Below are 52416 nucleotides of genomic sequence, written 5' to 3' on the forward strand. Positions count from 1 at the left end.
ATGGTCGACTACGTGACGCGCGCCCGCGACCACATCGCGGCCGGCGAGAACCTGAAGGCCGCGCAGTTGCTGAACGATACCGTTGGCCGCTACCTGCCGCGCATCATGAAGCTGTACAACTACCGCTACCTCACGCGCCTGCCGCGCGACGAGCAGGACCAGGTCGCGTTTCACGTCGACCAGATCCTGTCGCTGCAGCCCGAGCGCTACTTCAGCGAGTTCTCGAACATCGGCTGCGAACTGCTGTTCCTGAACGGCGAGCGCGACGAATACACGACGCCCGCCGACGTGCGCCAGCTCGGCGCGCACGTGCCGCGCGCGCGGTTCGCGACGGTGCCCGACGCCGGCCATTTCCTCGACATCGAAGGCCGTGCGCAGCGCGAATACACGCGCTCGGCGCTGCTCGACTTTTTCTGCGGCGGGTCGTCGCTTGCCGCAGGCATCGCGCTCGCCGCTGCGCAGGTGTGCGTGCCCGCACCGATGCACGCGCTGTCGTCGTGACACCGCACGCCGGGCGGCCGGTACGCCCGACGCATCCGAATTCCCATCCCAACGAGGCAGGCCAGCCGTGAATATCGTTCAGACCATCGCCATCGTCGTTCCGTGGGCCGCGTGGCTCGCCTACTGGATCGTCACCTCGCAAGGCGCGAAGACGACCGTGCGCAAGGAAGCGTCGCGCTCGCGCACGCTGCAGTCGATTCCGCTGATCGTCGGCGGCGCGCTGATCATCCTGCCCGATCCGTCGTGGCAGGCGCTCGTGCCCGACTGGCAGCGTTTCGGCCTGCAGGCGCAGGGCGGGCTCGCGGTGCTGGTGGCCGGCCTGCTGTTCTCGGTGTGGGCGCGGCTGCACCTCGGCACGAACTGGAGCGTGTCGGTCACGCTGAAGGAAGACCATGAACTCGTCCGCACGGGGCCGTATGGGCTCGTGCGTCACCCGATCTATACGGGCTGCCTGATCGCGCTCGTCGGCGCCGCGCTGATCGGCGGCGAATGGCGCGGCGCGATCGGCGTGCTGCTCGTGTTCGCGTCGCTCGCGTACAAGGTGCGCGTCGAGGAGAGCTGGCTGACCGGGTATTTCGGGCCGGCGTACACGCAGTACCGCCGCGAGGTCGCGGCGCTGATTCCCGGCTTCTACTGACACCCGCGAGGCGCGCGATGGCGAAGATGATCGTGACCGCGATCGGTTCGGCGGGCGACGTGCATCCGCTGCTCGGCGTCGCGCGCACGCTCGCGGCGCGCGGTCACGACGTCGTGTTCTGCACGCATGCGCCGTTCGAGGCAACTGTGCGCCGTTGCGGGTTCGCGTTCGTGCCGATCGGCACCGCGGCCGAATACGAGGCCGCGATGGCGAACCCCGCGCTGTGGGATTCGCGCACGTCGTTTCGCACGCTGTGGCAGGTGATCGCGCCGACGCTGCGCCCGCATTACGACACGCTGCGCGCGCTGACCGACGGCGATACGGTGCTCGTCGGCACGCTGTGGGCGTTCTCCGCACGCTTCATGCAGGAATTGCACGGCACGCCGTACGTGTCGGTGCAGGTGTCGCCGTCGACGCTGCTGTCCGCGCATGCGCCGCCGACGCACCCGCGCCTGACGATTCCCGCGCGCTGGCCGTTGCCGGTGAAGGCGGCGCTGATGACGCTGATCGAGCGGCAGGTGCTCGATCGCACCTGCGGCCCCGCGCTCAACGCGGTGCGCCGCGCGCTCGGGCTCGCGCCGGCGCGGCGCGTGCTGGGCCGCTGGCTGCATTCGACCGACGGCGTGCTGTGCCTGTTTCCCGGCTGGTTCGCGCCGCCGCAGCCGGATTGGCCGTCGAATCACCTGCAAAGCGGCTTCCCGTTGTTCAACGATATTGCGACTCCCGAAGAAGATGTGGCACTCGATGCGTATCTCGCGGCCGGTGAACCCCCGGTCGTGTTCACGGCCGGTTCGACACGCGTCGATCACGCGGCCTATGCGCGCGCGGTGGCGGACGCGCTGCGCACGACCGGCGCGCGCGGGATCCTGCTGACGCCGCACGATGCGGCGCCGGACAGCGACCGGTTGCTCGTGCGCCGCTTCGTGCCGATGCGCACGCTGCTGCCGCGCTGCCGCGCACTCGTGCATCACGGCGGGATCGGCACGGCGGCGCTGGCGTTCGAAGCCGGGATCGCGCAGGTCGTCACGCCATTCGCCCACGACCAGTTCGACAACGCGCAACGGGTCGCCGTGAGCGGCTGCGGCGTGCGGGTCGACGGCCCGATCGACGGCGCGCGGCTCGGCGCAGCGCTCGCGCGCGTGCTCGGTGAGCCCGCGTTTGCCGCGCACGCGACGCGTACACGCGCACTGCTGGCGGCCGAGCGGGATGGTTGCGAAGCCGCCGCCGATTTCATCGAACGGTTCGCGCCGCCGCGCGGGCGAGCGGCCGCGCGGCCCGAAGTCGTGGTGGCCGGCGCATGAGCACCGCGTCGCCGTTTCGCGACGGGCCTGTCGCGCCATCCGCGTTCGACGTGCCGGCCCCCGTGCCGGCCGCGCAGCCGGTGCGCGGCCTCCGGCTCGCGCTGCTGACGTTCGCGCTGTCGCTCGCGACTTTCATCGAGGTGCTCGATTCGACCGTGACGAACGTCGCGGTGCCGGCGATCTCCGGCAGTCTCGGCGTCTCGAACAGCCAGGGCACGTGGGTGATCAGCTCGTATTCGGTCGCGGCTGCGATCGCGGTGCCGCTGACGGGCTGGCTTGCGCGCCGCGTCGGCGAGTTGCGGCTGTTCGTCGGCGCGGTGCTGTTGTTCACGCTGACGTCGCTGCTGTGCGGGCTCGCGCGCGACCTGCACGTGCTCGTGATCTGCCGCGCGCTGCAGGGGCTGTTTTCGGGGCCGATGGTGCCGCTGTCGCAGACGATCCTGCTGCGCACGTTCCCGCCGGACAAGCGCACGATCGCACTCGCGCTGTGGGCGATGACGGTGCTGCTCGCGCCGATCTTCGGGCCGGTGGTCGGCGGCTGGATCGTCGACAACTTCTCGTGGCCGTGGATCTTCCTGATCAATTTGCCGATCGGGCTGTTCTCGTTCGCGGTCTGCACCGCGATGCTGCGCCCGGATGCGCAACGCGGCGCGGCCGGCCCGGTCGACGTGCCGGGTATCGTGCTGCTCGTGATCGGCGTCGGCTCGCTGCAGGCGATGCTCGATCTCGGCCACGATCGCGGCTGGTTCGGGTCGCCGCTGATCGTCACGCTCGCGGTGGTCGCGGGGCTGTCGATCGTGTCGCTGCTGATCTGGGAGGCGGGCGAAGCGCATCCCGTCGTCGATCTGAGCCTGTTCCGCGATCGCACGTTCTCATTCTGCGTGCTGATCATCTCGCTCGGGATGATGAGCTTCTCGGTGGTCGGCGTCGTGTTCCCGTTGTGGATGCAGGCCGTGATGGGCTACAACGCGTTTCACGCGGGGCTCGCCACCGCGTCGCTCGGCGTGCTCGCGCTGGTGTTCTCGATCGTCGTCGGGCTCCATGCGCATCGCTTCGACGCACGCGTGCTCGCGACCTTCGGCTTCCTCGTGTTCGCGGCCGTGCTCGCGTGGGATGCGCATTTCACGCTGAAGATGACGTTCGCGCAGATCGCCGCGCCGGGGCTGATCCAGGGGATCGGGCTGCCGTGCTTCTTCATTCCGCTGACCGCCGCGACGCTGTCGCGCGTTCCGGACGACCGGCTCGCGGCCGCGTCGAGCCTGTCGAATTTCCTGCGCACGCTGTCGGCCGCGTTCGGCACCGCGATGAGCGTGACGCTATGGGACAACCGCGCGACCTATCACTACGATGTCGTGTCGCAATCCGTCACGCAGGCATCGGCGAATACGCAGCGCTTCGTGCACACGCTGAACGGGATGGGGGTGGACGGCGTGCGCGAGCTATCCACGCTGCACCAGGTCGTGATGCAGCAGGCGTACATGATGGCGACCAACGACATGTTCTGGATGGCGAGCATGACGTGTCTCGCGCTCGCGGCGATGATGTGGCTGACGCGGCCGAAGCGCGGCGCGGCGGCGTCGTTCGGGCATTGAGGAGAGGAACATGACGACACTCGGCGCACTCGTGATCCTGTATCACCCGAGCGATGCACAGCTCGACGCGCTCGGCGCGTGGCGGCATGCGTGCGACGCATTGCTCGTCGTCGACAACACGCCGCAGCCCGATGCGCGCGCCCGCGCGCTGTGCGCGCGCGAAGGCATCGCGCTGCTGCATCATGGCAACCGCGGCGGGATCGCGGGCGCGTACAACGCGGGGCTCGCGGCGCTGTTTCGCGACCGCATCGATGCCGTCGCGCTGTTCGACCAGGATTCGTCGGTGCCGGCCGCGTATTTCCCCGCGATGCGCGACGTCTGCGCGGGGCTCGCGGGGCGTGCGTTCCTGGCCGGCCCGCGCATTTTCGACGAGAACGCGCGCAGTTTCCTGCCCGAACTCTCGACCAACGGGATCGGGCTGCGCCGCCTGCGCATCGAGCCGGGCGCGCCGCTGCAGCGCTGCGCGTTCCTGATCTCGTCGGGCTGCGTCGTGTCGCGCGACGCGTTCGACGTGCTCGGCCGCTTCGACGAGACGCTGTTCATCGATCACGTCGACACCGAATACAGCTTCCGCGCGCTGGCGCGCAACGTGCCGCTCTATGTCGTGCCGTCGCTGGTGCTGCCGCACCGGATCGGCGCGAAGCAGCGTCACGCGATCGGCCCTTTTGAAATGACGTCGATGAATCACTCGTGGCAACGGCGCTATTACAGCGCACGCAATGCGGTGCAACTCGGGATGCAGTACGGGCTGCGCTTTCCGGTGGCGATCGTGCCGAACCTGCTGACCCTGTGGCAGGTCGTGCAGATCGCGCTCGTCGAACGCGACAAGCGCGCGAAGCTCGCCGGCATCCTGTTCGGCGTCGCGGATGGCCTGTTCGGCCGGCTCGGCCCGCTCGAACGCACGCGGCCGCGTCTCGCCGCGCGTGCGCAGCGCGTTCAGCAGGGATGAGGGGCGCGATGCGGCTTGTGAAAAAGACGGTGGATCGGGCGCGTGGCGTGAAGGGCGGTTCGATGATGATCGTCGCCGCGGCGGTGTCGCTGGCGTTGAGCGGATGCGTGCCGTCGGGCTTCCTGCCGTCGCTGTCGTTGCGCGCGCCGGCCGACGATGCGCTCGCGCATACGGCCGGCCCCGGCGTGAACGGCGCGTGGCCTGCGCCCGACTGGGTGAAGCAGCTGCGGGATCCGCAACTCGACGCACTGGTCGCCGAGGCATCGCAGCACAACCCCGACCTGCAGGTCGCGCAGGCACGGCTGCGGATCGCGCAGGCGCAGCTTCAGCAGTTCGATTCGTTGACGGGGCTGACGGGCACGGCCGGCGCGACGGTCAGCCGCGCGCGCATGCCGAAGCCGGGCAACGACGTCGCCGACGTATCGGCCGGCGGCTATCGTGTACCCGTCGAGATCTTCGGCGATCCGAACACCTCGCCATCGTCGGTGTTCGTCGGGCTGACCTACCAGCTCGACCTGTGGGGGAAGAACCGCGCCGCGACGAAAAGCCTGATGTCGCTGCGCGAAGCGGCGCGGGTCGAGGCCGAGCAGGTGCGGCTCACGCTCGCGGTGGCGATCGTCACCGTGTACTGCCAGCTCGACCAGGCCTATGCGACGCAGGAGCTGCTGCAGCAGAAACTGAAGGTCAGCCAGCGCGTGACGACCGTGTTGCGCGAGCGCACCGCGCGCGGGCTCGATAATGCGTACGACGCGAGCGACGCATCGATCAAGCGCAGCAAGCTGCTCGCGCAGATCGCGCTGAACGACGAGCAGATCAAGCTTGCGCAATTGCAGCTCGGCGTGCTGTCGGGCCGCGGCCCCGAGCGCGGGCTCGCGCTGCAACGGCCGCGCGTCGGCGCATTCGCGGGCGGCGCGCTGCCCGCGCGGCTGCCGGCCGATCTCCTGGGCCGCCGGCCCGACATCGTCGCCGCGCGGTTGCGCGTCGAAGCCGCGTTCGCGAATGCCGATTCGACGCGCGCGCAGTTCTATCCGGACGTGAACCTCGTCGCGCTCGGCGGCGTGTTCGCGCTGACGCCCGCGTCGCTGTTCTCGCGCGATGCGCTCGCCGGTTCCATCGGCCCGGCGATCTCGCTGCCGATCTTCGATCGCGGCCGGCTGAAGGCGAAGCTCGGTGCGGATGTCGCGCAGGCCGACGTCGCGATCGGGTTGTACAACAAGACCGTCGATGATGCGCTCGGGCAGGTCGCGCAGATCGTCACGTCGCTGCAGACGTCGCAGACGCTCGTCGCGGAGCAGCAGGACGCGGTAGCGGCCGCGCAGAAGATCGTGGAGATCGCGACCGACCGTCACCGGCGCGGCGTGCTGATGCAGAAGGATGTGGATGTCGCGGATCTCACGCTGATCGACGAGCGCGCGCAGATGATCGCATTGCTCGGCCGGCAGCGGACGCTGCGCGTCGGGCTGATCGGCGCGTTGGGCGGCGGGTTCGATGCGGGCGCAACGGTCGCGCAGGCGCCGGCCGGGCATCGCGCGCGTGGCGGGGCGGCGAAGCGAGGCGCGTCGACTGTCGCGCCCGCTGCGACCGCCGTGGCTGCGGCGACCGTCACGCCCGCGCCGACCGCTGCCGCGACCGCGAGCCGATCGATGGCGGGGCCGTCGGCCGATGCGCGGGCGGCGAGTGCGGCCGTGCCGCAGGCCGTCGCTGCATCGAATGCGGGGGCGGCACGGCGCGACGACGTGGCACGCACGCCGGCTGTCGGTGCGACACCTCGCGGCACGCCCGTTCTCGCGCGCGCGGCCGCGGTGAATCCGGCGCCGAGCCCGTCGGTCATGCCGCCGATCCCCCTGTTCCAGCACGATCGTCTGATCGTTACGCAAAGCGACTGATGCACCACGACAACCTTCATACCGCCGCGCCGCCGGCTGCCCTGAACGACCCGGCACTCGACGCGCGCCGCGCGACGCGCCGCAAGCGCTTCATCGTGTTCTTCGCGGTCGTGCTGGTGGCCGCGCTTGCATGGATCGCGTACTGGCTGCTGAGCGATCGCTACTACGAAGACACCGACGACGCATACGTCGCCGGCAGCATCGTGCAGGTCGCCGCGCAGATCCCCGGATCGGTGACCGACGTCGTGGTCGCCGATACGCAGGCCGTGCGCGCCGGCCAGACGCTCGTGAAGCTCGACGACACCGAAGCGTCGGTCGCGTTCGCGCAGGCGAAGGCGCAGCTCGCACAGGCCGTGCGGCAGGTTGCGAACGCGAAGATCTCGAACACGATGTACGTCGAGGCCGTGAATGCGCGGCGCGCCGACCTGTCGCTCGCGCAGCGTGCGTTCGCCGCGCGCTCGGGCGCGGCGGTCGAGATTGTCGCCCCCGAGGAACTCGCGCGTGCGCGCGCGGCGGTCGCCGGCGCGCAGGCGAATCTCGCGGCCGCGCAGGCGCAGCTCGACGCGGCACGCGCGCTCGGCACCAAGCTGCCCGTCGACGAAAGCCCGGCCGTCGTGCAGGCGGCCGCGCAGTTCAAGCTCGCGTACCGGAACCTGAAGCGCACGACGATCGTCGCCCCGGTCGACGGCACGATCGGGCAGCGTTCGGTGCAGGTCGGCCAGCAGGTCGGGCCCGGTGTGCCGCTGATGTCGATCGTGCAGCTCAATCAGCTGTGGATCGAGGCGAATTTCAAGGAAGGGCAGATTCGCCACATGCGCATCGGGCAGCCGGTCGAGATCGTGTCGGATCTGTATGGCTCGCGCGTGAGCTATCGTGGCCGCGTGCAGGGCTTCTCGGCGGGCACCGGCAGCGCATTTTCGATGCTGCCGTCGCAGAATGCGGCCGGCAACTGGATCAAGGTCGTGCAGCGCGTGCCGGTCGTGATCGCGATCGAGCCGCGCGATCTCGCCGCGCATCCGCTGCGCGTCGGGCTGTCGATGCGCGCGACGGTCGACACGCACGACCGCAACGGCCACGCGCTCGACAGCGAGCCGCCGACGCCGGCCGTCAGCACGCGCGTGCACGACGGCGTCGCGAGCGAAGCGGAAAGCGCCGCCGCCGCGATCGTCCGCGAGAATCAGGGCGGGTAGCGCCTGCCCAAAGGCGGGGGAGGCCGGTCGTCAGGGCCGGCCCGCCCGCCGGCGCGTCGTGCTGCGGGTGAATGCCGCGTGCGCCACCTTCCCGTCGTTTCCCGCCCGACTTTCGGTTTTCCGCCATCGATGTCGGCGCCGTTCAAACGCATGTCGCGTTTGAGACATCGGCGCCCCTGCCTCCGGGACTACTCTCGAACAGCACGTTGCGCGTGCGCCGCATGAGCCGGCGCGCCGCGGCGCCATCCAACGAGACATGGAGACAATACGATGAGCAGCAATCGAGGTGTCGTCTATCTTGGGCCGGGCCAGGTCGAAGTTCAGAAAATCGATTATCCGAAGATGGTCGATCCGACCGGCCGTGCGATCGGCCACGGCGTGATCCTGAAAGTGGTCAGCACGAACATCTGCGGTTCCGACCAGCACATGGTGCGCGGCCGCACGACCGCGCCGGTGGGCCTCGTGCTGGGTCACGAGATCACGGGCGAAGTGGTCGAGATCGGCCGCGACGTCGAGACGCTGAAACTCGGCGATCTCGTGTCGGTGCCGTTCAACGTGGCATGCGGTCGCTGTGCGATGTGCAAGGACACGCACACGGGCGTGTGCCTGAACGTGAACCCGTCGCGTGCGGGCGGCGCCTACGGCTACGTCGACATGGGTGGCTGGATCGGCGGCCAGGCCGAGTACGTGCTGGTGCCGTACGCGGATTTCAACCTGCTGAAATTCCCCGATCGCGATCAGGCGATGTCGAAGATCCGCGATCTGACCTGCCTGTCCGACATTTTGCCGACCGGTTATCACGGTGCGGTGAGCGCGGGCGTGAAGCCGGGCTCGACGGTCTATATCGCGGGCGCGGGCCCGGTCGGGATGGCGGCGGCCGCATCGGCGCGCCTGCTCGGCGCGGCGGTGACGATCGTCGGCGACATGAACGCGGAACGCCTCGCGCATGCGCGGGCGATGGGCTTCGAGACGGTCGACCTGTCGAAAGATGCCTCGCTCGGCGAGCAGATCGAGCAGATCCTCGGCGTGCCGGAGATCGACTGCGCGGTCGACTGCGTCGGCTTCGAGGCGCATGGTCACGGTTCGTCGGGCCATTCGGAAGAAGCACCCGCGACGGTGCTGAACTCGCTGATGGAAATCACGCGGCCGGCCGGCGCGATCGGCATTCCGGGCCTGTACGTGACGGACGATCCGGGCGCGAAGGACAAGGCCGCGCAGCACGGCAGCCTGAGCATCCGCTTCGGCCTCGGCTGGGCGAAGTCGCACTCGTTCTTCACGGGCCAGACGCCGGTGCTGAAGTACAACCGTAACCTGATGCAGGCGATCCTGTTCGACCGGCTGCCGATCGCGAAGATCGTCAACGTCGAAGTGATCTCGCTCGACCAGGCGCCGGAAGGCTACAAGAAGTTCGACGGCGGCGCGCCGCGCAAATTCGTCATCGACCCGCACGGGTTGCTGGCGGCGTAACGCGACCGATCACCACGCGGCAATCGAAGGGGCCGGGGCGCTTGAGCGCCCCGGCCCTTTGTGCATTCGGGAATGCGTGCGCTCAGTGCCTGCGATAGCGCCGGGCGAGCAGCTCACGCGTGAACGATCGACCGGGCGACGTTCGCCCGGCTCCGTTCACGTGGTGCGCTCCATCGTGGCGTCGTACTGACCGCGGCAGGCCGCACCGTTCAGGCGTGCGCGCAGCAGCAGCGCATCCTGCGCGGCGCGTACGTTGGCCGCCTGTCCCTTCCACGCCGCCAGCGGCGGCTCCTGCAGTGCGCGCCCATAGGAAAAGCTCAGCAGCCACGGCCGCCCGGCAACGCGATTCATCGCGTCGAGATGCGCCGTCGCTTCCTCGGGCGTCTGTCCGCCGGACAGGAAGAAGATGCCGGGCACTTCGGCCGGCACGACGCTGCGCAACAGGCGCACCGTCGCCTCTGCGACTTCGGCGTGGGCCGGCGGTGCGGTGTGCGTGCTGCCCGCGACGACCATGCTCGGTTTGAGCAACATGTGCGCCAGCACGACCCGATGCCGGTGCAGCGCGTCGAACACGGCGTGCAGCACGGCGTCGGTCACTTGCGCGCAGCGGCCGATCGAATGATCGCCGTCCATCAGCACTTCCGGCTCGACGATCGGCACGACGCCGGCCTCCTGGCAGATCGCCGCATAGCGCGCCAGCGCTTCGGCGTTTGCCTGGATCGCCGCATGGCCCGGCAGCGTGGCGGACACGTTGTACACCGCGCGCCATTTCGCGAACCGCGCGCCTTGCCGCTGGTAGCCGTCGAGGCGCGCCGCAAGCCCATCGAGCCCCTGCGTGATTTCGTCACCGGGCGCGAGCGCGAGCGGGATCTTGCCCGCGTCGACCTTGATGCCGGGCACGATCTGCTGGCGAGCGGCGAGTTCGGGCAACGGCGTGCCGTCGTCCGCACATTGCCCGAGCGTCTCTTCATACAGGATCACGCCGCTGACGAATTCACCGAGGCCCGGTGTGGACAGCAACAGGGTGCGCCATGTGCGGCGGTTCTCTTCGGTCGATTCGACCGCGATCGTCTTGAAGCGCTTCGCGATGGTCGGCCCGCTTTCGTCGGCCGCCAGCAAGCCTTTGCCATCCTGAACGAGTGCCTGGATCGTCGCCTGGAGTGCGCTCTCGGTGCTCATGGAATTCCTCCGCTGAAACCGCCATGCGGCCGTGCCGGCCGCCCGCTGTTCACTTCGTCACATTGTCACGCCGCCTGCCGATTTCATTCTTTGTCGCGCACCGGCCAGAACGCAAGGCGCGTGCCGCGCCTGATTGGCGCGCTCGGGTGGCATCGTCCGTGCCAGGGCGGGTGCGTGTGCCAGTGCCGCGAGGCCGGCGCACCGATGGGCTGCATCGCGTGTTCGACCGTGGAGGTCGGCGGTCGGCCGTCGTTGAGGCGCACGGATGGAAATCACGCGGCCGGCCGATGCGATCGGCATCCCGGGCCTGTACGTGACGGACGATCCGGGCGCGAAGGACAAGGCCGCGCAGCACGGCGGCCTGAGCCTCCGCTTCGGCCTCGGCTGGGCGAAGTCGCACGCCGCGCGGCCCGGAGCGCTGGCGCCCGGCGATCCCCGCCATACGAAATTGCTGCGATAATCATCGCCCGTTCCCGACCCCACCGCCGCCGACCGGCGGCACATTCACGGATGGCCAAGTCACTTCCCCTCGCAGCGTTGCACACGTTCGTCGAAGTGGCGCGCTGCGGCAGCATGAAACAGGCGGCCGACCAGCTCTGCATTTCTCCGGGCGCCGTCAGCCAGCATGTCCGCAATCTCGAGGATCGCCTCGCCGTGCGCCTGTTCGAGCGCACCGGCCGCGAACTCGAGCTGACCGGCACGGGCCGTGCGCTGTTCGACCAGCTCGCCGGCGGCTTCAACGAGATCGAGGCCGCGTGGGCGAACGTGCACGGCGCCAATCGGCGCGTCGTCCGCCTCGCGGTGACGACCACCGCCTCCTTCGCGAACACGTGGCTCGTGCAGCGCCTCGGCGGGTTCAATGCCGCGTACCCGGAAATCGAAATCACGGTCGAGACGCGCGGGCAGCTGGTCGACTTGCGTCGCGACTATGTCGACGTCGCGATCCGGCACGGGTTGGGCCGCTATCCCGGGCACGCATCGTTCCGCATCTGGACCCCCGAGCTGTGGCCCGTCTGCAGCCCGCAACTGTTCGATCCCGCCCGTCCGGTCGCCACGCCGGCCGACTGCCTGTCGTACCCGCTGTTGCAGGACGCGGATCGTGCCGACTGGGCGTTGTGGCTGCGCGCGCAAGGGATCGAGGATGCCCGTGCGCCGCGCGGCGCGAGCTTCAGCGAGGATGCGTTGCTGATCAAGGCGGCGGTCGCCGGGCAGGGCATGGCGCTGGTGCGCGACATCTATGCGCGGGACGAAGTCGCGGCCGGCCGGCTGGTACGTGTGCTCGCACGGCCCTGGCCGACCGAACTGTCCTACTACGTCGTGTGCAGCGAAGCGCGCCAGCACGAGTGGAAGATCGCCGCGTTCCGCGACTGGCTCGCGAGCGAGATCGGCAGCGACGACGACGGCCCGCGCGATCTACTGGCGTGACCCGCGCACGGCGGTGGCCGCGAACCCCTTGAGCTTGCCGGTCGCGAGCGCGGTGCCGAGCAGGATGATCGCGCACCCGGCGACCGTCTGCACCGAGATCGTCTCGTGCAGGAAGATCGCCCCCCATACGACACCGAAGATCGGGATCAGGAACGTGACCGACGCGGCATATTGCGCGCCCGCATGGCGGATCAGCCCGAAATACAGCAGGTAGGCGACGGCCGTGCAGATCGCGCCGAGCAGCACCACCGCGATCCACGCAGACGTGTGAACGGGGCCGTGTGGCCACAGCGGCAGCGCGAGCGGCACGAGCGCGACCGCCGCGAACAACTGGCTGCCGAATGCCGACACGAACGGCCTGACGTTCGCCAGCTTGCGCTTCGAGTAATGCGCGGCGAACCCGTACGACAGCGTCGCGAGCATTGCCGCGGCGATCGCGCGCGGTGCGCCGGGTGTACCGGCACCGACCGCCGAACCGGCGAGCACGACGACGCCGGCAAAGCCCAGCGCGAGACCGAGCGCCTGCGGCTTCGTCAGCGGCGCGCGCAGCCACACGTACGCGACGATCGCGGTCCATAGCGGTGTCGTCGCATTCAGGATCGAATCGGTGCCGGCCGACACGAACAGTGCCGCGTAGGTCAGCAGGCAGAACGGCAGCGCCGAGTTTGCGATGCCGACGACGAACAGTGGCACCAGATGCGAGCGGAATTCCTGTCGCGCCTGCGCGTGGCGCAGCACCGGCGACAACAGCACGGCCGCGATCGCGACGCGCAGCGCGATCAGCGGGACGACGCCGAATTCCGGTGCGCCCATGCGCATGAACAGGAAGGACGCGCCCCAGATGGCAGCCAGGGTCACGAGCTGTAGTGCATTCATCGACGACTCCGTTCGGTGGATCGGGCGACCGGCCGGAACGCGATACGCGCCGGCGCGGGCGGATGACCCATTGAACGTCACGCGCGAGTCGCGACGCAAACGAGGTTTTGTGACGGGCGGTTTAGAAAAATGAATCGACGGACACGCATGCACGGACTGCGCACGCGCGCTCAGTGGCCGCGATAGAGCTGCGCGATTTGCGTATTGCTGGCGGTGGCGCGTCGCGCATGCACGGTGTGCACGCTCACGCGGTGGAATGCGCGGGCACGATGCGCGGCACTGCGGCTGGCCTTCCAGTCCGCCAGGCGAACCGTGGCGGTGGGGTGCGGCCGGTCGCGCGCACGCATGGCCGGCACCGCTCGCGCGACGGCCGTCCGTCCGGCCGATTCGCCGAGATCCGGGCTACCCTGTCGGGCGGCGGCCACCTGCGTTCCATCAGTCGAATGAAACGGATAGACGGGCGCCGGCAAGACCGGCAGCACGGGATCGTTCGACGCGTACGGGCCGGCATCGCTTGCCGTCGCGCCCGAACCATTCGAACCGCGACAGACCGGATCGGCCTTGCACGTCCGGTCGACCGTCACGTAGCCGCCGACCAGCAGCACGAGCGTCAGGATGCTCAGGATCGGTGCGCTCGATGCGCGCGGCCGCCGGAACGCCGCGTTGCGAAGCGCCCGTGCGACGCGCGACGACCACGTGTGAAAGGAGTGCGCCGCATGGGTGGCAGGCGTGTCGCCCGAGGCCTGGCGCACCGGATCGAACGGCCAGTTCCGCTGGCGGCAGACGGGGCAGTGCTCGAGTGCGCGGAAGGCCACGAAGCCGCATTCCCTGCAGCGGCAGCAGGTGGTGCGTCGTGCTTCGGCTCGCGCGTTCAGGATTGCACGCCAGTCGTCGCGCGCGCGGCTTGTCCGGTTGGGCAGGACTCGCATCGCTGGAAGCGGGTGGGCGCCGTCAACGCGGCGAACGGTCGCCGGTCGTCACGATCCTTTCCTGCCAGGCGGCCGGTCGGCTCGTGCCGGAATCCGGTGGAGCATGCGTCGTCGACGGTCGTTCGCATGCGGTGCTCATGAGGTTCTCCATGACGTCGGGTGCGCGGAACGCGTTCGTCCGTGGCGGCCTACCGCTTCATTCTTGGTCGCAGGCGCGTGAAACGCAAGGCACAACAGGCCGCTGTAATTCGTCTGATTCGCGGCTAGGCGTCCTGCCGCTGCCGGGCCGCGAGCATCCCGATGGTCTGCATCGCGTGCTCGACGGCCGGTGTCCACGGCCGGCCGTAATTGAGCCGAAGATAGCGGCGGAATCCGCCGGTCGCGGAAAAGATCGGCCCCGGCGCGATGCTGACGCCGCCTTCCATCGCATCGTCGAACAGATGCATCGCATCCACGCGCGGCGGCAGTTCGATCCACAGGAAATACCCGCCGCGCGGCGCGAATACCTCGGTGCCGGCCGGAAAATACGCGCGCACGGCCGCGAGCATCTGCGCCTGATGGGCGGCGAGATTGCGGCGCAGCCTGCGCAGGAAGCGGTCGTACGCGCCGTCGCGCAGGTAGCTCGAAATCGCCATCTGCGCGGGCACGTCGGCCGCCGGCGCACTCGCGCCTTTTGCCTGACGGATCTGCCGCACGTAGCGTCCGGCCGCGACCCAGCCGATCCGGAACCCGGGCGCGAGGCACTTCGAGAACGAACCGCAATGCAGGACGAGCCCGCTGTCGTCATACAGCTTGGCGGGGCGCGTGGGTGCCGTGCCGAAATGCAACTCGCCATAGACGTCGTCCTCGATCAACGGCACGTTGCGTGCCGCGAGCAGGTCGATCAGCGCACGCTTGCGCTCGTCGGTGAGTGTCGCGCCGGTCGGGTTGTGGAACGACGTCATGAACCAGCACGCGCGCACCGGATGCGTGTCGAGTGCCTGCGCGAGTGCATCGAGGTCGAGGCCCGTGCGCGGGTCGACCGGAATCTCGACGGCCTTCAGGTGCAGGCGCTGCACGGCATGCAGCACCGCATGGAACGCGGGCCGTTCAATCGCGACGATGTCGCCGGGGCGCGTGAGCGCCTGCAGGCTCAGCGTCAGCGCTTCGAGCGCGCCGGTCGTGATGACGATCTCATCCATCGGCAACGCCGCGCCCGCGTTCAGGTAGCGCAATGCAATCTGGCGACGCAGCGCGTCGTAGCCGGGCGGCAATCCCGAGAGCAGTTTCGTGCGGTCCATGCTGCGCGCCGCCGACGCAACGTAGCGCCACAGGCTGCTCATCGGGAACAGCGAATAGCTGGCGAATGCGGAGCCGAGTGGCACGACGTCGTCGCATTTGAGCGAATCGAGCAGACGCAACAGCGTGTCGTCGTCGCCGATGGGTGCGGCGGCCGGCTTGCGCGGCGGATCGTGGCCGAATCGAAGGTGTTTGTCTTCGAGGTTCGCAACGAAATATCCGGACCGTGCGCGCGCGACGATCAGACCCTCGCTTTCGAGCGCGTAGTACGCGCGAAACACGGTGGACGGGCTTACGCCGTATGCACGGCACGCGGCACGCACGGTCGGGATGCGCGCACCGGGGGCCAGATCTCCACGCCGGATCGACTCGGAAATCGTCCGGGCGAGCATCGCATAACGCTTCATGCCTGCCTCAAGTCGAGCAGCTTTGTGCCGAAAAAAGAGTAGCACGGCGCGCGCTGCGCGACAGGCCTCGTTATCCCGTGATCCGCTTGTTTTTCACGGGCTCTGATCCTGTTTTTCGGCGCGACTCGCTGGCATGCTTTCGCCGCTCAAGCAATCTTCGTTCCCGACATTGACCGATACGGAATTCACGCTGTCCGCCGGCTGATCCGTGGCCCGTGCGCCGGTGCGTGCGAGGTCTAGTCAGCGGTGTCATGACCCTAACCGGAAACCTTCAGCGTGAAATCGAATACTCTCGTCGCGGGCCTCGTGGCCGGCCTCGCCCTCAACCTGCTCGGCGCCGCCGCGCAGGCCGCCTGCATCAGCAATCCGCCGACGCAATCCAACGCGACGTTTCCCGCCACACTGACCGGCAAGCTCGTCTATCACAGCTACGTCAAGTACGGCGACGGCACGAGCCAGCTGTTCCTCTACGACTTCTCGGCCCATACGCTGACGCAACTGAGCAAGAGCGCGTGGGGCATCACCGATCCGATGAACGGCGTGTTCAGCCCCGACGGCAAGTGGCTCGCGTTCATGGGCATCAGCAACGGCGCATGGAACGTATTCATGCTGCAGCTCGGCGCGGGCACGCCGCCGGTCAACCTGACGAACAGCACCGGCGCGACGCGTAACGAGGATCCGAAATTCAGCGCGGACGGCAAGACCCTCGTGTTCAAGCAGAACGGCGACGTCAAGCAGGCGACGCTGTCGTACACGAGCGCGGGCCCGGTCTTCACGTCGGTCGTGAGCCTGACGAATGCGCCGGCCGGCGCCGAATACTCGATGCCGTTCCTCGCGCCGGATGCGAGCGCCGTGTACTACGCGACCGGCACCGGCGCGAACATGGGGCTGATGAAGCGCACGCTCGCGACCGGTGTCACCGCCACGTTCGATCACCCGGCCGGGCTGCAGACGTACTACCCGATCGTGCGTGGGGACGGCATGGTGTTCTATGCACGCTGGAAAGACAGCGGCCAGGCCGACCAGATCTATACGAAGACCGCGGACCCGGCGTCGACGCCGAACGCATTGCCGATCAACGACTGCGTGAGCAACAACTCGGATCCGGCACCGGTGAGCGGCACGAACTACGTGTTCTTCTCGTCGACGACGGCGGGCGGCTATCAGCTCTACGTCGGTGACGTGACGACCGGCCAGCGCTGGAGCCTGTCGCAGTTCGGCGTGAACGCCGACACGACGAAGGCCAAGCTCGGGTCGAGCTACTACGGTGGCCCGGCTGCCGCACAGCCGACACTGCTGTCGCAAGGCCACCCGGCTGCCGCATCGGCGAGCTACAACGCGTCGCTCACGCCCGACAAGGCGTTCGACGGCAACACCACGAGCACGCGCTGGGATTCGCCGGAGGGTGCGGGCGTCGATCCGCAATGGATCTCCGTGGATCTCGGTGCGACGAAGACGATCAACAGCATCGATCTCTACTGGGATGCGGGCGCGCTCGTCTACCAGATCCAGGTGTCGAACGACAACGCGAACTGGACGACGATCTACTCGACGAACAACGGCGTGTCATACGGCCACGTGACGCTGCCGAACCTGAACGGGCATGGGCGCTACGTGCGGATGTATGGCACGAAGCGCGCGACGCAGTGGGGTTATTCGCTCGACGAAATGCAGGTGTGGGGATCGTAAGCGCAAAGAAAAAAGCGACCTTCGAGGTCGCTTTTTTCATAGGGCAATCGCGGTGAGGCTCACGCATGCAGCACATGCGTGGGGAATGCCGGGCTGGCGCTCGTCGCACCCTGCGCAAGCGGCGCGACCTGCTTGCGGCGCTCGCGCGTCGGCGCGACGCCGAACGCGTCGCGATAGCTCTTGCTGAAATGGCACGCCGACTGGAAGCCGCACGCCATCGTGATGTGCATGATCGACATGTCGGTCTGCAGCAGCAGTTCGCGCGCGCGGCGCAGCCGCAGCGTCAGGTAGTAGTGCGTCGGCGTCATCCCGAGGTGTTCGCGGAACAGGCGCTGCAGTTGCCGCTGCGACATGTTCGCGAGCCGCGCGAGCTCCTCGCGCGACAGCGGCTCCTCGATGTTGTTTTCCATCAGCGAGATCACTTCGAACAGCGACTTGTTCGCGGAGCCGAGGCGCGCGACGAGCGGCATGCGTTGCTGCGCGCTCGTGTCACGCACGTGTTCGACGATGAACTGCTCGGCGATCTGCGTGACGCGCGCGGTGCCCACGCGCGCGGCGATCAGGTTCAGCATCATGTCGAGCGGCGCGACGCCACCCGTGCACGTGATGCGGTCGCGGTCGATCACGAACAGTTCCTTCAGGAAGCGCGTGTCCGGAAACTCTTCCTTCAGCGCCGACATGTTTTCCCAGTGGATCGCGCATGCGTAGCCCGCGAGCAGTCCCGACTTTGCGAGTGCATAGGTGCCCGTGCACAGGCTGCCGAGCGGGATGCCCGAGCGCGCAAAGCGGCGCAGCGTCGACAGATGGGCGGGCGTGGTCGCGCGCTGCACGTCGACGCCGCCGCACACGAACACGATGTCCGGTTGCCCCACGCATTCGGCCGGGCCGGTGTCGACCGTCAGGCCGTTGCTCGCGGTGACCGGGCCGCCGTCCGGGCTGATGACCGACCAGCGGTAGAGCGGTTGGCCGCTCAGGTAGTTCGCCATCCGAAGCACCTCGATCGCATTCGTAAATGCGATCATCGTGAAATTCGGTAATGGCATGAACGCGAAGTGGGACAGCGACGCTGTGCGGTCGGGCGACATGGGGAGCGTTCCTTGAATCTCTAATAGCTATACGCCCGGGAGGCACGGATCGGGCTGCGGTATTGTGTGAGCCAGCGCAACAAGCGTGCCATACGGCTAAACCCTAGCTCCATACGTTGTATGGCTGAAAGCGGCATGCTGCACTGCACCGTATTCGTGACGCGTTGCACCCCGACCGGGCGGCAATCGCACCGCCTGCGTGCCTGTTCATAGGTGAACGACAGGAGGCGGTTTGCTTGGTCATCCGAAAAAGCACGACCGGTCACTTGTATAAAACGGACGCGGATGGCGGAAAAGGCAAAGAACGCGTCTAAATTCATCAATCCGCCGAAAATCCGAACGACAAGAATAGAGCCGTCGGCAGCCTTGTACGGGACGAGCGGGAAACCCAGGCAGGGCGGGCCTTGAGCTTCGGTTTCAGCCCCTTATTCTTCGTCACGGACGCACTATGTCGAACACCCAGCCTTTCTTCTCGCAGCCCCTGGCCGAGCGCGACGCGCCGGTGCGCAGCGCCATCCTGAAGGAACTCGAGCGTCAGCAGTCGCAGGTCGAGCTGATCGCGTCGGAAAACATCGTGTCGCGTGCGGTGCTGGAGGCACAAGGCTCGGTGCTGACCAACAAGTACGCGGAAGGCTATCCCGGCAAGCGCTACTACGGCGGCTGCGAGTTCGCGGACGAAGTCGAGGCGCTGGCGATCGAGCGCGTCAAGCAGATCTTCAACGCCGGCTATGCGAACGTGCAGCCGCACTCGGGCGCGCAGGCGAACGGCTCGGTGATGCTCGCGCTGGCCAAGCCGGGCGACACGGTGCTCGGCATGTCGCTCGACGCCGGCGGCCACCTGACGCACGGCGCGAAGCCGGCGCTGTCGGGCAAGTGGTTCAACGCCGTGCAGTACGGCGTGAACCGCGACACGATGCTGATCGACTACGACCAGGTCGAAGCGCTTGCGCACGAGCACAAGCCGAACCTGATCATCGCCGGCTTCTCGGCGTACCCGCGTGCGCTCGATTTCGCACGCTTCCGCGCGATCGCCGACAGCGTCGGCGCGAAGCTGATGGTCGACATGGCGCACATCGCCGGCGTGATCGCCGCGGGCCGCCACGCGAACCCGGTCGAGCATGCGCACGTCGTCACGTCGACCACCCACAAGACGCTGCGCGGCCCGCGCGGCGGCTTCGTGCTGACCAATGACGAGGACATCGCGAAGAAGATCAACTCGGCCGTGTTCCCCGGCCTGCAGGGCGGCCCGTTGATGCACGTGATCGCCGGCAAGGCCGTCGCGTTCGGCGAAGTGCTGCATGCGGACTTCAAGGCCTACATCGACAACGTGCTCGCGAATGCGCAGGCGCTCGGCGAAGTGCTGAAGGCCGGCGGCGTCGATCTCGTCACGGGCGGCACCGACAACCACCTGCTGCTGGTCGACCTGCGCCCGAAGGGCCTGAAAGGCGCGCCGGTCGAGCAGGCGCTCGAACGCGCGGGCATCACCTGCAACAAGAACGGCATTCCGTTCGACACCGAGAAGCCGACCGTCACGTCGGGCATCCGCCTCGGCACGCCGGCCGGCACGACGCGCGGCTTCGGCGTCGCGGAATTCCGCGAGGTGGGCCGCCTGATCCTGGAAGTGTTCGACGCGCTGCGCGCGAACCCGGAAGGCGACCACGCGACCGAACAGCGCGTGCGCCGCGAGATCTTCGCGTTGTGCGAACGCTTCCCGATCTATTGATCCCACCGACCCGACAATACTGGAGCAACACATGAGCACGCTGCATCAAGACAGCATCATCATCGACGGGCTGAACATCTCGAAGTTCGAGAAGCCGGTGTTCGAAGACATGCGCAAGGGTGGCATCACCGCCGCGAACTGTACGGTGTCGGTGTGGGAGAACTTCACGAAGACCGTCGACAACATCGGCGTGATGAAGAAGAAGATCCGCGACAACGGCGAGCTGCTGACGCTGGTGCGCACGACGGAAGACATCTTCCGCGCGAAGAAGGAAAACAAGACGGGCGTGATCCTCGGCTTCCAGAACGCGCATGCGTTCGAGGACAACCTCGGCTACATCGAAGCGTTCGCCGACATGGGCGTGCGCGTCGTGCAGCTCTGCTACAACACGCAGAACCTGGTCGGCACCGGTTGCTACGAGCGTGACGGCGGGCTGTCGGACTTCGGCCGCGAAGTGATCACCGAGATGAACCGCGTCGGGATCATGGTCGACCTGTCGCACGTGGGCGGCAACACGTCGTCGGAAGCGATCGCGTTCTCGAAGAAGCCGGTGTGCTACTCGCACTGCCTGCCGTCGGGCCTGAAGGAGCATCCGCGCAACAAGAGCGACGAGCAACTGAAGGAGATCGCCGATGCAGGCGGCTTCGTCGGCGTGACGATGTTCGCGCCGTTCCTGAAGCGCGGGATCGAAGCGAACATCGACGACTACATCGAGGCGATCGAGTACGTCGTGAACCTGATCGGCGAAGACGCGGTCGGCATCGGCACGGATTTCACGCAGGATTTCGCGAAGGAATTCTTCGACATGCTGACGCACGACAAGGGCCGCTATCGCCAGCTGACGAACTTCGGCAAGGTGATCAACCCGGACGGCATCCGCACGATCGGCGAATTCCCGAACCTGACCGCGGCGATGGAACGCCACGGCTGGAAGGAGTCGCGTATCCGCAAGATCATGGGCGAGAACTGGGTGCGCGTGTTCAAGGACGTGTGGGGCGCGTAAGCGCCGCGAACGCCGAACCACCCTCAGCGATTCAACATTACAAGAAATCGGGACGTGCCCGCGCAAGCCGCGCGGGCGCGCGGACGATGTCGCGCCTGCGCACTGAGCCGCGCGGCCACTTTCCTCACGGAGTCACACGATGCAACCGCAACTGCCGATCAACGTCGATCCCGATACCGGCGTCTGGACCACCGACGCGCTGCCGATGCTGTACGTGCCGCGCCACTTCTTCACGAACAACCACGTCGCCGTCGAGGAAGCGCTCGGCGTCGAAGCGTATGCCGAGATCCTCTACAAGGCCGGCTACAAGTCCGCATACCACTGGTGCGACAAGGAAGCCAAGCTGCACGGCCTGACCGGCATGGCCGTGTTCGAGCACTACCTGAAGCGCCTGTCGCAGCGCGGCTGGGGCCTGTTCTCGATCATCGAGGCCGATCCGGCCAGCGCGCGCGCCAGGATCGAGCTGCGCCACTCGTCGTTCGTGCTCCAGCAGCCGGGCAAGGAAGGCAAGCTCTGCTACATGTTCGCGGGCTGGTTCGCCGGCGCGATGGACTGGGTCAACGACACGACGCCGGAAGGCAAGGGCGCCCCGCGCGCGCAATCGAAGGAAGTGCAGTGCGCGGCCGAGCATCACGATCACTGCGTGTTCGAAGTGTCGCCGATCGCGCACTGATGCCCTGACGCACTGATTCACCGAAACAGAACAACACCCGCAACACGAGACATTCGAACGCCAGAGGTCGCCAGCGATGCGTTATCCCCACCTGTTCAAACCCATGCAGCTGAACCAGCTGACGCTGCGCAACCGGATCGTCAGCACCGCGCATGCGGAGGTGTATGCCGAGCCGGGCGGCCTGCCGGGCGACCGCTATATCCGCTACTACGAAGAAAAGGCCAAGGGTGGCGTGGGCCTCGCGATCTGCGGCGGGTCGAGCCCGGTGTCGATCGACAGCCCGCAGGGCTGGTGGAAATCGGTGAACCTGTCGAACGACAAGATCATCGATCCGCTTACGCGGCTGGCCGACGCGATGCACAAGCACGGCGCGAAGATCATGATCCAGGCGACGCACATGGGCCGCCGCTCGTCGTTCCACGGCGAGCACTGGCCGCACCTGATGTCGCCGTCGGGCGTGCGCGAACCCGTGCACCGCGGTAACGCGAAGATCATTGAGATCGAGGAAATCCGCCGCATCATCGGCGATTTCGCGGCGGCCGCGAAGCGCGTGAAGGCGGCCGGCATGGACGGCATCGAAATCTCGGCTGCGCACCAGCACCTGATCGACCAGTTCTGGAGCAAGCGCTCGAACCACCGCACCGACGAATGGGGCGGCAGCCTGGAGAACCGGCTGCGCTTCGGCATCGAAGTGCTGACGGCCGTGCGTGAGGCGGTCGGCAAGGATTTCTGCGTCGGCCTGCGCATGTGCGGCGACGAATTCCACGAGGATGGCCTCGATCACGAAGCGCTGAAGGAAATCGCGCAGGCGATGTCGGAGACGGGCCTGATCGACTACCTGAGCGTGGTGGGCTCGGGCGGCGATACGCACAACACGATCGCCAACTGCATGCCGCCGATGGCGCTGCCGCCGGAGCCGTTCGTGCACCTCGCGGCCGGCATCAAGTCGGTCGTGAAGATTCCGGTGATGCACGCGCAGAGCATCCGCGATGCGGGCCAGGCCGAGCGCCTGCTCGCGACCGGCATGATCGACCTGGTCGGCATGACGCGCGCGCAGATCGCCGATCCGCACATGGTGATCAAGATCCGCGACGGCCGCGAAGACGAAATCAAGCAGTGCGTCGGCGCGAACTACTGCATCGACCGCCAGTACAACGGCCTCGACGTGCTGTGCATCCAGAACGCCGCGACGTCGCGCGAAGCGACGATGCCGCACATCATCGAGAAGTCGCGCGGCCCGAAGCGCAAGGTCGTGGTGGTCGGCGCGGGCCCGGCGGGCCTGGAAGCGGCGCGTGTCGCGAAGCTGCGCGGCCACGACGTCGTGCTGTTCGAAAAGAACGCGGAAGTCGGCGGGCAGGTGATGATCGCGGCGAAGGCGCCGCAACGCGAACAGATGTCGGGGATCATCCGCTGGTTCGACATGGAAACGAAGCGCCTGGGCGTCGATCGACGCCTCGGCGTCGCCGCCGACGAGAAGATGATCATGGCCGAGAAGCCGGACATCGTCGTGCTCGCGACGGGCGGGTCGAGCTTCACGTGGCAGGTGCCGGGCTGGGGCGTGGCCGAGGGCCTCGCCGTCAGCTCGTGGGACATCCTGACGGGCAAGGTCGAGCCGAAGCAGAACGTGCTGCTGTTCGACGGCGTGAGCACGCATGCGGGCGCCGGCGTGGCCGACTTCATGGCGAGCCGCGGCTCGAAGGTCGAGGTCGTCACGCCTGACGTGAAGGTGGCCGACGATTGCGGCGGCACGACGTTCCCGATCTTCTATCGCCGCCTGTACGCATTCGGCGTGATCCCGACGCCGAACACGATGCTCGATCGCGTCTATGAAGAGGACGGCAAGCTGATCGCCGTGCTGCGCAACGAGTACACGGAAGAGCTCGAAGAGCGCGCCGTCGACCAGGTGGTGATCGAGAACGGTTCGTCGCCGAACGACGAGCTGTACTGGAAGCTCAAGCCGGAATCGGTGAACCGCGGCCAGATCGATCCGCACACGCTGTTCGCGGCCGAGCCGCAGCCGTGCCTGTCGGAAGAACTCGGCAATGGCCGTTTCCTGCTGTTCCGTGTCGGCGACTGCATCTCGATGCACAACGTCCACGGTGCGATCTACGACTCGCTGCGTCTCGTGAAGGATTTCTAAACGATGAACCCGTCCTTCCTCATTACCGCCCTGTTGTGGCTGTCGATGGCGGGGCTCGCGTTCGCGGTCGCGAAGCGCTCGTCATACTGGCGTCTCGGCCGGGCCACCGCGCCCGGCTCGTTCGGCGTCGCGAACCTGTTCGCGATCCCGAAGCGCTACTTCGTCGACCTGCACCACGTGGTCGCCCGCGATCCGTACATCGCGAAGACGCACGTCGCGACCGCCGGTGGCGCGATCGGCGCGCTCGCGCTGGTGTTCATCAACTACGGCCTCGCGATCTACTCGCCGTGGCTCGACAAGCTGATCTTCCTGTCGGCGCTCGCGATGCTGGTCGGCGCGGTGTTCGTGTGGCGCCGGCGCGCGGCCAAGGACGTGCCGGCCCGCCTGTCGCGCGGCCCGTGGAATACGCTGCCCTGGCTGCTCGGCTCGTTCGCGCTCGGCCTCGTGCTGTTCATGCTGGTGCCGATCGGCGCGATGTCGGGTGCGTTCGCGGTGCTCTGTGCCGTGCTGATCGGTGTCGGTGCATTCACGATGACGGTCGGCGCCGCGAAGGGCGGGCCGATGAAGCACGCGATCGCCGGCCTGCTGCACCTGGCCTTCCACCCGCGCCAGGAGCGCTTCGCGGCCACCCGCGAATCGTTCACGGGCAACGGTACGGCCACGCCGCCGACCGCGCTGAAGCTGCCGGACATCGAGCATCAGGAGTACGGCGTCGAGAAGCCGGTCGAATTCCGCTGGAACCAGCTGCTGAGCTTCGACGCATGCGTGCAGTGCGGCAAGTGCGAAGCCGCGTGCCCCGCGTTCGCGTCGGGCCAGCCGCTGAACCCGAAGAAGCTGATCCAGGATCTGGTCGTCGGGATGGCGGGCGGAACCGATGCGGCATACGCGGGCAGCCCGTCGCCGGGCCTCGCGGTCGGCCAGCATCGCGGCGAGCCGAACGGCCCGATCGTGTCGGGCCTGATCGAAGAGCAGACGCTGTGGTCGTGCACCACCTGCCGCGCATGCGTGCAGGAATGCCCGATGCTGATCGAGCACGTCGATGCGATCGTCGACATGCGCCGCAACCGCACGCTCGTGCACGGCACGGTGCCGGGCAAGGGCCAGGAAGTGCTCGCGAACCTGCGTGAAACCGGCACGATGGGCGGCTACGACACGACCGCGCGCTACGACTGGTCGGTCGACCTGAGCGCGCCCGTCGCACAGCCCGGCAAGCCGGTCGACGTGCTGTTCGTCGCGGGCGAAGGCGCGTTCGACATGCGCTACCAGCGCACGCTGCGCGCGTTCGTCAAGGTGCTGAACAAGGCGGGCGTCGACTATGCGGTGCTCGGCTCGACCGAAACCGATACGGGCGACGTCGCACGCCGGCTCGGCGACGAAGCGACGTTCCAGCAGATGGCGAAGCGCCTGATCGGCACGCTCGGCACGCTGTCGTACAAGCAGATCGTGACGGCCGACCCGCACGTGATGCACAGCCTGCGCAACGAATACCGTGCGCTCGGGCTGCGCGTGACGGTCAAGCACCATACGACCTACCTCGCCGAACTGGCAGAGAGCGGCAAGATCGCACCGAAGGCCGTCGAAGCGCTGCGCGAGAAGCGCACCACGTATCACGACCCGTGCTACCTCGGCCGCTACAACGGCGAGACGGAAGCGCCGCGCAAGCTGCTGAAGACGATCGGCATCCAGGTCGTCGAAATGGAGCGCAACGGCATGCGCGGCCGCTGCTGCGGCGGTGGCGGCGGTGCGCCGCTGACCGACATCCCCGGCAAGCAGCGCATTCCCGACATCCGTATCGCCGATGCACGCACGATCGGCGCGGACGTGGTCGCGGTTGCCTGCCCGAACTGCACGGCGATGCTCGAAGGCGTCGTGGGCCCGCGCCCCGACGTGCTCGACGTGGCCGAACTCGTTGCCGCCTCGCTGGAGTGAATCGATGAACACGATCAAACGAATCGATCCGCGCCGGCCGTTCATCATCACGGCCGCCGGCCTGAAGCGCATCACGCTCGGCGAGGAAGGCAGCGCCGATGAGAACGCCGCGCACGGGTCCGTGCACGGTCATGGCGCAGCGGCCGCGAAGCCGCGCCGCGCGGTGCAGGATCCGAAGCACGTGATGCTGGTGGTCGCGCACAGTGAACGTGGCGCGCTCGACGATCATTCGCGGCAGGCAATCGCTGCCGCCGCGCTGCTCGCCGATGCGCAGACCGAAGTCGCGCTGCTCGCGTTCGGCGAGCTGAAGGACGACGTGGCCGAACTGGGCGTCGACAAGCTGCTGGAACTCGCCGGCTTCGAGCGCCGTGCGTTCGACCCTGAAAGCGAACTGCAAGCGTTGCAGGCATGCGTTGCGGCACTCGCGCCGAAACACGTGTTCGTGCCCGATAACGCGACGGGCGACGGCGATCTCGGCCGGCGTTACGCAGCGGCCGCCGGTGCGAGCGTCGCGACGCACGTCGTCGAGATCGACGCAAAGCATGTCGGCGCGTATGCGCACGCCGGGCGCGCGTTCGCCACCCGAGCGCTGCCCGACGTGATCCTGCTCGCGCAGAACGCGGTCGACGCGAAGCTGCCGTTCGTCGGTGCGGGCGAACGCCTGGCCGCCGACTTCATCCGCCCGGTGCATGACGCCGCGCAGCCGTACCGCGATCTCGGTCTCGACGAAATCGATGCGGCCCAGGTCGCACTCGAGGAAGCCGATTTCATCGTGTCGGCCGGCAACGGCGTGTCCGACATCGGCGCGTTCGAGCGGCTGGCCGGCGCGTTCGGCGCGGCGATCGGCGCGAGCCGTGTCGCGGTCGACAACGGCCACTTCACGCGCGACAAGCAGGTGGGTGCAACCGGCAAGACGGTCGAGGCGAGCGTGTACATCGCGTTCGGCATCTCGGGCGCGGTGCAGCACCTGCAGGGGATCAAGGACTGCCGCCACGTGATCGCCGTGAACCTCGACGGCAGTGCGCCGATCGCGAAGCGCGCGAACCTGACGGTGGTGGGCGACGCGCAGGGCACGATCGCCGCGCTGATCGAACAGGTGCAGGCTGCGCGCGTCGCGCGTGGCGAATCGCCGGCCGCGGTCGGCACCCGTGAACCGGAAGGAGTCGCCGCATGAACGCCCCCCGCCAGTTGCAACGCATCGCGGTGCTCGTGTCCGTCGGCCGCCACCCGGTCAGCGGCGTCGCGCGCTATAGCCGCAACGACGCAGCCGCGCTCGAAACCGGCCGCCAGCTCGCGGAGCGGCATCACGCGAAGCTCGACGTGATCCATGCGGGCGACCCCGCGAATGCTGCGCTTGCCGAATATCTCGCGCTCGGCGCACGGGAGGTCGAGGTGCTGGCCTGCCGCGACGACGACGATGCCGTGCACGCGCTCGCCGCTCGCGTCGAGGACTACGACCTCGTGCTGACCGGCACGCGCGCCGAGGGCGCGTACGACACAGGGATGCTGCCGTATCGCATCGCCGCGACGCTCGGCTATCCGCTCGTCGGCTCGGCCGTCGACGTGACGGTTGAAGGCGGTCGCGTGGCCGTCCGGCAATTTTTGCCGAAAGGGCTGCGGCGGCGCGTCGACGCGGCGCTGCCGGCCGTCGTCGCCGTCCATCCGCTGGCCAATGCCGAGCCGCGCTACGCGTATGCGCGGCTGCGCGCCGGCGCGATCCGGCCCGCGCTCGCGGCACCCGGCGCGGACGCCGACGCGGCCGCGTGGAAGGTCGGCCCGATCGAGCGTAAACCCGTAAAGCTGGTCGCCGCCGAGAAGCGCTCCGGGCATGCCCGGATGCTGTCCGCGACGACGACCGAAAGCCGTGGCGGCAACGTCGTAAATGAAGGGAGTTCGGTCGAAAAAGCACAAGTGATCCTCGCGTATTTGCGCGAGCATCAGCTCATCGACTACTGATTTTGATGCCTGTCGGCAAGAACCCAGGGATGCAAGGAATCCGGAGCAAACGATGAAAGTATCGGCAGACATTCGTGCATTGATCGAGCGGCGCAAGGAAGGGCACAGCCTCGAAGCGCCGTTCTACACGAGCGAGGACATCTTCGCGCTCGACATGGAGGCGATTTTCCGCCAGCACTGGATCCAGGTGGCGGTCGAACCGGACATTCCGGAGCCGGGCGACTACGTGACCGTGGAACTGGGGAGCGATTCGATCCTGATCGTGCGCGACGACGACATGGCGATCCGCGCGTTCCACAACGTGTGCCGTCACCGCGGCGCGCGCCTGTGCAACGAGGACAAGGGCTCGGTCGGCAACATCGTGTGCCCGTACCACAGCTGGACCTACAACCTGACGGGCCAGCTGATGTTCGCCGAGCACATGGGCGAGAAGTTCGACCGCTGCAAGCACAGCCTGAAGTCGGTGCACGTCGAGAACCTCGCGGGCCTGATCTTCGTCTGCCTGGCCGACGAGCCGCCCGCCGACTTCGCGCAGCTGCGCGCCGAGATGGAGCCGTACCTGCTGCCGCACGATCTGCCGAGCACGAAGATCGCCGCGCAGATCGACATCATCGAGGAAGGCAACTGGAAGCTCACGATGGAGAACAACCGCGAGTGCTATCACTGCGTCGCGAACCATCCGGAGCTCACCATCTCGCTGTACGAATACGGCTTCGGCTACCAGCGTTCCGACGCGAACGCCGAAGGCATGGACGCGTTCGCTGAAACGTGCGTGCGTCGCGGCAAGGAGTGGGCCGAAATGGGCCTGCCGTCCGAAGAGATCGAGAAGCTGCTCGACGTGACGGGTTTCCGCACGCAGCGCCTGCCGCTCGATCGCCACGGCGAATCGCAGACGCTCGATGCGAAGGTCGCGTCGAGGAAGCTGCTCGGCGGCTTCGACAAGGCCGACCTCGGCGGGCTGTCGTTCTGGACGCAGCCGAACTCGTGGCACCACTTCATGAGCGATCACATCGTGACGTTCTCGGTGATCCCGCTGTCGGCCGGCAAGACGCTCGTGCGCACGAAGTGGCTCGTGCACAAGGACGCGAAGGAAGGCATCGATTACGACGTGAAGAACCTCACGGCCGTGTGGAACGCGACCAACGACCAGGATCGCGCGCTCGTCGAGTTCTCGCAGCGCGGCGCAACCAGCAGCGCGTACGAGCCGGGCCCGTATTCGCCGTTCACGGAAGGTCTCGTCGAAAAATTCTCGGCCTGGTACATCGGCCGGCTCGCCGAAAAAACCGGCGAATAAGCGTACAGCAGCGGACAAGCGGAGTCACTGATGAAACAACCCCCACGCTCACTTTGCTCGCTGCCCCCCAAGGGGGCGGCCAACCTCCTTGGGGCGGCCCGGCGGAGGTTGCCATGATGCGAGATGCGGCCAACTTCGAGCCGACGGACAGCCGGGTGACGCACCCGGCGTTCTGGAACGCCCTTCCCGAGCGCTGGACGAGCGACGTCGAGGAAACGCTGGTGTGTTGCCACGTGCGGCAGGAAACGCACGACGTGAAGAGTTTCTTCTTCCGTTCGCCGCAGGGCCGCTCGTTTTCGTTCGAGCCCGGGCAGTTCCTCACGCTCGAGCTCGACATCGACGGCGAAACGATCAACCGCTGCTACACGATCTCGTCGTCGCCCGCGCGGCCGCACACGGTGTCGATCACGGTGAAGCGCGTGCCGGGCGGCAAGGTGTCGAACTGGCTGCACGACAACCTGCAGCCGGGCTCGCCGGTGCGCGTGCTCGGCCCGGCCGGCGAGTTCACGTGCGCACGGCATCCGGCGCGCAAGTACCTGTTCCTGTCGGCCGGATCGGGCGTCACGCCGCTGATGTCGATGAGCCGCGCGCACCATGATCTCGCGGAAGATCGCGACATCCTGTTCGTGCACAGCGCGCGCACGCCGGACGACATCATCTTCGCGCGCGAGCTCGACCTGATCGCGTCGAACCACACGAACTTCCGCACGTCGTTCGTCGTCGAGCGCGTCGGTGCGCGCACCAACTGGCCGGGCGTCACGGGCTTCCTGACGCTGCCGCTGCTGAAGCTGATCGCACCGGATTTCATGGAGCGCGAGATCTTCACGTGCGGCCCCGCGCCGTACATGAAGGCCGTGCGCGACCTGCTCGACGAAGCCGGCTTCGATCGCAAGCAGTATCACGAGGAAAGCTTCTCGTTCGAAACGCTCGCGCAGACCGCGAGCGACGAGCTACTCGCCGATCTCGCCCCGCCGGCCGAAGGCGCCGACACCGACACGAAGCAGTACACGGTCAGCTTCGCAAAGAGCAATCGCGAGATTTCGTGCGGCTCGGAGCAGCACGTGCTCGACGCGGCACGCCAGTCGGGTGTGCGGCTGCCGGCCTCGTGCACGCAGGGCATGTGCGGCACCTGCAAGGTGAAGCTCGTGTCGGGGCAGGTTGAAATGAAACACAACGGCGGCATCCGCCAGCGCGAGATCGACCAGGGCATGGTGCTGCTGTGCTGCAGCAAGCCGCTGTCGGACCTCGTGATCGACAAGTAGTCGCAACACACCATCGGCTGTCCGGGTGCGTCGCACCCGGACAAGCATCCGTCGGAAAACAACGATACCGCGGATTTGTGGTTGAAGAACCTAGAGAGACAACGCGCACGGTGCGCACATCAAGGAGATCGACCATGAAGCTGTTCGGAAAACTGTTGTGGACCGGCGCACTGTCGGCAATGGTGGCACTGAGCGCCTCGGCGCTCGCCGATACGAAGCCCACGCTGAAGATCGGTTACGTCGAAGGCTGGGACGACAGCGTCGCGACGTCGAACGTCGCGGCACGCGTGATCGAGAAGAAGCTCGGTTACCAGGTCCAGCTCGTGCCGGTCGCTGCCGGGATCATGTGGCAGGGTGTCGCGCGCGGCGATCTCGACGCGACGCTGTCCGCGTGGCTGCCGGTCACGCACGGCTCGTACTGGGATGAATACAAGGCCAAGGTCGTCGACCTCGGCGCGAATTTCCCGGATGCAAAGATCGGCCTGATCGTGCCTGCATACGTGAAGGCGAAGAGCATCGACGACCTGAACGCGGAGAAGGGCAGCTTCGGCGGCCGGATCGTCGGCATCGATGCAGGCGCCGGCGTGATGCGCAAGACCGACGATGCGATCAAGAGCTACGGGCTGAACTACACGCTGATGCCGAGCTCGGGCAGTGCGATGACGGCCGAGCTGTCGCGTTCGGTCAATGCGAACAAGCCGGTCATCGTGACGGGCTGGGCGCCGCACTGGATGTTCGCGAAGTGGAAGCTGCGCTTCCTCGAGGATCCGAAGAAGGTGTTCGGCGGCGCCGAGCACGTCGACAGCGTCGTCAATCCGGCGCTCGAAACCAAAGCCAAGCCGGTCGTCGCGTTCCTGAAAAAATTCCAGTGGAAGCCGGGTGAAATCGACAGCGTGATGCTGGCGATCCAGAACGGCTCGAAGCCCGATGCGGCCGCCGATGCGTGGATCGCCGCGCACGCGGATCGCGTGAATGCGTGGACGGAAGGCGCGCAGTAAGCCAGAGATGAATCACCTCGATAAATAGATACAGAGACAGTCCGGGATTGGTTGGCAGGAGTGCGAAATAATGACGCTGCGACACGGCCTAGTCCCGGAATAATTTTTTTGATTCTGCAAAAAAGCCCGTAAATTGTTACACTACGGCCCTTGTGCGGAGTCATCACAGGAGGAATTGGATGAGTCAGGCAGGACTGCGTGCGAACCGCACCAGTGATGTTGAGGCAACCATCTCACATGATTCGACGGGCCACACGCTGCATCGTGGCCTGACTTGGAAAGACGCTTTTTGGGTAACGAGCGGCGTGCCGGCAGGCGTGCTGTTCACGATCGGCGGCGTATGCGCGACGATCGGTCAGCCCGCGTGGGCGATCTGGATCGCCGCGATCACGATGGGGCTGGTTCAAAGCGCGACTTATGCGGAAATATCGGGGCTATTTCCCCATAAATCGGGCGGCGCGTCCGTGTATGGCGCGATCGGCTGGGTCCGTTACAGCAAGCTGATTGCCCCGGTTTCCGTGTGGTGCAACTGGCTCGCGTGGTCGCCGATGCTCGCGCTCGGCTGCGGCCTCGCGGCGAGCTATGCGCTCACGAGTCTCTTTCCCGCCGATGCGGCGGTGCTGCACTGGCAGCTCAAGGTTGCGGATCTCGGGTTCATCAAGCCGGGTCTGTCCCTGCGGATCAATGCGACGTTCATCATCGCGACGATCCTGCTTCTCATTACGTTCAAGCTTCAGCACAGCGGTGCATCGAAGGCTGCGCGTACGCAGCGCATTCTCGGCATCGCGTCGCTCACGCCGCTGCTGATCGTCGGCATCGTGCCGTTCGTCACGGGCGACGTGCCGATGTCGAACCTGCTCCCGCTGCTGCCGCTCGGTCACGACGCGCACGGCAATCTCACGGCCGCGACGTTCGGCTCGTGGAACGGGCAGGGCGTCACGATGGCGCTCGGCGCGATGTTCATGGCCGGCTGGGCGTCGTACGGCTTCGAGACGGCCGTCTGCTACACGCGTGAATTCCGCGATCCGCGTCGCGATACCGCCAAGGCGATCTTCTGGTCGGGCGCGCTGTGTCTCGTCGTGATGACGCTCGTGCCACTGGCGTTCCAGGGCGCGCTCGGTACGCAGGCGATGCTCGATCCGTCGATCGGCGACGGCACCGGCGTCGCGGCCGCGATGGCGAAGATCGTCGGCGGCGGTGCATGGGTCGCGAATGCGGTCGTCGTGATGCTGATGCTGTCGATCCTGCTGATCGTGATGACGTCGATGATGGGCTCGTCGCGCACGCTGTACCAGGCATCGGTCGACGGCTGGCTGCCGAAGTACCTGTCGCACGTGAACGAGCACGGCTCGCCCACGCGCGCGATGTGGACCGATCTCGGCTTCAACCTCGTGTTGCTGATGATGTCGGACTACATGACGGTGCTGTCGATCTCGAACGTCTGCTACATGCTGTTCGTATTCCTGAATCTTCAGTCGGGCTGGATCCACCGGATGGATCGCGGCAACTGGGATCGGCCGTTCCGCTGTCCGACGTGGCTGCTCGTCGCCGGCTCGATCTGCGGCTACGCGAACCTCGTGTATGTCGGCGCGGGTGCGAACCTGCAGGGCGACGGCACGCTGCGCAACGGCTTGATCGCGATGCTGCTGATCGTGCCGGTGTTCCTGTTCCGCCATTACTGGCAGGATCGCGGCCGTTTCCCCGCGCAGATGCAGCGCGACATGGAGCTCGAAGTGCCGAAGCGCGCGATGTGGCTGAACCTGATGCCCTATGCGGCGCTGATCGGCGCGGGGTTGACGATCTGGTTGTCGTATTACTTTGCCTGGGTGAAGTGAGCACTTAACCCTGGCTCGTCGCGCGAGGCCCCGGAAACCGCACACGGGGTCATCGCGCGGCGGATCAGGTGCGTTGCCCGGTCATCAGGCCGCCGATGTCGCGGCGGCCGCTTCCAACGACGGCATGCGTGTTCCGTTCATCGGGAAATTTCACGCTCGCCTGTTCTGTCGCCGTTTTCCTCGGCGCGATTCCCTTTCCGCGTCATACGCTTTCCCGTCGCCGCTTCGCTCGACCGACCGTCGGAACAACCGGCCGTCGGAACGACCGGTCGCGATGGTATCCGGGCCGGGATTCGCACCTCGGCGCGAAAACCGTGCCGTTTCGTATCGATATCCGCTACCCACGCGCATCGCGGCGGCCCGCTCGGGCACGCGAAGACTGAACCGCCATTCGCTTGAGCTACACTTCCACTCCGACGTGATATCCCCTACAGTGGCGGTGCCTCGGGCCGATGGCCTGTCGGGGCAGAACCTGAGACAGAAAGGAATAGAAAATGAGTTTTGCTCCGAATGGCGGCCTGCCGGGCGGCCTCGGCGGCAGCCCTTTGGGTTCGTTGAGCGCGCTCGGCGGCCTGATCGGGCCTGCGGCATCGACTATCGCAGGAAACCTGGGGCCGCTGGCCGGCGTAGCCGGCCATGTCGACACGGTCCAGCGTGCGCTGCAACTCGCGCAAACAGGTTTCTCCCTGATGGAGAAGACGCCCACCGCGGTCGCCCAGGCATTGAACGACGCCGCCGGCGGTGTCGCGCGCCTGACCCAGCTCAACCGCTACGCGACGATCGAGACGCCGCTCGGGCCCGATGTCCTGCTGGTCAGTGCGGCGATCGTTGACGAGTACGTGAATCGGTTGCCGGAGATCCATCTGGATCTGCTCTCGCACCGTCACAGTCTGACGCCGGAGCAATTGATCGGGCAGCCGGTGCGGCTCAAGTTCGATCAACAGTCGCGGATGCTGTCGCTGGAACGATTGACCGCGTCGAATGCCGGCGAAGAGTCTCGCTACTTCGACGGTTACGTGTCGTCGTTCGATCGCGTCGGCAATCCCGGCAAGGTGACGCAATACCAGATGACCGTGGTGCCGTGGTTCTGGTTTCTGACGCGCTCGACCGACTGCCGGATCTTCCAGAACAAGACCGCGCAGGACATCTTGCGCGAGATTTTTCAGGAGCACGGCTTCGCGGATTTCTCGTTCGATCTTCACACCGAGCAAAAGCCGCTCGAGTACGTCGTGATGTACCAGGAGTCCTACTTCAATTTCTGCGCGCGCCTGATGGAGCAGGAAGGCCTGGTCTGGACGCACCGTTATGAGAAGGACAAGCACGTTCTCGTGATCGGGGACGGCAATCTCGTCTTCAGGCCGATCGACGGTCTCGCGTCGATGCCGTTCTCGAGCACCGAATCGAGCGAGCTCAACGGGATCGACCGGCTCGACGAGGGGCGGCGTTTCGGCGTCGGCAAGATTACCTACCAGGATTTCAATCATCAGCAGCCTTCGTCGCCACTGATGCGGGTCGAGGCCGGCCCGCAGCATCTCGATCATGCGAGGCTCGCGACCACCGAGCGGTTCGAGCACCAGTCGCTCTACGATCATGGAGACGACGGCAATCGCTATGCGCGTTATGCGATGGAGGCGGAGGAAGCCATCTCGCATCGCTATCTCGGTAGCGGCTACGCATGGAAGATGACCACGTCGGGCCAGGTCAAGGTCGTCGATCATCCGGTGCAGACGAACAACCAGGACTACGCGATCCTGCATGTGCGGCACGAGGCGGTGAACGATTACACGCAGAATTCCGCGCAGTTGCCGTACCGGAACAGCTTCGTGCTGTTGCCGATGAGGATTCCGTTCCGCGCGCCACGCATGACGCCGAAGCCGGTGATTCACGGTACGCAGTCCGCGATAGTCGTCGGCCCGAAGGGCGAGCAGATCCATACGAACGGGAGCTGCGTCAAGCTGCATTTCCTGTGGGACCGCCGCGGCAAGCGCGATGGGGCGGATTCCATGTGGATTCGTGTATCGCAGCCGTGGGCCGGCGATGGCTGGGGCGCGGCCGCCATTCCGCGGATCGGTCAGGAAGTGATCGTCGCATTCAATCAGGGCGACCCGGACAATCCGGTGATCGTCGGCCGCATGTTCAACGGGGAGCAGGGCAATCCTTACCATGGCGCGGCGGGCCAGACCATGGGGATCAAGAGCCAGACGCACAAGGGCGAAGGCTCGAACGAACTGCTGATGAGCGACGTTGCCGGCGCGCAGATGCTGTACATGCATGCGCAGAAGGACATGAACGTCGTCGTCGAGGATGCGCAGATCAACACCGTGCTCAAGGGTGACCGGACGATCCAGGTCGGGAAGGGCAACCAGGCGACGACGGTGGCGGTCGGTAACCTGACGGACGTGGTGTCGCAAGGCAATACGCTCCATCAGACACCGCAGGGCGTGCACACGATCGAGGCGAAGGAGCTGTGGATCAAGATCGGCGGCAACGGCGGCACGCGGATCCACATGACGGCAGACGCGATCGACATCTACAAGGGCGATTCGGTGATCCATCTCGATACGGCGAACATCAGCATCCAGGCGTCGCGTACCGACATCAATCCGAAGAACGGCTGATACTGAACAGGACAACAACACATGTACCAGATGCATGAGGGCACGCTGGCGCTGTCGGTCGAATGGCAAGACAAGACGATGAACGTATTCGTGTCGGCAGCGACCGGCACCGAGGGTGTCAGCCTGGTGATTACGCGCGAGCGGCTGCCCTGGGGGATGAAGTTCGACGAGTACGTGGCGAGCGAGATTCGCAAGATCGCGAAGAAGGTGCCCGAATACGCGGAAGTGTCGAGTGCGAAGGCGACCGTCTCGGGCCGCGACGCACACGTTCATGAATTCACGTGGACCAACAACCACGCGTCGATTCATCAGCAATTGACGATGGTCGAGTACGGACAGGTCGCGATGATGCTGACCTTCACCGCGCCGGGTGCGCTGAGCGACACGCAGCGTGAGCAGGTCAGTGCGGTGATCCAGAGCCTGCAGTTGCGCGACCCGAATTGACGGACTCCTGACCATGTCGGACACGCCTGTATACGACGAGCCGAGCGGTAGCGCTGCGGAACGCCTGGAGCGTCTCGGCCATCTGGAAGATGGCGAGGCGGCCAAGGCCGCCGAGCAACCGTTCTACGAGAACGTCAACAATGTCATGCTCGGCGGCGACGTCGGCTGGGCGACGGCCAGCGTCCTCGATGCGGGGATCACCGCGGGTGCATCGGGGTCGGCGATCGCCGGTGCGCTCGCGGTCGAACTCGCGCCGGTCGCGATCGCGATCGGCGGCGCGTGGGCACTGGACAAGCTCGGTGTCACGGGAGCGATGTCGCGAGGTTTCGTGTCGATCGGCGACGAGCTCGGTCTCACGATCGGCCATGGCGATCCGCATCCTGCCTGTGTCGGCGATGCGGTTGCCCACTCGATGGGCGCATGGGGCCTTTTCGGCGGCCTGCTGGTGGGCGTCGCGGTCGGGGCGATCGTCGCTGCGGCGGTGGTGGCAACGGTCGCGACCGGCGGGCTCGCGGGCGCGGTGATCGTCGGCGCGTGCATGGCGGGCGGCCTCAGCCTCGGCAGCGCACTGGCGTCCGCCAGCCAGCAGATGGGCAGCGACTGCGGACAGATCCTGACCGGCTCACACGACGTGTACTTCGAGGGCCGCCAGGTTGCGCGCGTCACCGATCTCGTCAAGTGCGACCAGCACTCGGGCGTGCCGCAACCGCTCGTCGAAGGCAGCCGGACCGTGTTCGTGAACGACCTGCCGCTTGTGCGGATCGGCCACGAAACGCACTGCAGCGCGAAGGTCAATGCTGGTCGCAACAGTATCTGGATCGACAAGACGACCGCGCAGTATGGTCCGAAAAATCCCGAGCTGACGGCCGCCGAGGAGTTTTGGGCGAGCCTGCTCGGCGCGCTGGCGGGTGGTGCGATTGGGCGGACCATCGGTAAGGGATTCAAGCCGAAATCGACCGAATCGGCCGAGCAGGGTGGTGTGAAGGATACGCTGAGCAAGTGCGTGAACGACCCGGTCGACGTCGCCACCGGCGAAGTGCTGGAGGTACGTGTCGATCTGGCGATTCCGGGCGTGCTGCCGCTCGAGCTCAAGCGTCGCTACCGGACCCGCTCGGACGATCGCGGGCTGCTCGGGCGCCGCTGGTCGGACAACTGGTCACAGTGCCTGACGCTCGACGATGGCCGCTTCGTGCGATTCCATGACGGCGCCGGCCTCGCGATCGGCTTTGATGCGCCGGACACGGCGCTCGACGGCATCAACTTGCGCGAGCCGCGTTATCGGCTGATCGGCAGCCGGTTCGAGCCGCGCCTGCTGGATCGCGACACGCGGCAATTGCGCATTTTCTCGCCGCTGGTCGACGGCGGTTCGTCCCGCCTCGAGCGGATCGAGGATCTCGACGGCAATGCAATCGGCTTCTCGTACGATGCCGCCGGGCGCCTGAGCGGACTGACCCATAGCGACGGCTATCGGCTGGAGGTCGTCTATCACGGCCGGGACCGTCAGCCGGAGCGAATCGTGCTTCACGATCCGGACGACGGCGCTCGCACGCTCGTGGACTACGGCTATCAGGACGGCATGCTGGCTCGCGTGGCGAGCTTTCAGTCCGGCCAGTTCCAATACGCCTACGACGAGCACGGCTGGATGACCCAATGGCGGGATACGGACCAGACCGATGTCCGCTATCGGTACGACACCGCCGGGCGCGTGGTCGAGACCGGTACCCGGCAGGGCTACCACACCGGCCGGTTCGTCTACGAGGCCGATCGCACGCGCGTGTTCGATGCCGACGGCGAGTGGATCTACGCCTATAACGGCGAAGGTCTCGTGACGGCCGAAACCGATCCGCTCGGCCATTGCACGCGCTCCGAATGGGAGCTGGGCCGGCTGATGGCGCGGATCGATCCGCTGGGGCGCCGGACCGACTACCGCTATGACGATATCGGGCAACTGGTGTCGATCACGGAAAGCTCGGGGCGAGCGATCGACCTCGGGTACGACGAGCGGCATCTCACGACGGTCGGCCTGCCGACCGGCGGCCGGATCACGCTCGAGTACGATCATCTGCACCGCTTGATTGCGCGAACCGAGCCGGACGGCGCCAAAACGCAGTATCGCTACGGTTCCCGCGGCGAACTGCTGCGCGTGGTTCAGGGGGATCGCGAGACACGGCTCGACTATGACCGGCGACTGCGGCTGACGGATATCGCGTTACCGGGCGGCGCGCGCATTCGGCGCAGGAGTGACGTGCTGGGGCGGGTGCTGGAGGAAACGTCGCCCGATGGGCATACGACCCGCTTCGACTATAGCGACGGCCCGGACAACCCGCGCGGCAAGTTGCGCGCGGTCACGCACGCGGACGGCTCGTCCTCGCGCGCGCAATACAACAGCGAGAGCCTGCTGGTCGGGTTGACCGATCCCCTCGGGCGTACGGTCGGTCGCGCCTACGGTCCGTTCGATCTGCTGGTGGCGTCGACCGACGCGGCCGGGCAGCAGACGCGGTTCGAATACGATCACGCGACGCGCTTGACGAAGGTCGTCAACCCGCTGGGCGATGTCTACACCTATCGCTACGACGCGGCCGGGCGTCTCGCCGACGAGATCGACTGGGGCGGCCGCGTGACCGCGTACCAGCGCGATGCCGCCGGGCGCTTGCTGGCGAAGACGCTGCCCGACGGTGGCCAGTGGCGCTATGCGTACGACGCACAGGACCGGCTGACCGAAGTGGACGCCGGTGACGTGAAGCTCGTCTATCGCTACGACGAATCGGGCCGGCCGGCGTCCGCGGAGGTGCACGGCGAGCAGTCCCATGTGACGCGTTTCGCTTACGACCGGAACGGACGTCTGATCGGCGAGGATCAGCACGGCGAATTGCTGCGGCACGTCTACGACGCCGACGGGCAGCGTCGTCTGAGGATGACGCCGCACCGCGAGACGGCCTACGCATACGACGAACTGGGTGCGCTGACGCAGGTTGGCGGGCTGACGATCCATCGCGACAGCCTGGGACGCGAGACGGGGCGGCAGGCGGGGGAATTCGCCACGCAGCGGCAATACGATGCGCTGGGCCGGATCCGCCGGCAGGTCGCCGGCCCTGCCGCGGCGATCGACGCGTTGCAGGCCGACCCGGCACGTGCGCTCGAGCAATTGACGCGACAGGTCTATCACTACGACGCGGCCGGGCAACTGGAGCGGGTCGACACCGACGCCGACACGCTCACCTACCGGCGTGACGTGCGCGGCCAGGTCGTGCAGGCAGACAGTCTGGTGCAGCCGGCCGAGCATTATCGTTACGACGCGGCGATGAACATCGTCGCGCACGGTCGGCAGGCGCCGGTGGACGTTCACCATTACGGCCGCGGCGGCCTGCCGGAACGGATCGGTCATGCGCGCTACCGGTACGACGCACGCGGCCGTACGATCGAAAAGACCGTCGAGCAGCCCGGGTTTCGGCCGAAAACGTGGCAATACACGTGGGACGGCCTCAACCGGCTCGTGAAGGTCGTGACGCCCGAGCGCGGCGTCTGGCTGTATCGCTATGACGCGTTCAACCGCCGGGTCGAGAAGCAGCAGGCGGGCAGTCGCGAAACCGTGAGGTTTCTGTGGGACGGCTCGACCATGGCGGAGCGCTGGGTCGAGCAACGGGACGGCACGACCGGACAGGTGGTGACGTGGCATATCGAGCCAGGCAGCTACTCGCCGCTCGCGCAGGAGACCGACGACGGGCTGTACGCCGTCCTGACGGACCAGGTCGGCCTGCCGACCGAGGTGTTCGACGGACAGGGCCAGTCCGTATGGAAGGCGTCGTACTCGTTGTGGGGCAAGTTGCTGCCGGCCAGACGGGCTGCGAACGACGGCTGCCGCGCGTCGATCGATACGACGCTGCGCTTTCCCGGCCAGTGGGCGGACGACGAGACCGGACTGAACTACAACCTGAACCGGTACTACGATCCGGATTCCGGGCAATATCTGTCCGTCGATCCGATCGGGCTGGCTGGCGGCATTCGGACTCACGGCTATGTGGCCAATCCGACCCAGTGGGTCGACCCTCTCGGCCTTGCCGGGTGTGAATTCCGCGAGTTCCTGAAGGAGAAGTGGGGGAGCAAGAACGTTGCGGACGCGCTGGAGGCGAAACGCAACAATCCGGTGCTGGACAAGTTGCTGACGGACGACGAGTACCTCGCGGTACGCGGCTATACGGCCAACCTGTACGAGGAAATCAACCCGGCATTGCGCGCCGGGAACCCGGGTGAATGGGCGCGGCTGACCGAGGAAGCGACGAACGGTCTGACCAAGCTCGCAGACAATGGGTATGCGCATGTGGGCGACGTCGTGCGCAACGTGCGGTTGACCAATGAACAGGTTGAACAGTTGTTCCCGGTCGGCGGGGTCTTCCAGGACAAGGCCTTCCTGTCGACGACGACCGATCTGGATGGCGTATTCCCGGGCAAGGTAACGATAAACATCACGTCCCGCACGGGTGTTTCGGTCAGCACGCTTTCCGAATATCCTCGGGAAGCGGAGGTATTGTTCAAGCCTGATACCCCGTTCAACGTGCTCGATCGGACGCACGATCCCGCGAACGGTTCATGGAATATCACAATGGAACAGCAGTGATGAGCGACAAGGACGCCGCGTTGTCGGCAGAGCAGAGAGCGGCCGTCGAGCGGGCTGCCGCGCGTGCAGCGCGACGAAGTCAGTATCCCGAAGATATGGGGTTCATGCCGTATTCCGGACGATTCACCAATGCGGATGTGGTGCTCAAGACACCGTGGCTGAGCGAGTATTTCAAGTTCCGGAACCGGAATCCGCTGGCTGACCGTGAAACACTACGGGGCGTTCAGCAGCAGATCGGTGCCGATTGCTCGGATATCATCGATCGATTCCGCGGCGCGATGCTGGGGCTGGCAATCGGCGACGCGCTGGGCACCACCCTCGAATTTTCGCCGCGAGACAGGGCGACGGTCACCGATATCGTCGGTGGCGGTCCCTTTCATCTGAAGCCCGGCGATTGGACCGACGATACGAGCATGGCATGCTGTCTCGCGTACAGTCTTGTCCATTCGCATGGATTCAATCCCGACCATGCGATGCTGGCTTTTTCCTACTGGTATCGGTTCGGCGCATACAGCCCGACGGGGGAGTGCTTCGATATCGGCGGCACCACGCGGGCCGCGCTCGATCGTTATTTGAAAACGGGGAATGCGTTTTCTGGCGATACGCATCCGAATTCGGCCGGGAACGGCTCGCTGATGCGGCTGGCTCCCGTCGTGCTGTTCTATGCGAGCGACTTCGACAAGGCCGTGCACTTCGCGGCCGAAAGCTCGCGGCTCACGCATGGCGCGCAGGAAGCGGTCGATGCCTGCCGGTTCTTTGCGGCATTGATGTGGGGGGCGTTCGCGGGGTTTTCGAAAGAGGAGATTCTGAGCGACCGGTTTTCACCGTTGCCGGGGTATTGGGATCAACATCCGCTCGCGCCGGCGGTAGAGCGAATTGCGCGCGGCGCGTACAAGCAAAAGACGCGCGATGAAATCTCATCGTCGGGCTACGTGATCGACACGCTGGAAGCTGCGTTGTGGGCGTTCTATCACAACGACGATTTCGAGTCGGGCATGCTTGCGGCAGTCAATCTCGCGGGTGACGCGGATACCATTGGCGCCGTCTTTGGCCAGCTGGCCGGCGCCAGCTACGGCGAGACGCGGATTCCTGTCAGGTGGATCGTCAACACGCACGCCGCACATGGGTTTTATCATTTTGCCGAGGATTTGCTGGCCGCTTCTCGAACGAATCAACCCGGAAGCTGAACGCGCGCCGGGAATCGGATTCTCGTCCGGAGGGGGCGATGCCGTGTTTCAAATGCCGGCGGTTTCCCGTGCCCACGTCGAACTACGATGAGATGGCCGTGAATGAAACCATGCAGTCCGCGCTTTATCGCTGCCGCGCGTGCGGACAGTTGATCCGGACCGGCGCGCTGGAGCGCGCGATCGCGTACCTCTCGCCCGGCGACGCCGCGCAGCAGTTTCCCGGCTTCGATCCGTCGACATGCTGATCGGGCCGGCGTGTCCCATTCCGGAAGTCCGGTCACGCCACCAAGCGTGGCCGCTTGATTTTGGGAATGATCGGTTCTAATATCGGCTTCCATGAGCCCGACCTCGACATCTTCCGGCACCCGTGACAGGGGGCGCCCACGTGAATTCGACACCGACGAGGTGATCGACGCGGCAGCACGCGTGTTCTGGGAGCAGGGGTATCACGCGACGTCGATCGACGCGTTGTGCGAGGCGACCGGCGTCTTTCGCGGCAGCCTGTACCGTACGTTCGGCGACAAGCACGGGTTGCTGGTCGCCGCGTTCGACCGGTACGCGGAAGGCGCGATCGCACGGCTCAAGGAGCGTCTCGCGGCGGATCTGCCGCCGCGGCAGGCACTTCGGGATGCGCTGCTGTACTACACGGAAATCGGTGTGCGGCTATCGGAGCGGCGCGGCTGCTTCATCACGAATTCGGCCGTCGAACTCCTGCCCGGCGACGACGCACTGCGCCCGTACATCGAGTCGACCCTGTTGCGCATCGGCACGCAATTCAGCCTGGCCATCGCGCGCGGCCAGCAGTCGGGCGATTTCGACCGGAATCTCGATCCGGAAGAGGTGGGCCGGTTCCTGCTGTGCCTGATCCAGGGGATGCGCGTGCTGGGCAAGTCGCGCGCGTCGGAGGCGGAATTGGCATCGATCGTCGATATCGCCATGCGGGCGCTGACCTGATTTTTTTTGATTATTTTGAGAACGATCGGTTTCAAATGTCGGGAGGCATTCCGGGTGCCCGCATCGAGACCGTGAAGGGCAGGCAACGACAGCAACGAAGTTGATGTGACACGGCCGCTGCGCGCAGCCGCACCGGCATCATTGTTCAATTAATTTGGGAATGGTCAGTCATGAATGATGCAGCACTCGCAACGCCCGCCGCGAACGCGTACGGGAAAGGCGTCGTGGCATGTGTGACCGCGACGATCCTGATTGGCGTGATGTTTCCGGTGATGACCGATGCGTTGCGGTACATCGATCCCTTTACGTTCACGTCGCTGCGCTATCTGATCGCCGGCATCGGTTTCGTCGCGTTGCTGCGGCTCGTCGAAGGGCCCGGTGCGTTCCGTTCGGCCGGCGAGCCCGTGGCACTCGCGTGGTTGCTCGGCTCCGTCGGCTTTTGCGGATTCGGGGCGTTCGTGTTCCTGGGCCAGCAACTGGCCGGCGACGAAGGGGCACTGACCGCGTCGATCATGATGGCCACGCAGCCAATGATGGGGCTGCTGCTCAACGCACTGGTGCGGCGGGTCGCGCCCGCGCCGGTGTCGGTGTTGTTCGTCGTGCTGTCCTTTGCCGGCGTGGCCCTCGTCATCACGCGCGGGGACGTGATTGCCGCGCTGCACGAGCCGCAGCACTATGCGGCCAACGCGCTGATCATCGTCGGCGCGTTGTGCTGGGTCGTCTATACGTTCGGCGCGGCGCGCTTCACCCGCTGGTCGGCATTGAAATACACGACCTTCACGACGTGGCTCGGACTGACCACGATCGTCGCGGTCAATCTGCTGCTGGTGGTCACGCACCGGATCGCGGCACCGTCACTCGCCGCGGTACACGCGGTCCTGCCGCATCTCATGTACATGGGGCCGGTGGCCGGCTTCGGCGCGATCCTGCTCTGGATGACGGGCAACCGGATTCTCGGGCCGATGAACGGCGTGCTGTTCATGGACATCGTGCCCATCACGGCCTTCGCCGTTTCCGCATTCACGGGCGTCGTGCCCAATCGTGCGCAGATCGCAGGCGCCGCGCTGACGGGCGCGGCGCTGATCCTGAACAACCTGTACCTGCGGCGCAGGGCGCGTCGCATCGGCACGACGCCCGCGCGCGTGCCGTCGGCATCCACATGAGCGTCGCGCCCTTCGCGCGTTACGAAAACACCACCGTCCGATCCCCGTTCAGAAACACGCGCCGCTCGATGAACGCCTTCACCGCGCGCGCCAGCGTGAGCGACTCGACATCGCGCCCCACCGCGAGCAGTTGCTCCGGGCGCAACGCGTGATCGACGCGCTCGACGACCTGCTCGATGATCGGGCCTTCGTCCAGATCGTCGGTGACGAAGTGCGCGGTCGCGCCGATCAGCTTCACGCCGCGCGCATGCGCCTGGTGATACGGCTTCGCGCCCTTGAAGCCGGGCAGGAACGAATGATGGATGTTGATCGCGCGGTTCGCGAGCTTCGCGCTCGTCTCCTGCGACAGCACCTGCATGTAGCGCGCGAGGATCACGAGCTCGGCGCCGCTCGACTCGAAGAAGTCGAGCCACTGCGCTTCCTGCTGCGCCTTCGTATCGGCCGTGATCGGGAAGTGGCGGAACGGCAGCCCGTGCTGCGCGGCGAGCGGCTCGAAGTCGGGATGGTTCGACACGATGCCGACGATGTCCATCTTCAGCTCGCCCATCCGCCAGCGGAACAGCAGGTCCGCGAGGCAGTGCTCGAGCTTCGACACCATGATCAGCACCTTCGGCCGTGCATTCACGTCGTGGATCGCCCACTGCATGTCGCCCTGCTCGCCGCCGAGGCTGGCCGCGATCGGCGCGAATTCGTGGCGCAGTGCATCGATCTGCAGCGTTTCATCCGTCGGATGAAAGACGCAGCGCACGAAGAAGCGGGTGCTGAGGTCGTCGTCGAACACGTTCAGTGCATCGACATAGCAGCGATGGCGATCGAGAAAGCCGACGACGGCGGCGACCTGGCCGGCCGCGCTCGGGCACGACAGTGTCAGGACGAATTGATCGGGGCGGTGCTCGGCGGTCATGAGACTCCTCGGATGGCATGGGCGCACGGCCGTGCGGCGGCGCACGAAAGCACCGCGCCGCGCGGGTAGCGGGAGGCTCAAGTAAATCAGGACGATTTTGGGGCGGATAGAACCAACGCGCCGTGTGGCTGGTATCGGTGCGCCAGCGCGCGGGGGCGGGCAGGGGGCGTCACGCGCTCGCGCACGCGTCGAGCAGCCAGCGCCGGAACACGTGGGTCGCGTCCGGTTCGGGCCGCTGCGGCGGCCGCACCAGGAAGTAGCCGCGCGACGTGACGACCGGCGCGTCGACGAGCTTCACGAGCTGCCCGGACGCGACGAGTTCGTCGACCAGCGGCGACCAGCCGAGCGCAACGCCTTCGCCGAGCAGTGCCGCATGGATCACGAGCGCGTAGCTGTTGAAGGTCACGCCGCGCGCGGCGGCCGCCGTATCGAGCTCGTGCGCGTCGAACCAGCCGGACCACGACAGCCAGCGCTCGGGGCGAGTCGGCTGCACGTGCAGCAGCGGCATCGCGAGCAGGTGCTCGGCCCGCGCGACGTGCGGGTGCGCGTCGCGGAACGCGGGCGAGCACACGGGCGTGACCGATTCCGGAAAGAGGCGGGCGGCCGTGCACGACGGCCAGTGGCCGTCGCCGAACAGGATCGCGATGTCGCCGTGGTCGCGCTGCGCGTCGTAATCCTGTGACGTGACGACGCGCACATCGACATCCGGCATCACACGCTTCAGCCCGGCCAGGCGCGGCATCAGCCAGTAGGTCGCGAAGCCGAAGTCGGTGACGATCGTGAGCGCGCCATGCTCGCGGCGCGCACGCAGGGTCGCGGTCGCGCCGCGCAGCGTGTCGAGGCTCAGCCGCACGGCTTCGTACAGGCACTGGCCGTCGGCAGTCAGCGTGACGCCGCGCGGGCTGCGCTCGAACAGCGGCACGCCCAGTTCGGCCTCGAGCTGGAACACCTGCTGGCTCACGGCCGGCTGGGTGGAGCCGAGTTCGCGCGCGGCGGCTGTGAAGCTCGCGAGCCGGGCGGCCGATTCGAACGCGCGCAGCGCCTGCATCGACGGTAACGGTTCGGATTTCGACATAAGTCTCTCTAATGGCCCCATAAGGGCCGGACGCCTTCCCGCGCGAATTCGGGCGGGCGATAGTGCATCGGACGGTACGGCACACGCGCTTCGCATCCCGCTTCAGGGCCGCCGCGCAAGGCATTCCGCGATTCTAGCCAGTCGCGGGCCGCACGTGCGGCACTTTCTTCGTGCTGCTTCCGTCATGCCGGACGTCTCGCCGCGCGAGCGGCGCGCCGTTCCATTCGAACACCGTTTTCCCCACGACTGCCGATGACGAACCCGACACCCAACATCCTGATCCTGATGGCCGACCAGCTCACGCCGTTCGCGCTGCCGGCCTATGGCAATCGCGTCGCGCGCACGCCGACGCTGGACCGTCTCGCCGCGCAAGGCGTCGTATTCGATGCCGCGTATTGCGCGAGCCCGCTGTGCGCGCCGTCGCGTTTCTCGCTGCTGACCGGCAAGCTGCCGTCGGGGATCGGCGCCTACGATAACGCCGCCGAATTACCGGCGCAAACGCTGACGTTCGCGCACTACCTGCGCGCGGGCGGCTATCGGACGATGCTGTCCGGCAAGATGCATTTCTGCGGGCCCGATCAGCTGCACGGCTTCGAGGAGCGGCTCACGACCGACATCTATCCGGCCGATTTCGGCTGGGTGCCCGACTGGGACAGCCCGACCGAGCGGCCGAGCTGGTATCACAACATGAGTTCGGTGCTGGAGGCCGGCCCGTGCGTGCGCACGAACCAGCTCGATTTCGACGACGAGGTCACATTCGCCGCGAAACAGAAGCTGTACGACGTCGCGCGCGAGCGTGCGGCCGGGCACGATGCGCGGCCGTTCTGCATGGTCGTGTCGCTGACCCATCCGCACGACCCGTATGCGATCACGCGCGAATACTGGGATCAATACAGCGACGACGAGATCGACCTGCCGGCCGTGCGGCTCGATGCGGCGCAAAGCGATCCGCATTCGCAGCGGCTGCGCTTCGTCTGCGAGAACGACCGCACGCCGCCCACCGACGCGCAGATCCGCGCCGCGCGCCGCGCCTACTACGGCGCGACGTCCTACGTCGACACGCAGTTCGGCAGCGTGATGGCCGCGCTCGAACAATGCGGATTCGCCGACGACACGATCGTGATCGTCACGTCCGACCACGGCGACATGCTCGGCGAACGCGGGCTCTGGTACAAGATGACGTTCTTCGAAGGCGGCTGCCGCGTGCCGCTGATCGTCCATGCGCCGGGCCGCTTCGGTGCCGCGCGCGTGCGCGGGCCCGTGTCGCACGTCGACCTGCTGCCGACGCTCGTCGACCTGGCCGGCGCCGCACCGGCCGGCGGCTGGCCCGACCCGGTCGATGGCGCGAGCCTCGTGCCGCACCTGCACGGCACGCCCGCACACGACGTTGCGCTCGGCGAATACCTCGCGGAAGGCGCGGTTGCACCGGTCGTGATGATCCGCAGCGGCGACTGGAAGTACGTGCATTGCCCGGCCGATCCCGACCAGCTCTACAACCTCTCCGATGACCCGCGCGAGCTGACGAACCTCGCCGGCACGCCGGAGGCGGCCGACGTGCTCGCCGCGTTCCGCGCGCAAGCTGCGCAGCGCTGGAACCTGCCCGAACTGGACCGGCAGGTGCGCGCGAGCCAGCGGCGCCGGCGCTTCCATTACGCGGCGACGACGCAGGGCCGCATCCAGGCGTGGGACTGGCAGCCGTTCACCGACGCGAGCCAGCGCTACATGCGCAATCACATCGAACTCGACACGCTCGAGGCGATGGCGCGTTTTCCGCGCGTCGGGCGCTGAGCGTCCCGGATCGCGATCACTGACGAACGACGGAGGAAGCGGACGATGGAACGGCAATGCAATGCAGCAATCCGGATCGGTGCGGCGCTCGCCGCGGCCGCGTGCGTGATGACGACGCAGGCCGCGCACGCGGCCGACCCGCAGACATGCAGCGACGTGAAGATGGCGGCGCCCGGCTGGACCGACATCGATGCGACGAATGCGATGGCGGGTGTCGTGCTGAAGGCGCTCGGCTACCGGCAGGACGTGGCGAACCTGTCGGTGCCGATCACGTACCAGGGGCTCAAGAAGGGGCAGGTCGACGTGTTCCTCGGCAACTGGATGCCCGCGCAGGCGCCGCTCGTGAAGCCGTTCGTCGACGAGAAATCGATCGACGTGCTGCACGCGAACCTGAGCGGCGCGAAGTTCACGCTCGCGGTGCCCGATTACGTGGCGGCCGCCGGCGTGCATACGTTCGCCGATCTCGCGCGCTACGCGGACCGCTTCGGCGGCAAGATCTACGGGATCGAGCCCGGCGCGCCCGCGAACCAGAACATCAAGCGGCTGCTGTCCGACCATGCGCTCGGCCCGGCGAACTGGTCGCTCGTCGAATCGAGCGAGACGGGCATGCTCACGCAGGTCGAGCGCGCGGTGCGCGACAAGCGCTGGATCGTGTTTCTGGCGTGGGAGCCGCATCTGATGAACACGAAGTTCCACCTGACCTACCTGTCGGGCGGCGATGCGTATTTCGGCCCGAACTACGGCGGCGCGACGGTCAATACGGTCACGCGCGCCGGGTTCGCCGGCCAGTGCACGAACCTCGCGCGGCTGTTCCGGCAGATGACGTTTTCCGTTGACGTCGAGAACCGGATGATCGCCGACATGCTCGACCACAAGACGTCGCCCGCGCTCGCGGCGCAGCATGCGCTGAAAGCCGACCCGGCGCTGGTGGCCGGCTGGCTGGACGGCGTGACGACGGCGGCCGGCGCACCGGGCCTGCCGGCCGTGCGCGCGGCCCTCGACGGTCACTGATTCCCGCCCTCGCGGCGGCCGGTTTTTACCGTGCCGCCCGTCTACGTGTTTTCCCGACCAGTCGCATCGTGACCATTTGGTGTCGCCTTCAGACGGGTGGCGCGAAATATGGGTTTGTATTTTTCGCCAATGGCTGCGTTATTGCGGAAAACGAAATACCAAAGCCAGCTGGCGTACCGAATTTGAATCCACCGGCGCATCGCAGCGCGCGCCGGGACGAGGTTCTTTCCATCGAACGGTTCAGGGAGGGTGGTCGATAATGAAGCATACGAAAGTTGCCGTAGCCGCCGCGCTTGCATGCGCGGCCTGTGTACCTGCCATCGGGCATGCGCAGAGCAGTGTGACGCTGTACGGGATTCTCGACGCGGGCATCACGTACGTGAACAACACGGGCGGCTCGCACGTGGTCAAGTTCGACGACGGCGTCGCGTACGGGAACCGTTTCGGCCTCAAGGGCACGGAAGATCTCGGTGGCGGCCTGAAGGCCGTGTTCACCCTCGAGAGCGGCTTCCGCCTCGGCACCGGGCAGCTCGGCTTCGGCGGCTCGGAATTCGGCCGCCAGGCGTATGTCGGCCTGCAGAACGACTGGGGCACGCTGTCGTTCGGTAACCAGCTCGACATCACGAACGAACTCGTATCGATCTACAACATCTCCGCGTGGGGCAGCGGCTATGCGATCCACCAGGGCGACTTCGACCGCTTCAACGGCGACCGCCTGCCGAACTCGGTGAAGTTCCTGTCGAACGACCTCAGTGGCTTCAAGTTCGGTGCGATGTACTCGTTCGGCAACGTCGCGGGCAACTTCCATCGCAACAGCGCATGGAGCGCGGGCGCGAGCTTCACGAAGGGCGACTTCTCGATCGGTGCCGCGTACACGCGCCTGAACAACCCGAACGGCATCTATGCGTTCGACCCGTACGCGATGATCGGCACGCATACGTTCCTCGGCCAGCAGACCGTCACCGTCGATCCGGCGACCGGCGCACGCACCGACCTGTTTGCGAACACGCCGATGAATGTCGACAGCCAGGGCACCTTCGGCATCGGCACGAGCTACACGATCGGCAAGCTGACGCTCGACGGCAACTTCTCGTACACGACGATCAAGGGCTTCGGCCAGTCGTCGCACATGCAGGTCTATGAAGGCGGCGGCTCGTACCAGTTCACGCCGGCATTGAGCCTGATCGCCGGCTACCAGCACACGCGCTTCGAAGGCCATCACTGGAACCAGGGCACGGCGGGCCTGCACTACATGCTGTCGAAGCGCACGGACGTGTACCTCTCCGGCGATTACCTGCGCGCGTCGCAAGGTGTGGATGCGGTGGTCGGCTACAGCTTCACGCCGTCGACGACGCAGACGCAGGCCGACGTGCGGATCGGGATGCGGCATTCGTTCTGAGCAGTGTTGTGTGGGGTAGTGACGTCTTCAGCGAGAGGTCTCTCTTTGGCGCGAACCGAGGTTCGCGCTTTTTTTTGCCCGGTGTAATCGGGCTTGAGATCCGTCCGGCCAGTGCCGGCCGCGTGGCCACTGCCCCGGGATCGTCGCCGGGAACGACGGCTCGACGGTGTTGACCATTGCCGTCTATAGGCGTTAGCATCGTCCGCATGCTTGAGCGCACCATTTCCCCCTTCTCGCTGATCCGCGCATGTTGTCAGAACATGCCTGGGGGAAGTTGCGTCTAGCGAACTCGCTAAACATTCAAGCAATCGCCTTCCGGCCGCCTGTGATGCAAAACAGGCGGCCTTTTTGTTTTTGGGCCGACCCTTTCCGGACGGAGAAACTCGATGCCGCTTGCGCTGTATGACACCTGGTCGCGTACCGTGCGCCCGTTCACGCCTATCCATCCCGGGCAGGTCGGCATGTATTGCTGCGGCCCCACGGTCTACGACGACGCCCATATCGGCAACCTGAGAACCTACGTGTTCGAGGATCTCCTGCGTCGCGTGCTGGCGCGCAACGGATACGCGGTCCGGCACGTCGTCAATATCACCGACGTCGGCCACCTGACTTCGGATGCGGACGAAGGCGAAGACAAGATGGAGAAGGGGAGCCGTCGAACCGGTGAATCGGCGTGGGAGATCGCCCGGCGCTACACCGAGGCTTTCGTCCGGGACTGGCGCGCGCTCCACCTGCTCGAGCCGACGGTCTGGTGCCGTGCCACCGACCACATCGCCGAACAGATCGCGTTCATCGAGACGCTCGACCGGGCCGGCTACGTCTATCGGACGGACGATGGCCTCTACTTCGACACCAGTCGGCAGGATGACTACGGTTATCTCGCGCGGCTGGACCGCACCGGGCTGCAGGCGGGCAAGCGGGTCGCGTTGGGCGAGAAGCGGAGCATCACGGATTTTGCGTTGTGGAAGTTCAGCCCGGCCGACGTCAAGCGGCAAATGGAATGGGACAGCCCGTGGGGGCGCGGTTTCCCGGGCTGGCATATCGAATGCTCGGCGATGTCGGCGAAGTATCTCGGGACCTTGTTCGATATCCATTGCGGCGGCGAGGATCACATCGCCGTGCATCACAGCAACGAGATCGCGCAGACGCGGGCGGCCCACGGCACGCAGCTCGCGAATTACTGGATGCACGGGCACTTTCTGACACGCGATGCCGATGCCGAGGCCGATGCGAAGATGTCGAAGTCGAGTGGCGATTTCGTCCGTCTGCAGACCTTGCAGAGCCGAAATGTCGATCCGCTCGCGTACCGTTACCTGTGCCTGACGGCCCACTATCGAAGCAAGCTGCGTTTCTCGTGGGCGTCGCTCGAGGCGGCACAAACCGCGCTGAATCGGCTGCGGCAGGTCTATGCGGGCTGGCCGGACGGCGGGCGTGTCGATGCGGATTTCGCTGCGCGATTCGACGCCGAAGTGAACGAGGACCTGAATCTGCCCAGGGCGCTCGCGGTGCTGTGGGATCTGGTCAGGAGCAATCTGCCGCCGGCGACCCTGAAAGCGACCGTGGACAGCTTCGACGCCGTGCTTGGCCTCGGTTTGCGTGAATGGCGGCCGGTTGCGTTCGACGTTCCGGAACGCGTCCGCGTGTTGCTCGATGATCGTGAGCGCGCGAGGGCGGACAAGGACTGGACGCAAGCCGACCGGATCCGGGAAGCGTTGAGCGCCGAGGGCTGGAGAGTCGAGGACACGCCGGGAGGTCAACGTCTGTTCGGCATCACGGTGGGCTCGACCGATACGGGCAGCCCGCCGCGGTGACGCTCGCGGGCCGCCTGCATCAGAAGATCCGATGCCCAAGCCACCATCCGCCGGCTGCGAACAACGCAGCCGCGGGCAGCGTCAGCACCCACGCCCACACGATGTTGCCGGCCACGCCCCAGCGCACGGCCGACAGCTTCTGCGTCGCGCCGACACCGACGATCGCGCCGGTAATCGTATGCGTGGTCGATACCGGAATGCCGAGGAACGACGCGATGAACAGCGTGATCGCCCCGCCGCTTT

The 52416-nt window shown here is 66.5% G+C and carries 40 protein-coding genes and 1 pseudogene (1 of these 41 cut by a window edge); 33 read left to right on the top strand and 8 right to left on the bottom strand.

Going from position 1 to position 52416, the window contains the following annotated elements; genetic code table 11:
• The 8 genes from QZM67_RS33490 to fdhA form a co-directional block, all read left to right on the top strand.
• On the top strand, window positions 1–501 hold the 3' portion of the coding sequence (locus QZM67_RS33490; RefSeq protein ID WP_175021196.1) for an alpha/beta fold hydrolase. It extends 402 nt beyond the left edge of the window; 501 of the gene's 903 nt are visible here — the last part of the coding sequence; its start codon lies off the left edge, out of view; it ends in the stop codon at window positions 499–501.
• A 67-nt stretch (window positions 502–568) separates the two neighbouring features.
• Window positions 569–1138 (top strand): isoprenylcysteine carboxylmethyltransferase family protein, encoded by a 570-nt coding sequence (locus tag QZM67_RS33495; RefSeq protein ID WP_301809974.1) that lies wholly within the window; start codon window positions 569–571, stop codon window positions 1136–1138.
• A gap of 17 nt (window positions 1139–1155) precedes the next feature.
• A complete protein-coding gene (locus QZM67_RS33500) occupies window positions 1156–2439 on the top strand; it encodes a glycosyltransferase (RefSeq protein ID WP_301809975.1) in 1284 nt (427 codons plus the stop codon).
• Entirely contained in the window at window positions 2436–4031 is a 1596-nt protein-coding gene (locus QZM67_RS33505) for a DHA2 family efflux MFS transporter permease subunit (RefSeq protein WP_301809978.1), read from the top strand. Before QZM67_RS33500 ends, QZM67_RS33505 begins: the two co-directional genes overlap by 4 nt.
• A gap of 10 nt (window positions 4032–4041) precedes the next feature.
• Window positions 4042–4980 carry a glycosyltransferase family 2 protein gene (locus QZM67_RS33510; protein ID WP_043180486.1) on the top strand — a complete coding sequence of 313 codons (939 nt, stop codon included), beginning with the start codon at window positions 4042–4044 and terminating at the stop codon, window positions 4978–4980.
• Window positions 4981–5042: 62 nt separating this feature from the next.
• Window positions 5043–6866 (top strand): efflux transporter outer membrane subunit, encoded by a 1824-nt coding sequence (locus QZM67_RS33515; protein ID WP_367620460.1) that lies wholly within the window; start codon window positions 5043–5045, stop codon window positions 6864–6866.
• The gene (locus tag QZM67_RS33520; RefSeq protein WP_175021201.1) at window positions 6866–8056 is read left to right on the top strand and encodes an efflux RND transporter periplasmic adaptor subunit; all 1191 of its coding nucleotides are present in this window, start codon (window positions 6866–6868) and stop codon (window positions 8054–8056) included. Before QZM67_RS33515 ends, QZM67_RS33520 begins: the two co-directional genes overlap by 1 nt.
• Before the next feature lie 270 nt (window positions 8057–8326).
• A complete protein-coding gene (gene fdhA, locus QZM67_RS33525; RefSeq protein ID WP_043180475.1) occupies window positions 8327–9523 on the top strand; it encodes a formaldehyde dehydrogenase, glutathione-independent in 1197 nt (398 codons plus the stop codon).
• A gap of 156 nt (window positions 9524–9679) precedes the next feature.
• On the opposite strand, the gene QZM67_RS33530 is transcribed toward fdhA, so the two are convergent.
• Entirely contained in the window at window positions 9680–10702 is a 1023-nt protein-coding gene (locus QZM67_RS33530) for a class I fructose-bisphosphate aldolase (RefSeq protein WP_301809987.1), read from the bottom strand.
• A 259-nt stretch (window positions 10703–10961) separates the two neighbouring features.
• Here QZM67_RS33530 and QZM67_RS33535 point away from each other — a divergent pair.
• Window positions 10962–11105 (top strand): annotated as a pseudogene (locus QZM67_RS33535) (formaldehyde dehydrogenase, glutathione-independent); the annotation flags it as partial.
• A 107-nt stretch (window positions 11106–11212) separates the two neighbouring features.
• Window positions 11213–12127 carry a LysR substrate-binding domain-containing protein gene (locus QZM67_RS33540; protein ID WP_301809990.1) on the top strand — a complete coding sequence of 305 codons (915 nt, stop codon included), beginning with the start codon at window positions 11213–11215 and terminating at the stop codon, window positions 12125–12127.
• Here the strand turns inward: QZM67_RS33540 and QZM67_RS33545 are convergent.
• The 3 genes from QZM67_RS33545 to QZM67_RS33555 form a co-directional block, all read right to left on the bottom strand.
• Window positions 12116–13003, bottom strand: a complete 888-nt coding sequence (locus tag QZM67_RS33545) for a DMT family transporter (RefSeq protein WP_301809993.1) — start codon at window positions 13001–13003, stop codon at window positions 12116–12118. The genes QZM67_RS33540 and QZM67_RS33545 overlap by 12 nt on opposite strands.
• A 170-nt stretch (window positions 13004–13173) precedes the next feature.
• Window positions 13174–13932: a hypothetical protein gene (locus QZM67_RS33550; protein WP_301809995.1), complete on the bottom strand. Its 759-nt coding sequence runs from the start codon at window positions 13930–13932 to the stop codon at window positions 13174–13176.
• Between the two features lie 263 nt (window positions 13933–14195).
• The gene (locus tag QZM67_RS33555; protein ID WP_301809998.1) at window positions 14196–15617 is read right to left on the bottom strand and encodes a PLP-dependent aminotransferase family protein; all 1422 of its coding nucleotides are present in this window, start codon (window positions 15615–15617) and stop codon (window positions 14196–14198) included.
• A gap of 276 nt (window positions 15618–15893) precedes the next feature.
• On the opposite strand from QZM67_RS33555, the gene QZM67_RS33560 reads away from it, so the two are divergent.
• Entirely contained in the window at window positions 15894–17306 is a 1413-nt protein-coding gene (locus tag QZM67_RS33560) for a discoidin domain-containing protein (protein WP_301810000.1), read from the top strand.
• Between the two features lie 59 nt (window positions 17307–17365).
• Here the strand turns inward: QZM67_RS33560 and QZM67_RS33565 are convergent, their stop codons facing one another.
• Entirely contained in the window at window positions 17366–18391 is a 1026-nt protein-coding gene (locus tag QZM67_RS33565) for a GlxA family transcriptional regulator (protein ID WP_301810004.1), read from the bottom strand.
• Window positions 18392–18839: 448 nt separating this feature from the next.
• On the opposite strand from QZM67_RS33565, the gene QZM67_RS33570 reads away from it, so the two are divergent.
• From QZM67_RS33570 to QZM67_RS33655, 18 genes are all read left to right on the top strand, one after another.
• Window positions 18840–20114, top strand: coding sequence for a serine hydroxymethyltransferase (locus QZM67_RS33570; RefSeq protein ID WP_301810006.1), 1275 nt, complete (start codon window positions 18840–18842; stop codon window positions 20112–20114).
• Between the two features lie 31 nt (window positions 20115–20145).
• Window positions 20146–21117, top strand: a complete 972-nt coding sequence (locus QZM67_RS33575; protein ID WP_043180452.1) for a dipeptidase — start codon at window positions 20146–20148, stop codon at window positions 21115–21117.
• Between the two features lie 139 nt (window positions 21118–21256).
• Window positions 21257–21790 carry a DUF5943 domain-containing protein gene (locus QZM67_RS33580; RefSeq protein WP_043180450.1) on the top strand — a complete coding sequence of 178 codons (534 nt, stop codon included), beginning with the start codon at window positions 21257–21259 and terminating at the stop codon, window positions 21788–21790.
• A 76-nt stretch (window positions 21791–21866) separates the two neighbouring features.
• Entirely contained in the window at window positions 21867–23930 is a 2064-nt protein-coding gene (locus QZM67_RS33585; protein WP_043180448.1) for an NADH:flavin oxidoreductase, read from the top strand.
• Between the two features lie 3 nt (window positions 23931–23933).
• Window positions 23934–25859 (top strand): (Fe-S)-binding protein, encoded by a 1926-nt coding sequence (locus tag QZM67_RS33590; protein WP_301810009.1) that lies wholly within the window; start codon window positions 23934–23936, stop codon window positions 25857–25859.
• A gap of 4 nt (window positions 25860–25863) precedes the next feature.
• Window positions 25864–27033: an electron transfer flavoprotein subunit alpha/FixB family protein gene (locus tag QZM67_RS33595; RefSeq protein ID WP_301810012.1), complete on the top strand. Its 1170-nt coding sequence runs from the start codon at window positions 25864–25866 to the stop codon at window positions 27031–27033.
• The gene (locus tag QZM67_RS33600; protein ID WP_175021211.1) at window positions 27030–27815 is read left to right on the top strand and encodes an electron transfer flavoprotein subunit beta/FixA family protein; all 786 of its coding nucleotides are present in this window, start codon (window positions 27030–27032) and stop codon (window positions 27813–27815) included. The genes QZM67_RS33595 and QZM67_RS33600 overlap by 4 nt, the downstream gene beginning before the upstream one ends.
• Window positions 27816–27867: 52 nt before the next feature.
• Complete coding sequence (locus tag QZM67_RS33605; protein WP_175021212.1) at window positions 27868–29109, top strand: aromatic ring-hydroxylating dioxygenase subunit alpha; 1242 nt, start codon at window positions 27868–27870, stop codon at window positions 29107–29109.
• Between the two features lie 113 nt (window positions 29110–29222).
• On the top strand, window positions 29223–30371 hold the full coding sequence (locus tag QZM67_RS33610; protein WP_301810015.1) for a hybrid-cluster NAD(P)-dependent oxidoreductase: 1149 nt from the start codon (window positions 29223–29225) through the stop codon (window positions 30369–30371).
• 134 nt (window positions 30372–30505) lie between these two features.
• Complete coding sequence (locus QZM67_RS33615; RefSeq protein ID WP_301810017.1) at window positions 30506–31369, top strand: glycine betaine ABC transporter substrate-binding protein; 864 nt, start codon at window positions 30506–30508, stop codon at window positions 31367–31369.
• Window positions 31370–31548: 179 nt separating this feature from the next.
• Window positions 31549–33204, top strand: coding sequence for an APC family permease (locus tag QZM67_RS33620; protein ID WP_175021215.1), 1656 nt, complete (start codon window positions 31549–31551; stop codon window positions 33202–33204).
• Window positions 33205–33698: 494 nt separating this feature from the next.
• On the top strand, window positions 33699–35822 hold the full coding sequence (locus tag QZM67_RS33625) for a type VI secretion system Vgr family protein (RefSeq protein WP_301810019.1): 2124 nt from the start codon (window positions 33699–33701) through the stop codon (window positions 35820–35822).
• Window positions 35823–35843: 21 nt separating this feature from the next.
• On the top strand, window positions 35844–36266 hold the full coding sequence (locus tag QZM67_RS33630) for a DcrB-related protein (RefSeq protein ID WP_301810022.1): 423 nt from the start codon (window positions 35844–35846) through the stop codon (window positions 36264–36266).
• Between the two features lie 13 nt (window positions 36267–36279).
• Complete coding sequence (locus QZM67_RS33635) at window positions 36280–40881, top strand: RHS repeat-associated core domain-containing protein (RefSeq protein ID WP_301810025.1); 4602 nt, start codon at window positions 36280–36282, stop codon at window positions 40879–40881.
• Window positions 40881–42068: an ADP-ribosylglycohydrolase family protein gene (locus tag QZM67_RS33640; protein WP_175021218.1), complete on the top strand. Its 1188-nt coding sequence runs from the start codon at window positions 40881–40883 to the stop codon at window positions 42066–42068. Before QZM67_RS33635 ends, QZM67_RS33640 begins: the two co-directional genes overlap by 1 nt.
• 98 nt (window positions 42069–42166) lie before the next feature.
• Entirely contained in the window at window positions 42167–42313 is a 147-nt protein-coding gene (locus QZM67_RS33645; RefSeq protein ID WP_301810032.1) for a hypothetical protein, read from the top strand.
• Window positions 42314–42404: 91 nt separating this feature from the next.
• Complete coding sequence (locus QZM67_RS33650; RefSeq protein WP_301810035.1) at window positions 42405–43022, top strand: TetR/AcrR family transcriptional regulator; 618 nt, start codon at window positions 42405–42407, stop codon at window positions 43020–43022.
• A gap of 170 nt (window positions 43023–43192) precedes the next feature.
• Window positions 43193–44185 (top strand): DMT family transporter, encoded by a 993-nt coding sequence (locus QZM67_RS33655; protein ID WP_301810038.1) that lies wholly within the window; start codon window positions 43193–43195, stop codon window positions 44183–44185.
• 19 nt (window positions 44186–44204) lie between these two features.
• On the opposite strand, the gene purU is transcribed toward QZM67_RS33655, so the two are convergent.
• Both purU and QZM67_RS33665 read right to left on the bottom strand, forming a co-directional pair.
• Window positions 44205–45089 (bottom strand): formyltetrahydrofolate deformylase, encoded by an 885-nt coding sequence (gene purU / locus QZM67_RS33660; protein WP_043180421.1) that lies wholly within the window; start codon window positions 45087–45089, stop codon window positions 44205–44207.
• Window positions 45090–45258: 169 nt separating this feature from the next.
• Window positions 45259–46164, bottom strand: a complete 906-nt coding sequence (locus tag QZM67_RS33665; protein WP_301810041.1) for a LysR family transcriptional regulator — start codon at window positions 46162–46164, stop codon at window positions 45259–45261.
• A 252-nt stretch (window positions 46165–46416) separates the two neighbouring features.
• Here QZM67_RS33665 and betC point away from each other — a divergent pair, with 252 nt between their 5' ends.
• From betC to cysS, 4 genes are all read left to right on the top strand, one after another.
• On the top strand, window positions 46417–47952 hold the full coding sequence (gene betC / locus QZM67_RS33670) for a choline-sulfatase (protein WP_301810044.1): 1536 nt from the start codon (window positions 46417–46419) through the stop codon (window positions 47950–47952).
• A 45-nt stretch (window positions 47953–47997) separates the two neighbouring features.
• Window positions 47998–48963 carry a choline ABC transporter substrate-binding protein gene (choX, locus tag QZM67_RS33675; RefSeq protein ID WP_043180417.1) on the top strand — a complete coding sequence of 322 codons (966 nt, stop codon included), beginning with the start codon at window positions 47998–48000 and terminating at the stop codon, window positions 48961–48963.
• 259 nt (window positions 48964–49222) lie between these two features.
• On the top strand, window positions 49223–50362 hold the full coding sequence (locus QZM67_RS33680; protein ID WP_175021222.1) for a porin: 1140 nt from the start codon (window positions 49223–49225) through the stop codon (window positions 50360–50362).
• A 386-nt stretch (window positions 50363–50748) separates the two neighbouring features.
• Window positions 50749–52173 (top strand): cysteine--tRNA ligase, encoded by a 1425-nt coding sequence (cysS, locus tag QZM67_RS33685; protein ID WP_301810047.1) that lies wholly within the window; start codon window positions 50749–50751, stop codon window positions 52171–52173.
• A 19-nt stretch (window positions 52174–52192) separates the two neighbouring features.
• On the opposite strand, the gene QZM67_RS33690 is transcribed toward cysS, so the two are convergent.
• On the bottom strand, window positions 52193–52416 hold a 224-nt coding region (locus tag QZM67_RS33690; RefSeq protein ID WP_301810048.1), incomplete at its 5' end, for an inorganic phosphate transporter.

The sequence above is a fragment of the Burkholderia sp. AU45251 genome, from assembly GCF_030482905.1.
Lineage (GTDB): Bacteria > Pseudomonadota > Gammaproteobacteria > Burkholderiales > Burkholderiaceae > Burkholderia > Burkholderia aenigmatica.

Excerpts from the sequence above, each read along its gene's own strand:
- QZM67_RS33500 (WP_301809975.1), top strand. The coding sequence starts at position 1,156 with ATGGCGAAGATGATCGTGACCGCGATCGGTTCGGCGGGCGACGTGCAT.
- QZM67_RS33505 (WP_301809978.1), top strand. The coding sequence starts at position 2,436 with ATGAGCACCGCGTCGCCGTTTCGCGACGGGCCTGTCGCGCCATCCGCG.
- QZM67_RS33510 (WP_043180486.1), top strand. The coding sequence starts at position 4,042 with ATGACGACACTCGGCGCACTCGTGATCCTGTATCACCCGAGCGATGCA.
- QZM67_RS33515 (WP_367620460.1), top strand. The coding sequence starts at position 5,043 with ATGATGATCGTCGCCGCGGCGGTGTCGCTGGCGTTGAGCGGATGCGTG.
- QZM67_RS33520 (WP_175021201.1), top strand. The coding sequence starts at position 6,866 with ATGCACCACGACAACCTTCATACCGCCGCGCCGCCGGCTGCCCTGAAC.
- fdhA (WP_043180475.1), top strand. The coding sequence starts at position 8,327 with ATGAGCAGCAATCGAGGTGTCGTCTATCTTGGGCCGGGCCAGGTCGAA.
- QZM67_RS33530 (WP_301809987.1), bottom strand. The coding sequence starts at position 10,702 with ATGAGCACCGAGAGCGCACTCCAGGCGACGATCCAGGCACTCGTTCAG.
- QZM67_RS33540 (WP_301809990.1), top strand. The coding sequence starts at position 11,213 with ATGGCCAAGTCACTTCCCCTCGCAGCGTTGCACACGTTCGTCGAAGTG.
- QZM67_RS33545 (WP_301809993.1), bottom strand. The coding sequence starts at position 13,003 with ATGAATGCACTACAGCTCGTGACCCTGGCTGCCATCTGGGGCGCGTCC.
- QZM67_RS33550 (WP_301809995.1), bottom strand. The coding sequence starts at position 13,932 with ATGCGAGTCCTGCCCAACCGGACAAGCCGCGCGCGCGACGACTGGCGT.
- QZM67_RS33555 (WP_301809998.1), bottom strand. The coding sequence starts at position 15,617 with ATGAAGCGTTATGCGATGCTCGCCCGGACGATTTCCGAGTCGATCCGG.
- QZM67_RS33565 (WP_301810004.1), bottom strand. The coding sequence starts at position 18,391 with ATGTCGCCCGACCGCACAGCGTCGCTGTCCCACTTCGCGTTCATGCCA.
- QZM67_RS33570 (WP_301810006.1), top strand. The coding sequence starts at position 18,840 with ATGTCGAACACCCAGCCTTTCTTCTCGCAGCCCCTGGCCGAGCGCGAC.
- QZM67_RS33575 (WP_043180452.1), top strand. The coding sequence starts at position 20,146 with ATGAGCACGCTGCATCAAGACAGCATCATCATCGACGGGCTGAACATC.
- QZM67_RS33580 (WP_043180450.1), top strand. The coding sequence starts at position 21,257 with ATGCAACCGCAACTGCCGATCAACGTCGATCCCGATACCGGCGTCTGG.
- QZM67_RS33585 (WP_043180448.1), top strand. The coding sequence starts at position 21,867 with ATGCGTTATCCCCACCTGTTCAAACCCATGCAGCTGAACCAGCTGACG.
- QZM67_RS33590 (WP_301810009.1), top strand. The coding sequence starts at position 23,934 with ATGAACCCGTCCTTCCTCATTACCGCCCTGTTGTGGCTGTCGATGGCG.
- QZM67_RS33595 (WP_301810012.1), top strand. The coding sequence starts at position 25,864 with ATGAACACGATCAAACGAATCGATCCGCGCCGGCCGTTCATCATCACG.
- QZM67_RS33600 (WP_175021211.1), top strand. The coding sequence starts at position 27,030 with ATGAACGCCCCCCGCCAGTTGCAACGCATCGCGGTGCTCGTGTCCGTC.
- QZM67_RS33605 (WP_175021212.1), top strand. The coding sequence starts at position 27,868 with ATGAAAGTATCGGCAGACATTCGTGCATTGATCGAGCGGCGCAAGGAA.
- QZM67_RS33610 (WP_301810015.1), top strand. The coding sequence starts at position 29,223 with ATGATGCGAGATGCGGCCAACTTCGAGCCGACGGACAGCCGGGTGACG.
- QZM67_RS33615 (WP_301810017.1), top strand. The coding sequence starts at position 30,506 with ATGAAGCTGTTCGGAAAACTGTTGTGGACCGGCGCACTGTCGGCAATG.
- QZM67_RS33620 (WP_175021215.1), top strand. The coding sequence starts at position 31,549 with ATGAGTCAGGCAGGACTGCGTGCGAACCGCACCAGTGATGTTGAGGCA.
- QZM67_RS33625 (WP_301810019.1), top strand. The coding sequence starts at position 33,699 with ATGAGTTTTGCTCCGAATGGCGGCCTGCCGGGCGGCCTCGGCGGCAGC.
- QZM67_RS33630 (WP_301810022.1), top strand. The coding sequence starts at position 35,844 with ATGTACCAGATGCATGAGGGCACGCTGGCGCTGTCGGTCGAATGGCAA.
- QZM67_RS33635 (WP_301810025.1), top strand. The coding sequence starts at position 36,280 with ATGTCGGACACGCCTGTATACGACGAGCCGAGCGGTAGCGCTGCGGAA.
- QZM67_RS33640 (WP_175021218.1), top strand. The coding sequence starts at position 40,881 with ATGAGCGACAAGGACGCCGCGTTGTCGGCAGAGCAGAGAGCGGCCGTC.
- QZM67_RS33650 (WP_301810035.1), top strand. The coding sequence starts at position 42,405 with ATGAGCCCGACCTCGACATCTTCCGGCACCCGTGACAGGGGGCGCCCA.
- QZM67_RS33655 (WP_301810038.1), top strand. The coding sequence starts at position 43,193 with ATGAATGATGCAGCACTCGCAACGCCCGCCGCGAACGCGTACGGGAAA.
- purU (WP_043180421.1), bottom strand. The coding sequence starts at position 45,089 with ATGACCGCCGAGCACCGCCCCGATCAATTCGTCCTGACACTGTCGTGC.
- QZM67_RS33665 (WP_301810041.1), bottom strand. The coding sequence starts at position 46,164 with ATGTCGAAATCCGAACCGTTACCGTCGATGCAGGCGCTGCGCGCGTTC.
- betC (WP_301810044.1), top strand. The coding sequence starts at position 46,417 with ATGACGAACCCGACACCCAACATCCTGATCCTGATGGCCGACCAGCTC.
- choX (WP_043180417.1), top strand. The coding sequence starts at position 47,998 with ATGGAACGGCAATGCAATGCAGCAATCCGGATCGGTGCGGCGCTCGCC.
- QZM67_RS33680 (WP_175021222.1), top strand. The coding sequence starts at position 49,223 with ATGAAGCATACGAAAGTTGCCGTAGCCGCCGCGCTTGCATGCGCGGCC.
- cysS (WP_301810047.1), top strand. The coding sequence starts at position 50,749 with ATGCCGCTTGCGCTGTATGACACCTGGTCGCGTACCGTGCGCCCGTTC.